Here is a 57671-nt window from a genome sequence, read left to right on the forward strand (position 1 = left end):
ACCAAGGCGTTTCGTTGTTGCCAAGGATAAAATCTTCGACATTTTTACTTCCTTTGGTTTTCCAGGAACCGTACCCAACAATAAATAAAAGTGTAACAATAAGTACGATCCAATCAAATAGTTGCATATGTTATGAGTATAATTGCATGATTAAGAAAAAAATCAAAATGTAAATCGCATTGGCTACCAAAACATAAGTGTAGCTTTTTTTCCATTTTTTTACTTTTTTAGCTTCCATTGTGAATGTTTTATTTCTTTAATTCTGGTTTTGGAGCTTCTATGGGCTGCTTTAAGGAAATCATGTTAGACAATAGTCTATAGGCACCTGCAACTCCTTCCGGTAATTCTCTAAAAAAGCTTAAACCGGTGTAAATATAGTATCCTTTTCCATATGGAGCGACCAATAATGCCCCATCTTTTGCAGATTCTCCTTTGTCGTGCGACGATAGAATAGGAGTGAAGGCAGCATCGTATTGATCTGGATAATACAAACCTTGTTCTTGTTTCCAGCCTTCAAAATCTTTAGAACTGATTTTATTTGGCACATTTAGAATTGGATGATTTGGTGCCAGAAAAGTAACTTTTGCATTTTCTTCGGTTACACGATCATTAGAGATTTTTAATGAATATGGTGCAATTTGTTCGGTTACGGTTTTACCGGGAGTATTGTATTGCACGATCATATTTTTGCCGCTTTTTACAAAATTAAAAAGTATATTTTGTTTGTTTGCCAAAGCGTTTACGGTATTATAAGCACGAACTCCAGTGATTACGACGTTGAAAGAATCTAATTTCTCAGGCGTAATTTCTTCTGGTTTTATAATGAATACTTTATAGCCCATTTGCGCTAAACTTTCCGGAACTTCGTCACCAGCGCCCATTATATAAGCAATTGCATCTCCGTTTGTTTTTAGATCAATTCTAATACATTTTGATTCAGCAGGTTTCAAAACCATTTGTTTCGTAATATGCGGATAATCGATAATAGTTTGATCTTTATCAAAACGTTTATTATCTACAATTGCGACACTTTTTGCAACCACTTCTTCAGGATTTACAGGCGGTGTAACTTCAAAATAAAAGATTTGCTCGTTTCCTTTTTTCTCTAGCGTAAACGGAATTTCTTTTGGTGAAACGTCCCAGCTTTTTGGTAATTCTAATTGTAAGTTTCCTTTGATTCCGTCTTTTCCGGCGCGAACTTTTACAGGAATCATTTTACTTTTTGTAGTTCCAAATATTAGCACTTTCTCCAGAACTGAAGTTGTAACTTCTGGAACTATATCCAAGAAATTATACATTTCTCCTTTTACTCCATCATTGTATTTGTAAACAACTGTGCGCTCAAACGGAATTTCAATTCCGCTGATTTTTACATTAAAAACAACTTTTACTTGTCTTATAATATCGGGTATTCCAATATTTTCCTGATTTGAAACAGTGTACATTCCAACCGTTGCTTTTTCTTTTAACCAATAAGGCTGTGTATATTCGGTATTCTCAGGAATTTGAATATTCAGTGTTAATCTTTGATCGTTATTGTTTTTTAATGCAATATTTTGAGCTGTATTTTTATTCTCAGGTAATGAAGTTACATTAATCAATTGCATTTCTACAGGCGATCTGTTAATTGCTTCAAGACTAACTTTAATTGTACTTCCCGGAGTTGCTTCTTGTTCAGAGGCTGCAGCTTCAAGATATAATCCTGAACATGATGCAATTATATTTTTTACGGCAGCAGCTTTTAAAGGTTTCCAATGATCATCGTCTAAAACTTCAATCATTGAATACACTTTTACCAAATCAGGAATACTTGCAGATGGATTGCTGAAATCGTATTTGGCAATAATTTTAGTGATTAAATCACCAACAGGTTTTCCGTTTTTAACGCGATTCCATGAAGTGTCGATTCCGTCAAATAAATTATCACGATCAATAGGACTGTCTCCTTTTATAAGTTCTAGATATTCGGTTTCCTGACCGCGAGCTCCGGTACTTCCAAAACCTTGTGATTGGTGACGGCTTCTACTTAAAGCAGCAATTTCCTGATTAGATTTTCCAATTCCGGTATAATAAACTCCGGTTTCTAATCTTGTAAATTTAGATTTATCGGCAGCATCAAATCTTTCCTGACTTCCGTAAAACCACCATGAAGGATTGAAAAAAGTACGCTTTACCTGCCAAGGCTTTACATATTTTAATTGTTCCGGATATATTTTAGGATCGTTGGTAAGCTTAAAACTTTCAACACTTAACATTGCAGACGATGTGTGATGTCCGTGCGTTGTTCCCGGCGAGCGATGATCAAAACGGTTTATAATTACGTCTGGCTGAAATTTTCGAATAGTCCAAACTACATCGGCAAGAACTTTGTCTTTGTCCCAAATTTCTAAGGTTTCATCCGGATTTTTTGAATAACCAAAATCGTTGGCACGTGAAAAAAACTGTTCTCCGCCATCAATTTTTCTGGCTTCGATCAATTCCTGAGTTCTTATAACGCCAAGTAATTCGCGTAATTGCGGACCAATTAAATTCTGACCTCCATCGCCACGTGTCAAAGACAAATATCCCGTTCTTGCATTCATTTCGTTTGCCATATAAGAGATTAAACGAGTATTCTCGTCATCAGGATGTGCAGCCAAATACAAAACCGAACCCAAAAAGTTTAACTTTTTGATTTGATTGTAAATTTCTACAGAATTTGGTTTTTGTGGTTGTTGTGCAAAAGAAAAGGAAATTCCTGTTAGAAAAATAAGAAGAATTTGAATTTGAATTTTTCGCATAGCGTCGTTAAATGTTTTGAAAGAGCTTCAAAAATAGTGATTATATCTTTGAACAGTATTTAAATGAAATGTTAATGTTTGGTTATTGATTTCCTTTTTTAAGAAAATTGTTCCAAAAAAAAAGCTGCCAGATTATATCTGACAGCTTTTAAGAGAATTTGATCTAAATTTTAGATCAAGTGGTATTTCCCAGGATTACAGAATTACTTCAACTTGTTTTCTGTGTCTTTATAGTTTCCTGTAATAGTTACATTACTGTTTTTCGTTACTTTTCCGTAAATAGTAATAGACGAATCGTTACCAATAAAATTGATTTTCGCACCGCTATTTAATCTCAAATCCCCCCAAATTACTACAGTACCTTCAATTTGCAATACAGCATTACTATTAATGATTAATTCTGTTGGATTTTGTTGTTGGTATTTCCCCTGCGCCAAAGATCCTCTCATGTTAAAAGTTCCTCCGCTGTTTAAAGTTAAACCATTTTGAATAGTGATTGAACCACAATGCGTTAATACAGCGCCAGAATTTATCATTGCCGAACTAATTGCGGTAGAACCTGAATATGATTTAATTTCGTTTGAATTTAAAATAAGGTTTTGCCCTTGATTATAAGTTCCATATCCTGTACAACCAGCAAAAGTAGTGTTTGGTTTTTCCATTTTAATGATTTTCAAACCACCTTTTCCGCTTGCAACATAGATAAAATCACCACTAGATTTTACATAGTTTGATGAACCTACGATACCAACGGTTCCTAATAAACTAAGTTGAGAACCTGTTTTATATACATTTAAACCAGCCGCACCATTTGCAACAAATGCATAACCATCGTTTACAGAAACCGCATTTGTAACATTATCTTCTCCAGGAGTTGCCAATGGAATACTTTGAAGTTTAGAACCGCTATTGATATCATAAACCCCTAAACCATTATAACCTTCTGAAACTAATAATTTTGTACCATCAAAATCCATTGTTCTTTTTGCAGCGCTAACATCTGTAGATGTTGTAAAGCTTTTTTGCAAAGAAAGAGTAGATTCGTTGTAAATATTTACTCCTTTTGTTCCGCTTAGTGTAACAATTTTGTCTCCGCTAATAGCAACTGAACGTAAATCGTCTACCGTTACTTTTCCTGAAGCTACTTTAGACGAGCTATTTATTTTGAATAAACTTCCCTGATCTCCGGTTACGGCAAAATAAGCGCTTGAATTTGCAGCAACATCTGTAGTTACTTTCCCTTCAAGATTTGTGATTGTATAATTATCCGTAAGCAAACCTGAACTCAATTGCATCGTAATAAGAATTGCAGGATGTGTTAACTCCGGTTTTTTGTCAATATCCGTTGCAGCACCAATAATCAAGCTACCGTTTGAGTAGGTAAGTGATGTAATATCAGTATTTGCGATTAATGCAGATGTAATTAATTTAGGTTTGTAAGGATCAGAAACATCAATAACGTCAATAGCTCCTGAATAAACTTCGCCCATCATTGTATAAGCAACGTAAGCAAAATTACCATTTACAGCTACGTGATTTGCTTGTAAAGTTCTTCCGTTACTATCTTTTGGCGGATTAACTTCGGCAATTTGTACTAATGGTAAATCACTATTTGCAGCTTCAGTACGTGATAATTTTGAAGTTGATGAATTTGCAATCGAAATTACTCCTGAATTGGTATAATCCAGCCTTTTATTCAAAGATGTAACATCGTTGTTAATTTGAATATTATTGTCTTTTGCCTGCGTATCTGTATTAGATTCGTCATTGTTAGTACAAAACGTAAAAAGCGACATTGCTACTAACGAAAATAAATAAACTCTCTTTTTCATAATTCTATCGTTGCTTAAATTTTTTGCAAATATACGACATATTTATATTAAAATAAGGTAATGATTAAGAATAGTTTAACTAATTGTTAATTTATTGCTGTATATTTAAATAATAATCAATAAATTAACGCATAACGAAAGTATTATGCATGCATAAAAAAAGAGTATCAAATTATTGATACTCTTTTGTGTTGAAAATTAGTTATTTAGCAATTTGTTATCTTCTTCCGTGTCCACGATGTCCGTGGTCATCATCGCGATCGCGATCATCATCATGTCTGTCGTGTTTGTCATAACGTTTTTTATCGTAATGTTTGTAATCTCTACGATCATCACGACGATCGTTATAACCATATGCTACCGGTCTTGGTCTGTAACATCTTTGTGGCGCTCCGTGGTATCCTTTATAGTATTTTACTCTGTGACGATCAAAATAAGTATATGGAGTTCTACCATGGTAATCATTCAAAACTACTTTGTAACCTCCGTACAAATCATAGTTTCTATATTGTCTTGGTAAATAAGTTGTTCTAACCCATCTTCCTCCTCCAAAATAAATAAACTGAGAAGCTCTAACATCATAATAAGCTTCGATGTCCGGCAAATAGTAATATTCCATTTCTGCATATCCTTCAGGTCCCCAAGAAGGTGGTGTTCCTATATTTACATTTATTGATACCTGAGCTTGTGTGGCACTTGCAATCATAAGGAAGAATCCGGCGATTGCTATTTTTATTGTTTTCATTTTTTTTAGTTTTAATTTGTTCTGTTTAGTGATATTCATATACTGTGCCAAAAAATAAAACTAAATGCATTTCGTCGGATAAATGATGCTTTTCAACGAGTTAATCTGAGATAGTGTTTTTGTAATTATTTGATTTTTAATAAGTTTTAGAAAGTGTAGAATTCAGAAAAAAAATATTCTTTTTTTTCTTTATTTATATTCAACAATTCTTGGCTTTGCCAGCTCAAAACTCTGCAAACCAAAGTCAGTAGTTTCAAATGTATTGGTCTTGAATACATTATCTCCCTGATATGGAATTGTTGGATAATATGACAACGAAAGCTGGAAGGAACTGAATACCAAATAGTCATTGCTGATTAATAATCCCACAGTCAATTTTGAATACCCTTTGTTACGTCCCATCGCATTATTTGGACTTCCTAATACCGCAACAGAATAATTAAAAAACGGATTCATACGAAATCCTAATACAGAATAAGGAGAGTAGGTCTGTGTTTGTAGAGACAAAACCATTTTATTAGTTCCATAAATGGCGCTATTAAAGCCAGCTAAACCGTTTTGCTCATTTATATTAAGCTGATCTCCTATGATATTCTCACGGTTTACACCTATAACTATTTCAGGATTAATAAATTGTCTTAATTTCCATCTTCCTAAAGTAAAGAGTTTCGTGAAATAATTGGACTCAAACAAAAAAGCGGTTTCATATGTTTTTGAATCATGAAAAAAAGTTCCGGCTTCAAAATTAGTACTTAAAAAGCCCCACTTATAGTAATTTCCAAATGAAAACTGCGCACCTAAATAAGGCCGCCACATCGTATTTTTATATTGATAACCTAATGTGATTCCGTAAATCCGCCCAACAGGAACGTCTTCTGTTTGACCGTTCCTAAAAATATAACTGTCTTTGATAAATTTTCGTGTATTGATTCCAACTCCGCTTAGAATTAGTTTTTCATCAGAATAAAAATGCGTTGGATCATAAAGCTCAGAAGGATTCTCAGTATAGTCAACATTTAAAAATCGTCCGGATACAATCAAATTTGTAATTCCGTTTGTTTCGTCTTCAAAAACTTTTGAAGCTTTTCCCGCCCATAAGTCCTGAAAATTATATTTAAAAGGTTGAAAAGCATACGTTAAATCCGGCGCTTGTAAACTGTCTTTTCTAAAATTTTGCCCCACAAAAACACCGCCTCCCCATTTTGTTAAAGGAGAATAAAAATCACGCTCTATATCTATACTTTTGGCATAGTTATTATCGAGATCTATTTTGTAATTCAGGATTGCCTTAATATAAGTATTTTTGATATTTGGCACTGTATAAGTAGCTTCATTAGCATTTCTACCATCATCAAATCTATTGGTAAATCGATACTCAAGTTGTTGCCCGGAACCAAAAAAGTCTTTTTCTTTTACCCCAACCGAAACCTGATTACTGGATATAGAAAACTTAGGAATTGTACTCCACGAATCTAAAACCCGAATAGTGACATCTACAGAATCCGAAGCCACACTTACGAGTTTATTTGAGATTCGAACGGCAGTAACATACTTTTGAGCACGAATCAAACGTTCAGATTCCTGTACTTTATAAGCATTATAAGGCGTATTTCTCTTGAATAAAAGAAGATTATAAATCGCTATTTTTTTAGTTTTCAAATGCAATCGGTTTCCGGTTCTTTCTCCCCAATTTTTAGGCATTTGTGTAGTATCTGTAATAGAATGCCCAAAAGGATCGAGTGTAACGATATTAATTTTTCGGATTATTTTTCCGTCATAATCGGTTGTATCTGTAATAAGAAGTTCTTCTTTCTTTTTAGGTTTGTTGGTTCTAAAAAAAAGCTTGTGAAGATTTTGAGTAAATTTATTTTTTTTAGAATAGTTTCTGATTCTTTTATAAATATCAGTACTGTCTTTCTTCTCGGTTTTAACCTGAGAATAAGCGCCTTGTAAGCAAAAGCATAAGAGAATAAAAACAACTATTTTTTTGTTCACAAACATTTAGATTATTTTTGACTGGCTTACAAATGATTCTTAGATCAAGGTAAGAAAATTATAAGGTTAAATTTAAAAAATGAGCCAATTTTTAACTCTCAGCATTAACTTTCCTAATTCTCCATGTAAATTTTTTAGGCATATGATTTCCCATAACATAACCCCAGGGTTCTAGTGATTCTATTCGGTCAAAAATAATTTTTAAAATCGCTAAAAGCGGAATGGCTAAAAACATCCCGGAAATTCCTGCAGAAGCACCACCAACTATAATTCCGATAATAGATACAAAAGCATTAATTTCTACTTTAGAATTGATAATTAAAGGTACAATTAGATTATTATCGATTAATTGCACAATAATATTTACGATAAGAATTCCTAAGATAATTGATGTTTCGGCAGATCCTGTCAAAGATGCCAGAACAGTAATAATACCAGCAATCAGGATTCCGATATACGGAATCACGTTTAGAATTCCGGTTATTAATCCCAAGAGAATAAAATATTTGATACCAATAATCCAAAGTCCTAAACTTGTTAAAGCTGAGACAACAATCATTTCAATAATTAAGCTGACGATATAATTGTTTATGGAAAGTTTTATTTGAGATAATATATCTTTTAAAATACTATGGTTTTCTTTGTCAATCAATTTAGCCAGAAAAAGTATAAAATGATCTTTATATAGTAAAAACAAAAAAGTATAAATTGGAATAATGGTACAATCCAAGAGTAAATCCGTAATCGATACAATTGCCGAACCGATTGTGGCTTTTCCGTTCTGAACAGAATCTTTCGTTACATTATCAATGTATTTTTTCTGTTCGCCAATACTTACATGAAAATTATCTTTAATAAATTTATGAATATCGGTTATAAAAGTATTTGCATTCTTTTTTATGGTGTCAAAATCATTTGCCATATCCGTTACTTCATAAGATATAAAAACCAATATTCCGACGATAAAAGCAGCAAAAAGTAAAACACAGCAAATCGCCGCAAGATGCCTTGGAAACTTGAATTTTGTTTTTAAAAAAGTAAATACCGGAAGCAATAAAACAGCAAACAAAAAGGCCATTAAGACTGGCGTAATAATATCTTTTGCAATGCAAAATATATAAGCAAAAGAAATCAAACTTATTAATATACACGCAATTTTTGCGTAGAATGGCAACTTAATTGACTGAATCATTTTTATGGAGTTTTTGTAAAACTATAATTTTGGTTAAGCAAATATTATACTTTATTTCAGTAATAATGTTTTAGCTTTTTTCTTATAGTTTATAAAATTCCCATTCAAATTTTAGTCAAAGAATTCCTTGTCTTCGTAGTGCGTCGGCATAATCGAAATACCTTTTTGTAATAGTAGATTGTTCGGAAAAATGATTTTTTCGCCTTCTTTAGTTTTTAAATTCACGTGGAAAGCGCTAATGTCTTCGATTTCAGCTTCTATAGGAAAATCTTTGTCGTGAATTTTGATTGTATCTCCAATTCTAAATGGAAAAGAGAAAAATAAAATCATTCCGGAAGTAATATTGCTCAAAATAGACCATTGTGCAAACATTGCAACACCAATAACGGTTGCAATTGACGAAACCGTTATAAAAATATCCTTAGTTTCAACGCCCCAAATTACAATCAGACTAATCGTAACCAGTATATTCATAAGAATGTGAATGTACTTGATTACCAAATTGGTTCGATGTTCTAATAATTGACTTGAACTGGCGTAACGACGGATTAATTTTGCAATAATAACTCTCAATGCTACTAAAGCAAACAAGATAATTATAGTACTTAAAATTTCCTGACTATATTCTTTAAAAGAAAACATAAATAAATTTTTACACTAAAGTACTCAAATATTCGTAAACTTTAGCCGTAGGCAATCCCATAACATTGGTATAAGAACCTTCTACTTTTGCAACTGCCATAAAACCAAACCATTCCTGGATGCCATAAGCACCGGCTTTGTCATAAGGTTTGTAGTTTTCGATATAATACAAAATTGCTTCGTCAGACAAATCATTGAAAGTTACTTTTGTAATATCATGCAAAAGGGTAGAAGTAGTGCTTGTTTTGAAGCAAACAGAAGTAATTACATCGTGTGTTGCATTCGACATTGATTTGATCATTGCAAAAGCTTCATCAGCATCTTTTGGTTTCCCTAAAGCTTTATCGTTGTGCCAAACGATCGTATCGCTGGTTACTAAGATTTCGTTTTCTTTTAGTTCACCTTCAAAGGCGCTTGCTTTTAGTTCAGCTAAATAATCAGTGATTTCTACCGCTTTTAATTCAGGCGGATATATTTCTTCGATATCTTTTAATCTGATTTCAAAATCAAGATTTAAGTCCTTAAAGAATTGTTGTCTTCTTGGTGATCCTGATGCGAGAATTATCGTGTATTTTTTTAGTTTTTCTTTAAGCATTGTAATGAATATTTAAGGTAATAACCAGAATTGATAAAATTCCGAAAAACAAAATCAGTTTTAAAACCGTACTTAAATGGTGAAATTCTTTTGGAGTTTTTGCTCCAAAAATCTTTACAATAAAATACAATAACGGCGCTAAAACAAAAGCAAATGCATAAAGCGTAACAAAAATAAGATTGTTTTTAAGGAAATAAGTATTGATATAAAGCAAGGATAAAATAAACGGAATTATAGCAAATCCCAAAGCTATTTTTGCTGCACGGCTTATTCCAATTGCAATTGGTAACGTATTCATTCCTTGATTGTAATCCCCATTTACATCTTCGATATCTTTAACTATTTCGCGTATAAAATTAATCATAAAAGCAAACAAAGCATAATCAGTAAGAATCGAAAATAAACTTGCCATTTGCGCTTTATTTTCAGGACTAGTTGCCGGAAAAATATCAAAAACTCCAATAATAATTACGCTTAGCGAAAGCGTTAATGCCACAACAACATTACCTACAATCATAATCTGTTTTAATGTTGTAGAGTAAAAATAAAGCATTGAAGCAATCAGAATAAAGATTGTTGCAAAACCAGGTCTCAAAATCACATTCGATAAATAAAAACCTATAGCAACTCCCGTAATATTCAAACCTATATAGATATTATAAGCCGCAGTTTCAGAAATTCCTTTACCAATCACAACATCCTGAGGCTTATTTATTGTATCTGTTGCAACGTCATATATATTATTGATTACATAACCCGCTGCAGCCAATAAAACGGTGCTCAAAACCAATAATCCATACTGAAGATCAGTTAGTGCCAAAGGAATATTTTGCTGTTTTAAAAAAGCATAACGAAATAAAACCTGCATAAAAGCAAGCATCAGTAAATTTTGATAACGAATGAGTTTGAGGAATTTCATTTTTTTCTTTTAAGGTTCAAAGGGACAAAGGTTCAGAGGTTCAAAGGTTTTTCTTTTAAGGTTCTGAGGTTCTTAGCGGCTAAGGTTCTAAGGTTTTTTCTTTGCTTAAAAATCTTTGTCAAAGTTTTAAGCTTTGACAAAGATAAGACGAAAGCAAAATCAACAATTAATAATTATATTAATCGTGTTTCCCGTTAAAATATTCCATCCATTTTCCTTGTACTTTCATTACTTGCTCGATAACGTCACGTGCAGCGCCCCTTCCGCCTTTTACATGCGAAACGTAACGGCATATATTCTTGATTTCAGGACTTGCATCTTGCGGGCAAGTTGGCAATCCTACTAATTTCATTACATGAAAATCAGGAATATCATCGCCCATATACAACACTTGCTCTGGTTTTATATTGTAAGTTTCTGTGTATTCCTTAAAAGTTGCAACCTTGTCAGGAACTCCTAAATGAATATCGTTGATTCCTAAATTACGAAGTCTAATGCGAACACCTTCGTTGCTTCCGCCAGAAATAATACAAACATTAAAACCACTTTCAACAGCCGCTTTCATTGCATAACCATCACGAATATTCATCGTGCGAAGCATTTCGCCTTCATTGGTTACAAAAACCGAACTATCTGTAAGTACGCCATCAACATCAAAAACAAAAGTTGTGATGTCGTTCATTATCTCTTTAAAATGTTTTGCCATTATTCTGTATAGATTGTGTTAGTATTTTATAAATATTCTTTTGATTTTCATTTGTTAAGTATTCCAAATGCGCTTCAATTGTGTTAGAATCTTTGCGTTTTGCAGGTCCGGTTTGTGCATCAATTGGATCGAGAGTTTTGATTTTTTCGGCAGTTTCCTGAATCAAAGGTTTCAAAACTTCAAACGGAACCTGATGTTCGGTGCAAATTTCTTGCCCGATTTGATATAAATGATTCGAGAAATTGTTGACAAAAACTGCTGCAACATGCAAAGCTTTCCTTTGATCTGAATTTATAGGATAAACAGCATTTGAAATGCTTTTTGCAACAGTTTCTAAAACGCGAAAATCAAACGTATTTTCGGCTTCCAAACACATTGGAATGGTTGAAAAATCAATTTCTTTCTTTTTAGAAAACGTCTGAAGTGGATAAAAAACGCCTTTCCTGTTTTTTGGATTCAAAACATCAAGCGAAGCAGCTCCTGAAGTGTGAACTACAATTCGGTTTTGAAAAGGTAATTGATTAGAAACTTCAGAAATAGCCTTGTCTGAAACCGCGATAATATATAAATCAGCTTCAGCTAATTCCTCGTAGTCATTTACAATTTTATCATAATCAATTAGAGAAGACAAAGCTTCTTTTTTTCTCGAAAAAACCTGAACAATTTCAATAACTTCACTTTTAGAGAAAGCTTTTATCAAATGTTGCGCGACATTTCCGGAACCAATTATCGTTATTCGAGTCATAGCGCAAAATTAGCATTATTTTTTTAATGTAGATTGCTTTTGATTCGTTTGTCCTTATATTCAAAATCTGCTTTTGAGAAGATTTAAAACTTATGATTATTAAAACTAAAAATCCTTTGTTTTCCATTAATTCTAATAATTGAAAACAAAGGATTTAGGTTATTGATTTTTATTTGTTTAGAATTTTACAGCATCTTTTGGAACAATTTCATTAATCGTTGTAATTTTTGAAAAGTCAAGTTTTGGAGTAGAAGTAAATTCGATATTCTTTGAAACTTCCCCATTAATAGAAATTGCTTTATCAGAAACTGAATTTAATTCTATGTTCTTGAATGACATATTTTTCCCGTTATAGATTTCAAAAACGGTTGGTTTCTCAATGTCTAATTTAATATTACTTAGTTTAATTCCGTCAGCATCAATAATAGAAAAGCCATTTTCAGCTTTTGCAATTAAGTTTGATATTTCAATGTTTTTAAGATTCATTTCGGGTAAACCTTGCAGAAAAACAGCTTGATAAGCGCCTCTAATCGTAATATTTTTGATCGAAATATTTTTGAATTGAGGCGTTTCTTCGTTTACAGGAACAATTTTCGTATTGATTTTATTTCCGCCTTCAGCTAAAGTTTCAGCTATAGATTTTCCTCCATAATAAAGATCAAACGAAATCGCCTGAGACGGAATATCAGTCATAAAAATATCCGATATATAGATATTTTCGACAATTCCGCCACGACCGCGCGTGCTTTTAAAGCGTAAACCAACATCAGTTCCCATAAAAGTACAGTTTGAAACATGCAGATTTTTTACACCGCCAGACATTTCACTTCCAACCGTTACGCCGCCATGTCCGTGATAAACAATATTATTTCTAACGATAATATTTTCACAAGGAACATTACGATCACGACCATCTTTGTCTTTTCCGGATTTAATGCAAATAGCATCATCACCAACATCAAAACTAGAATTTTCGATAATCACATTTTTGCAGGATTCTACATCAAGTCCATCGCCATTTTGTGAATACCATGGATTTCTAACGGTGATATTTCGAACAATTAAATCCTCAATCATCAAAGGATGAATATTCCACGCAGGTGAATTTTGAAATACAGGTCCATCAAATAATACCCTTTTACTATTTTGAATACTAACTAAAACGGGACGAAGAAAATCGTGAATCGCTTCAAAATCTTCTTTGGTTTTTAGGTCTAAGCGAATATTCTGATCTGCACCTTTTGAACCTTTTAAATATTGCTCAGATGGATACCAGGAATCTTTTTTCTCATTTAAAACTCCGCCTGAAGCAACGAATTTCTTCCATTGTTCGTCCGTCAATTTGCTTTTTTTGACTTGTCTCCAGGCTTCACCGGAACCATCCCACACGCCATTTCCTGTAAACGCAATGTTTTCCAGATGCTTTCCATAAATAGGAGAGATGCAACGCCAGGTATTTAAACCTTCAAAACTGGTTTCTATAATAGGATATAAGCTTTTATCTGTCGAAAATTTTATTAAAGCGCCAGTTTCAGCATGCAATTCCAGATTACTTTTTAAAATAATTGGTCCCGTAAGCCAGATTCCGGACGGAATAATTACTTTTCCACCGCCTTTTTTTGAAACTGCCTCAATTGCATCGGCGAAAGCCTTAGTATTCAAAACATAACCACCATTTACAGCGCCAAAATCTTTTATGTTTGCAGTATTTTTAGGAATTATTGGTTCTTTGACTTTCGTCATTTTAAACTCAATTCCTTTATAAGTTTCTTTTGAATTTTGAGCAATTACAGCTTCCGACCAACTTATAAGTGAGAAGGTTAGAGCAATGAGAAACAGTTTGGCTGAAGTGGTTTTTAATTTCATTATGTGGTTGTAATAGTTTTAGTAATCGCATTTTTGATCGAATTACAGCTTTGCTTTTCATTAACAATTCAATAACAAGGCTCTAAAAACAATAAAACGATATTGTAATCGATTACACAAACATATAAAAAATTATTGAGAAACAAACAGATTATTCATTTCTCCTTTATTTGTAAATATATTCTTCTAATTTATAAGGTTTATCCTTAAGAATCACTTCTTTTTTTAGTTTTTATTAACAAACTTCAAATATTGGAACTCAACATTTTTAAGTACTTTTGTGGCACTTTTATACAATGTAATTCCTTAAAAATGGATAAAAAAATATTCTCTTTTTTGTTTTCTACACGCTTAATGTCTGTTCTTTTTTTAACATTTGCGATCGCAATGGGTGTTGGAACTTTTATCGAAAGTAAGTACAATACTGATACAGCCCGAATTTTAATTTACAATACATGGTGGTTTGAGGCTATAATGGTCTTTTTCCTGATCAATTTCTTCGGAAACATCAAACGTTATCAACTACATAAAAAAGAGAAATGGGCAACTTTATTGCTTCATATTGCTTTTATTTTCATTCTTATAGGAGCTTTTGTGACACGTTATATCAGTTACGAAGGTATGATGCCAATTCGTGAAGGCGCTGCCGAAAATCAAATTTTTTCAGACAAAACATTCTTAACTGTTTTTGCAGATGGAGAATATAAAGGCGAAATGAAACGTAGAGTTTTCGAGAAAAACCTTTTGTTTTCGCCAGTAACAAATAATGATTTTACGCTTTCAGGTAAATTTGACGAAACTCCTTTTGAAGTTACTTACGTTAACTATATAATGGGAGCAAAGGAAACGATTAAACCAGCTCCAAACGGAACTTTATACCTTAAATTAGTTGAAGCAGGAGCAGGCGGACGTGAAGAACATTTCCTGAAAGAAGGTGAAGTTCAGAATATTCACAATGTTTTATTTGCCTTAAACAAACAAACAGCAGGAGCAATTAATATCAATACAACTGGTGAAAAATATACGATTCAAACTCCTTTTGAAGGAGAATTTATGCGAATGGCAGATAAGTTAAAAGGTTCTGTAACCAAAGACAATGTGCAGCCGCTTATGATGCGCTCTCTATATAGTATTGGCGATATCAGAATCGTTTTTCCAGATCCTGCGATTAGAGGAGTTGTTGATTATGAATCAAATAACGATTATAAAGCAAAAACTCATCACGATGCTTTAATTGTAAAAGTTAAAGCCGAAGGACAAGAAAAAGAAGTAAGACTTCTTGGTTCTAAAGGAAGCGTAGGCGAGCCTCAAACGGTAAAAATTGGTAAAATAGAATATAGTTTATTCTACGGAAGTAAAGCTTATGTTTTACCTTTTAAAGTAAAACTGAACGATTTTATTGCTACAAAATACCCGGGAACAGAGAAAAGTTATTCGTCTTTTGAAAGTAAAGTAACTGTTCAGGATTCTTCAGAAACTTTTGATGCCCGTATTTACATGAACCACGTATTAGACCATAAAGGATACCGTTTTTTCCAATCTTCATTTGATCCGGACGAAAAAGGAACAGTATTATCTGTAAACCATGATTGGTGGGGAACTTCTATCACTTATTTAGGATACTTTATGTTGTTTTTTGGATTGATGGCGATCATGTTTACAAAACATTCTCGTTTCGCAGATTTGAAACGCAAATTAGACGTTGTAAAAAAGAAAAAAGAAAAATTAATTACCATTTTAGTTTTAATGATTGGTTTGAGTGGTTTTGCACAAGCGCCTCACGTTCATGCACCTGGACACGATCACAATCATTCAACAGACCCTAACGATCACGCAAATCACGTAACGGCTGCACCAAGTCAGAAACAATTAGATTCTTTACTTTCTATCTATAAAGCACCGGAAGCACACGCAGCCAAATTTGGACGTTTGATTATTCAGGATGCAGGAGGTAGAATGAAACCAATCAACACTTTCTCATCTGAATTGCTTCGTAAAGTAAGTCAAAGTGACACTTATAACGGAATGAATTCTGATCAGGTATTTTTGTCAATGACACAATATGCCCAGGTTTGGATTCAAGTTCCTATTATTTATCTTAATACAAAAGATGATAGTATTCGTAAAATCATTGGTATTGAAAAGGGAATGAAATTTGCACCTTTTGTAAAGTTCTTTGACGAAAACGGAAACTATAAACTTTCTCCATATTTAGACGCAGCTTACAAAGCAGGAAATCCAAATCAATTTGAGAAAGATTTTATCGAAGCTGATAAAAAAGTAAACTTAATGGAATCTGCGTTGAGCGGAAGCATTTTAAGAATCTTCCCAATCCCAAATGATCCAAATAATAAGTGGATTTCATACTTGGAATTAGATCATGCAGGATTAAAAGGCATGGATTCTACTTATGTCAAGCAAATTTTGCCTTTATATTTTAGCGCTTTAAATAATGGTTCTATATCTAAAGATTTCAAAACCGCAGATCAATTAGTAGAAAGTATCAACGGTTTCCAGAAGAAATTTGGAAGCAAAGTACGTCCAAGTGAACAAAAAATTGATCTTGAGATTGCGTATAATACCTATAATATTTTACCGAAAATGTTTTACTGGTATTCTCTTTCAGGGATTTTTATGTTGATTTTTACACTTTTAAGTATATTTTTCGATAAAAAATGGTTGCGAATTACTGTAAATGGTTTCCACATATTAATAGGTTTAATATTTGTACTTCACACCATAACATTAATTGCACGTTGGTACATTTCAGGTCACGCACCTTGGAGTAACGCTTACGAAGCAATTGTATATGTTGCATGGTCAACAATGTTCTTCGGATTAGCTTTTGATAGAAAATCAAAACTTACCGTTGCTTCTGCTGCATTTGTGACAGCGATGATTTTCATGGCAGCAAATGCCAACTGGATCGATCCTGAAATTGCAAATTTACAGCCCGTTTTAAATTCGTACTGGTTAATGATTCACGTTGCTGTTATTGTAGCAAGTTACGGACCAACCGCACTTGGAATGATTTTAGGTTTTGTGGCGCTAATATTGATTTTCTTTACCAATGAGAAAAACAAGGCAAAAATGGATCTAAACATTAAAGAGATTACTTATATCAACGAAATGGCCATTACAATTGGTTTAATCATGTTAACTATTGGTAACTTCCTAGGAGGGCAATGGGCCAACGAAAGCTGGGGACGTTACTGGGGATGGGATCCAAAAGAAACATGGGCATTAATCTCGATTATGATTTATGCGTTTGTAATTCACGCTCGTTTTGTACCATCTTTAAGAGGAAAATGGTTCTTCAATTTAATGACTATGTATGCTTTTGTATCGATTTTATTCACCTATTATGGAGTAAATTTCCACTTAGTTGGACTTCACTCTTACGCAAGCGGAGAAGCACATTCATTAAGCTGGGTATATTATTCGTTAGGAACAATTACTTTAATTGGAATCATAACATATCCTAAATACCACAAATACTATAAAACCAAAAAAGTAAAAAAGGTAAAGAAATAAATAATTTAGCACTAATTATTAATTCGCAAAAAAGGTTCAACTTAATGTTGAACCTTTTTTTATTGCTTTAAATTGAAATTTCTAAGAATAAGTTTAAGGAGCTATTTCCTGCTGTCCACTATATCTTTTATGGTGAACCCCACCATAAAAGGATGCCGTTCCCATCAGGGCTAGGGCATCTGTTTTCAGGAGAAATTTAGAATAAACAATTCCAAAAAGTTTAACCTAAAACTCTTTTTTACAATAGCACTTTTATTGCTATAAGGATTACTAAAATTAGAAAGAAACAAATCAAAAATATAATATGACTTAACAAAGTAAGGAGAAATGCTTTGGTTACAGAGATTTTGTTAAAGAATTGAATATTCGTCCAAAATATTAATATAATGCCAAGCGCGTAAGTAATATTTGCATAAAGATAAATATGCGATGAACTATTCAAATATAATAAGACCGGAAACATCAGAATTTGGAGAATAAGTCTTTGTGAAGCCTTAAAAGTATTTAACACAAAGTATTCAATATAATTATAGTCCTGTTTTCTAAAAGCAATAGAAGTTCCAATAGTATATATAGGTATCGCCGCAATTGTTGTCCAGGAATAATGTGTTGCCATCCATTCGTTTATAGTATCGAAGTCTAAAGTTGTTTTATCCTGATCTACGAATACATTGATATGAAAATAGTGATACAACAAACCATAAAGCGTTGCTAATACCACAACCAGTGATATCGGTTTAAAATGTTTCACACGTTTTCCTTCTATAAACTCTCTGATTGAATGTCCGGGCCTTGTAAATAATTCCTTGATTGAATAAGGTATTCCAACATCAAAATGTAATAATCCGTGTTGAATATCATGCCACAAAAAGTGCGCATTTATTTTATGCGTTTCAGCCGTTTGTCCGCAATTATTACAATAATTTCCATGAAAAACATGCTTACAGTTTTTGCAAATTATTTCCATTCTTAACGTGGTTTGATTTTTTTTTTAATAAAGTTCTTTTTTTTGCTCTTAGATCTTATTCCTTTTCAATCCGTCAGGATACATAATTGCCAGCAAAACGATAATTAGTAAAAAGTTATATTCTGCACCATTTCGTCCGCCGCCAACAACAAACCAGCCTTCTTGAAAATGCACCAGAATAATTCCCATAATGAGCACAAAAATGGTTACAAATCCCGCCAGTTTTATGTGTTTATTCCAGATTAAAAGTACAGCAGCAACAATATGCGATAATTTAATACTCCAGGCAATAGCGACACCAAAAGGAGCAAAGCCAATTTGGTTGAGATATAAATTTCCAAAATCATTGATTCCGTTATCAAAAATTCCAAAAATAGAATGAGTTAATAGAATAATTGCCACAGCAATTCTTAAAAGTAAAGTTCCGTTCATAGTTATTTTAGTGTTAGTTGAATTAAAAATAACAAAAAAACGCGTATTAAAATATAATACGCGTTTTAAGTTTTATGAGCAGCTTAATTTTAAACTTTTCCTAAAGTATATAATTGAGTCATAGTTGGTGTTAAACTTCCACCTGCAGGCTCTAGAGTAATTCCAAACGCCTCAGCAGATTCTGTTTGAGCTACAGCAAATATTTTTTGCGAATTTGCGTCAAAGTTATCCAGTAAACCAATACTTGTTGGCGTTAATACAGGACTTAATTTTAAAGCCCAAACTTGATAAACCATTCCTTTTGGAGGTTTTGGCAAACCTGCAGCATCTATATAAGTTGTTTTAGTGTCTTTATTCCAATACACTTTTGCAAATGAAGTTGGAGAAACTGCTTGTCCTCCAAGAGTTACACCTGTATTTTTAATATCTCTTACGATTGTCAAACTTTTAGAAATCTCTTTGTTTTGTTCTCCTAAGTATGCATAATCCTTTTCGATTTTACTTTTCTCAGTTCCAACAGTAGCGATTGCTTCTTTTGTTTTTGTTAATTCTAAAGTTTGGTAACCAAGACCTAAAAGTAATAACACTGCCGCTGCCCAGCCTACATATTGAGACCAGTTTGATGCTGGTTTCAGCTCGACTACTTTGCCATGTTTCAAATCTAAGCGAGCTTTTATTTTCTCGAAATTTGCTACAGAGTGAAAAGGAGAGAAGCTTGACGATAAAGCTACAATCGCTTTTTCGATCGAAATAATCTCTTGTTCAACATCCGGGTTCTTTTTTGCCACTTCGGCTATCTCTAAATTTTCAGTTTCAGTCAATAGACCAAAAACATATAGTTCTAGAATTCCTGATTCAATATATTCTTGTGCTTCCATTATATTTTTAGATAATTTCTTAAATCGTTAATACAGTTTCTGTTTTGCGTTTTGATAGTTCCCAACGGCATTGCCAATTCTTCTGAAGCTTCTTGTTGGGTATATCCTTTAAAAAATAACAAATCGATAATTTCGATACATTTTGGTTTTAATTTTTTTACAAATTCTTGTATACCAATTGTGTCAATTTTATTAACGAGTTTGTTACTGTCGTCTAACAGATTTACGAAATTATCTGAGGAAAGGTTTTTTTGACTGTTATTAAAATTTTTAGATCTCAGCTTATCAATCGAAGTATTCCTAGCAATATTAAGGATCCACGTATAAAAACGTCCCTTACTTTCATTATAAGAATCTATATTTTTCCAGATTTTAACAAAAACTTCCTGTAAAACATCTTCAGCTTCTTCTCGGTTTTTTATAAGAACATTAATTACAGAAAACAAACTTTTAGAGTACATATCGTACAAATGGGTAAAAGCTCTCTCGTCTTTTTTGTAGATTAAAACTAGCAATTCTTCTTGACTCATAGATTTGGATTTTTAAAGTTTAAACAAAAAATATTAAACATTATTTCATTACTTGAGATAAAGATAATTTATTTTTTCGGGAATTTTATATTTTTTTTAGTAGTTGTAACCCTAGTAAAACAAGGGGCTTGAAAAAAAGTTTATTTTTTTTTAATTTTTTTAAAACCAAAAGGAATCCAATTACGTAAATGCTATTATAACATCAAACGATTATCTAGATAAATAGCAGAAACCAATAAAAATAGCTTTTTAGTTGATTATTAGAAGCTTATTAGGGAGTTTAGAAAGTGTAGAATTTAACATTTGTTTAAGCTAATTGGTAGAGTAAAAAAATAATAAACAAAGACAAAATAGTTATGAGTAAGATAAACAGCCTAAAAATATTGATCGTTGGTTTAACCACGGTTTTGGCACTTACCAATTTTGGAAAAGAAAAATTAAAAGAAGAAAAAACAAGATCTTTTTATTTGTTGACTAATTTTTCATCAAACGCAAAAGATAAATTATAAAAAATAAATAGGATCTAAAAATTATGAAATAGTTGATGTCTTCGGACTTCCACCCGAACATTTTAAAGAATTACATAGATATTTGAAATTACACTCGTACAGGAATTAGTAAACTAGTCAGAGTCCACGCCATTAAAATAATAGTAATTGAGAATATTTTAGTTCAGTAAAATTTCATCATAACCGAGGCATCAACTATCATTTAAAGAAATTGCATAAAAGCATAATAATAAATTCATGGTTTGATTTGTTTGTATGGGGGGAAGCCTAACGTCTGATTAACGTTAGGCTTCATTTTTTTAACTAATCTTTAATACAAAATAATAGGGGCAAAGAGTTTCTGTAATATAGATTTTAACTAATTTTATAAAAAATTAAACAATGAAAAAAATAGCATTTATAGCTTGTAGCGTGGTCTTTTTCCTGAGTTCTCAACTTCAGGCACAAACAAGTAAAACTAAAGTATCTAAAACAGATAAAGCAATGACAAAAGAAACAATCTATCAGTTTAAAGTAACAGATTTGTCAGGAGATCCATTTGATTTTGCCTCTTTGAAAGGAAAGAAAATTTTGATCGTTAATACCGCTTCAAAATGCGGATTAACGCCTCAGTACAAAGATCTTGAAGCTGTTTATAAAGAATACAAAGACAAAGGTTTTGTAATTGTAGGTTTCCCGGCAAATAATTTTGCTTCTCAGGAACCAGGAACAAACAAAGAAATTGAAACATTTTGCCAACAAAATTACGGTGTTACTTTTCCAATGATGGACAAAGTTTCTGTAAAAGGAGACGATATGTGCGACGTTTACAAATTCCTTACTCAAAAATCTAAAAATGGTTTACAAGATTCAGAAGTAGAGTGGAATTTTCAAAAATACTTAATCAACGAAAAAGGAGAATTAGTTAAAGTAATTAAACCTAAAACCTTAGTTACAGAACCAGAAGTTATAAAATGGATTAAAAGCTAAATAAAACTTTTTAAATCAAAAAAATCCCCAAAATTTGAGAAACTCAAATTTTGGGGATTTTTTTTAGGTCCAGAGAAGCAAAGGTTCAAAGGGACAGAGATTTTGCAGACTTTTGTCATTTCTTCTCCATCGAAATAAAAAAAGAAAAAAATCCGTATTAATCAGCGTTTTCGCGATAGCGAATCCGTGTCATCCGCGTGCAAATTCGCATTCCATATTTAAACCAATATAAGCTGCATAAAAACCAAATCCAGCCAATGATCAAATTTATAACCAACTTCGCGAATTGTTCCCGTTGCTACAAATCCAAATTTCTCATGGAACGCAATACTTCCGGCATTATCAGCATCGATAGCACCAATCATAACGTGAAAACCTTGCTCTTTTGCTAACCGAATCAATTCTGTCAATAATTTTGATCCAATGCCTTTTCCAATAACATTATCAACCACATATACAGAATGCTCTACAGTATATTGATAGCCAATCTTTTCGCGAAATTGCCCATAACTTCCAAAACCAACTACTTCACCATCTAAATCTGCTACTATAATAGGTAAGTTTTTAGCTTTTTTGTCTTCAAACCATTTTGTCTGAACATCAAGAGTTTGAACTTCATAACTATAGTTTGCTGTAGTATGCAAAATAGAATGATTTACAATTTCGAGAATTTTTTCGAGGTCGTTTGTGGTTGCAGGTCTTAGGTTAAGGCTCATTGTTTTTTATAATTTGAAATCAATTTATTAAAAAGTATTCACGCACAATTAAGTAATTGGATTTTTTTTGAATTTCATCTATTTAGAACTTAATTCCGCCAATAAAGTATCAACTTCTTTGGTGCTCCAGGTCATTTCGGCGCAAATTTCTTTCGCATCTTTAGCATATTGCAAAGCTAGTTTTTTATCCTTTATTTTATTGTAAAGTCTCGCCAGGAGTAGGTTTCCGTCATAAGAATCATTTAATTCGACAGAATGTTTTACCCACAAAATAGATTTTTTCAAGCTTTCGGCATCAGAAATATGTTTTAGATACGTTTGCCCAATATCTTTAAGAAAACTGGCATCGTTCCAAACCAATTTCTGAGTATCTTCAAGAGTTACTTTTTTATAAAATTGCCATTTTTCAGTTCTTTCTGCCAATGTCAAGTCAAACTTAAAAACAAGAGAATCTGTTTTTTGAAGTTTTATAGATTTTGCAACTTCACGTTGTTTATAGTAATTTATGGTATCTAAATTATCAACATAAGGACGAAGTAATTCTGTCACAATACTTTCTACTTTTCGATCTACACGATTCTGCGAAGCCACGGCTGCAAACTCTTTTTGATGTTTTAAAACATATTGAAACTCTCTCGATTTTATATCCGTAACACCATTTGCAATTACGCGCCAATTGGTTTCAGAAACTAATTGAGCATCAGATTGCGTATTAAGATAAATATGAGTTGGAATCGATAAATCAGTTCTGTCTTTTCCTTTTTTTAAAGTATTCAAATACGCAAAAAACTTAGTTGAATTACTTGGATCAGCAAGAAATTCTTTCTCTAAATATGGCAATTGCATTCTGGAATTCAAAGCATATTTTATTTCTGTCATAAATTCCGGCGTTTTCATTTCGCCTTTCAAAGCATATAAAAGCGTTTCGCTATTTGGATCAATAAACAAGAAAGTAGGCAAAGATTTAGTGTTATACTTGTCTTTGAGAGCGATTCCTTCTTCTTTTTCAATGTTTTTCCAGGCACAAACGTAATTTTCTTTCAGAAAAGCCATGACATTTGGATCACTTAAAACTTCTTTCTTCATTAGATTACAATGCGGACACCAATCTGCGTAAAGCATTACGAAAAGAGGTTTGTTTTGCAGTTTTGCATTTTCCAGTGCTGTTTTATAAGGAGTATCATCCGGAACAAACTGATTTTGAGAATTTACAGTTTGCAACGACAAAAAAAGAAAGAGTATATATATAAAACGCATATCATGTTTATTTTAATCAAAAATTGGCTACTACAAATATATTCCCTTTTTCTATAAACGGTCTTAATATCTTCCTATTTATAAGTTAAATCCAATGCGAAGTTTGTAACTTTGTACTATCAAAAAGAAAAATTTAGACTTAAGCTTTTCTTTAAAAAATAATACACCATAAGAATGATTTACCCCAAAATAGCGCTTGCACAAAGCATTATCGAAATATTTTCTGCAAAAGGAATCCAAAATATCATAATTTCTCCAGGTTCAAGAAACGCACCCTTAACAATAGGATTTGCCCAAAATTCAAACTTCAAATGTTACAGCATTGCTGACGAACGTTGTGCAGCTTTTTTTGCATTAGGAATAGCACAACAAACCAAACAGCCAACAGCAATTGTTTGTACATCAGGATCTGCTTTGTTAAATTATTATCCGGCTTTTGCCGAAGCATTTTACAGTCAGATTCCGTTAATTGTGGTTTCAGCAGATCGACCGCAAAGCAAAATTGATATTGGAGACGGACAAACCATTCGTCAGGAAAATGTTTTTCAGAATCATTCCGTATTCAATGCCAATTTAACTGAAGATGCATCACTTGAAAACGATCTGAAAATTAATAAAGCAATCGAAACTGCTATTCTTCAAAAAGGTCCTGTTCATATTAATGCACCATTTGAAGAACCTTTATACGAAACTGTCGAAGAACTTTTAGTTCAATCAACAATAACGCATTCAGAAGAAATTCTTGGAACTAAAATTATTGAAAATAGCGAAGAAGTTATTTCAAAATGGAATTTAGCCAAGAAAAAATTAATTTTAGTTGGTGTAAATGAAGCAAATTCTATTAATCAAAGTATAATCGAAAATTTTGCTAAAGATGCTTCAATTGTAGTACTTACAGAAACTACTTCAAACCTGCATCATCCAAGTTTTGTTGCTAGTATTGATACTTTAATTACACCATTTGAAGATGCTGATTTTCTTGCATTTCAACCGGAAATATTAGTGACTTTTGGGGGAATGATTGTTTCAAAACGAATTAAGGCTTTTCTACGAAAGTACAAACCAAAAGAACATTGGCATATTGATACTTTACGTGCTTATGATACTTTCAATGCATTGACGAATCATTTTGTGATGCAGCCAAATGATTTTTTCAGTGAATTACTTCCTAAAGCAATCTTTGCAGAAAGTGATTATTTTTCGAAAATTGAAAAGATTTATGATCTAAGAAAAATCAGAAGACAAGAATATCTTGAAAAAACTGTTTTTTCTGATTTTAAAGCATTTGAAAAACTAATCGAATCTTTGCCTAAAAACAGTCAATTGCAAATCAGTAATAGTTCTGCAATACGATACGCACAATTAATTGATATTGATCCTTCGATAGAAGTTTTTTGCAATCGAGGAACAAGCGGAATCGACGGTAGTACATCAACCGCAATTGGTGCGGCTGTTGGTAGTCAAAAGCAAAATGTTTTTGTAACCGGAGATATTAGTTTCTTATATGACAGTAATGCTTTATGGAACTCTTATATTCCTAAAAATTTCAAAATTATTTTGATTAATAATGGAGGAGGAGGGATTTTCAGAATCTTACCGGGACATGAAGAAAAACCTGTTTTTAATACCTTTTTTGAAACTTCTCATCATTTGACTGCTGAGCATTTGGCAAAAATGTATAAGATGAATTATTATACTGCATCAGATTCAGATTCTTTAGAAAAAAATATTGAATCACTTTATAATAATAATGATGAACCAACGATTTTAGAAGTTTTCACGCCAACTTTAGAAAATGATGTGATTCTCAAAAGGTTCTTTAAAGAATTAGTATAATTTGTAGCTAAAATATTGTTAATTTTATCTTATTGCTGAATATTTGTGTTAGATTTGGACTTTAAAGAAGTAAGAAAAATCATTAAATACAAAATTATGAGCGCAAGAGAAGAGTTAATTAAAAAATATGCAGCCGACTTAAAAGATAAATGCGGAGTAACACCAAATATGGATTTGCTTACAAAAGTAACTATTGGTTGCGGACCGTCAATATACAATCCAGATGCTTCAACAGTTGCAGCAACTCAACATTCTGAAATAGATACGGTTAAAAACAATTTCCTGATTAAGAAATTAGGATTACCAAATGGACCGGAATTAGAAGCAGCAATTCATGCAGTTCTTGAAAAATACGGACATTCGAATAAACATAAATACAGAGCTGTTGTTTATTATCTTTTGACAGTACACTTCAAAAAAGAAAGTATTTATAACAAATAGATTTCAATCATTAGAGATACAAAAAGCACCATTATTGGTGCTTTTTTAGTTTAATTTTCTTCTGAATTTGAAATAATTACAATAAATATAGAATTTACTGTCTTTTATCTAAAATATTTTTCGTTGAACCATTTTCAAACTTCGTACATTTGCAACTTAGAAACTCAGCTGCTTTACAGCTTAGAACCTCAAGAATATGATTGAAATAGGAAAATACAATACCCTTACTATATTACGTGATACCAAAGTTGGTTTATTTTTAGGAAATCCTGAAAAAGATCCTGAAGGAATTCACGACATTTTATTACCAAACAAATACGTTCCAAATGAATTTGAAATAGGCGAGGAGCTTATTGTTTTCGTTTATTTGGACCACGAACAACGTCCGGTTGCAACAACGCTGGAACCTTATATTTTGCTGAATGAATTTTCACTTCTAAGAGTAAATTACACCAATCAGGTTGGTGCATTTATGGATTGGGGAATGGAAAAAGACATTCTTGTTCCGTTTAAAGAGCAAGCTCGTCCTATGGAAAAAGGAAAACGCTATTTGGTTTATCTTTATATGGATGAAAAAACCAAACGTTTAGTAGCTTCAAGTAAATTGAATCAATTTTTAAGCAATGAAAACTTAACTGTTGAAAAAGGAGAAGAAGTTGACTTGATTGTTTCACATATAACCGAACTAGGAATCAATGTAATCATCAATGAACAACACAAAGGATTGTTGTACAAAGATGAAGTTTATGATGATGCAATAAGAACTGGAGACAGAATGCGTGGTTATATAAAGAATATTCGTCCTGACAATAAAATAGATGTTGCATTGCAAGCTCAAGGATATCAAAGTATTGAGCCAAATGCAGAAAAGATTTTAGACGAATTAAGAGCCAATCGTGGTTTTTTACGTCTAAACGACGCTTCGCATCCTGAAGATATCAAAACGGTATTGAAAATGAGTAAAAAAACCTTCAAAAAAGCAATTGGAGCTCTTTACAAAGAAAAACTTATAGAAATCAAAGAAGACGGAATTTACCTTGTAAAAGAATAATTTCATCAAAAACTTCAATATTCTTAAATTCCAAATTCCAATACGAAATGTATATATTGGGATTTGGAATTTTTTTATTGATATTTATCCCAACCATAGCTCAAGGTTTCAACCTTGGGAAAGATTCCGAATGTTTATTATATAGAGTTGGAATTTCGCCCCGAATCTTCGGGATAAAAATTGGAATTTAAAACACGTAGAGTTTATGAGAAAAGTGATCTGTTTAAGTTTTTTGTTTTTGATGCTATTTTCATGTGAAAAAAATAAAAAAGATTTAAAGCTTGAATTATTGACCAACGAAGTTGTTTGCGCAGAAAATGTCCATATGAATGATTTTCGGGAAGTTTTTTATAAACCAAATAAACAATATGATAGTCTTTCAAAAAACATTCTTCATTATAAAATAACCAATATTTCAGATAAAAAATATTTTATAATGCTGAATGAGAATAATTTGGGAACTGTAGAACGAGATCTTTATAGAGAAGCTTTAGGAAGAAAAGATTATACTTATAATTCGATTGGCTTTAGTATGTATAAAAACGATTCTATTTTAGATGGTAGTTCCACAAGGGCCGAAAACATGTGTGGCAACGGTTTTGAACTAATGAAAATTAAAGAGCTAGATACTATAGTCTCTAAATTTTTAAGAAAGAACCGAGTTTTTAGAAAATATCAGTTAGAATATGTTAATGATATCGATGAATCACTACAAGGCTATTTTCTTCAGCCTGGAGAAACAAAATATTTTACTTCGGTAATGAATTTACCTTATAGAAATAGTCAAATGTGGTTTTCGAATATAGAGAAAAAGAAACCAAATTTAGGTTCACTTTCCTTAAAGAATGATTCTGTTTTTACGAATAAAAAATTGAGTCAGGACCGAAAAAAAGAGATAAAGGAAAACGGATATGTTTTATTTGATGGAATTATTTATTCAAACAAAATTCCCGTAAAATTGATAGCGATTAAAAAATAACAATATACATAACAAGAAAGGCTGCTCATTACAAGCAGCCTTTCCCTTTTTATTCTAGTTTTAAAAAAAATTGTAATTAAAAAAAAACAGAAATAAAATAAATTCGAATCCTTTCAAAAAATAATAGCTTTATAGATTTTAGAAATTACTTTCTGAAACGGTATGTCTTTAAACAATATATACATTCATATTAAAAGCAAAAATTTAAGTTCACGGCTAGTCCATTTGGTTTGATAAAATAACTTATAGAAAGTTTTAGTTAGCATTTTTTCCTCTTTTCGTAATCAATTTGATACTAATTACTAAACAATTCCAGCGTTTAACCTTAGGTGTTACTATTTCCTTTTTGAAGTTTCAACAAACGAATAAATCATTTGCCCATTAATCACAGGTTTATGAATAAAAACCGTTAAAAAATGAGCGACAAATTTTTTAAATTTTCTCAAAAAAATCATTTTTTAGGTTAATAAATCAGTGAAAGAAAATCAATCTTATATCAACGAAATAAAATGTATCTCATTGATTTCTAGGGTGTAAAATTAATTATTATTTTTTAAAACTAATGTTAAAAAATGTTATTTTTTGTAAGTAAATCCTATTTGTTAACATTCAAAGTAATTTTAGCACAGACTTAAACGAAATTGAGTAGGTAAAAATATAAAAATGCTTTATTTTTACACTATAATTATTTAAAATAAAACAAATAGAAATGGATTGGATTACTGCCAGAGAATTTGAAGATATAACCTATAAAAAATGTAACGGAGTTGCTAGAATCGCCTTTAACAGACCAAATGTTAGAAACGCATTCCGTCCAAAAACAACCTCAGAATTATACCAGGCTTTTTATGATGCTCAGGAAGACACTTCAATCGGAGTTGTTTTACTTTCTGCCGAAGGGCCGTCGACTAAAGATGGTGTATATTCTTTTTGCAGTGGAGGAGATCAAAATGCACGCGGACATCAGGGTTACGTTGGAGAAGATGGCCAACACCGTTTGAATATTCTTGAAGTTCAGCGTTTAATTCGTTTTATGCCAAAAGTTGTTATTGCAGTTGTTCCAGGTTGGGCAGTTGGTGGCGGACATAGTTTGCACGTAGTTTGCGACATGACTTTGGCGAGTAAAGAACACGCTATTTTTAAACAAACAGATGCCGATGTAACTAGTTTTGATGGTGGTTACGGATCTGCGTATCTGGCAAAAATGGTTGGACAGAAAAAAGCACGTGAGATTTTCTTTTTAGGAAGAAATTATTCTGCACAGGAAGCTATGGATATGGGAATGGTAAATGCTGTAATTCCGCATGACGAGTTAGAAGATACCGCTTATCAATGGGCACAGGAAATTCTGCAAAAATCACCAACTTCTATAAAAATGCTAAAATTCGCCATGAATTTAACAGACGACGGAATGGTTGGACAGCAAGTTTTTGCCGGAGAAGCTACACGCCTGGCTTATATGACTGAAGAAGCAAAAGAAGGAAGAAATGCTTTCTTAGAAAAAAGAAAACCAAACTTTGGTGAAAACAAATGGCTACCTTAAATATTTTAGATTTTAGATTGCTGATTTTAGATTTTTGATCTGAAACCGATATCTAAATTCTAGATTAAAAAATAATTATACAATATTAATTTAGATTAAAAATTTCAGATTGTAAATTTAATGTAGATTCATTATTCCAGCAATCTAAAATCTAAAATCTAAAATCTAAAATTAAAATATGAAACATTGGATTGAAGCCGCACGTTTGCGCACATTACCTTTATCAGTTTCGGGAATTATAGTAGGAAGTATTTATGCTTTATCAAACCCAACAGAAATCATCAATACACCAACAGAAGTATTTAGCTGGAAAATCTTTGGTTTTGCACTACTAACAACATTAGGTTTACAGGTTTTATCCAATTTTGCAAATGATTATGGAGACGGAGTAAAAGGTACTGATAATGCCGATAGAGTTGGTCCTCAAAGAGCAATTCAGAGCGGTATTATTACGCCTCAGGCAATGAAAAAAGCAATTATAATTACATCTGTATTGACCTTATTATCAGCTATTATTCTGATATATTTTGCTTTTGGACAAGACAATTTCGGATATTCAATCTTTTTCTTATTACTTGGAATCGCGGCAATTGTTTCAGCAATTCGTTATACAGTAGGAAACTCAGCTTACGGATATAAAGGATTCGGAGACTTATTTGTCTTCATATTCTTCGGACTTGTAAGTACGTTGGGCGTGAACTTTTTATATTCAAAAGAAGTAGATCCGCTTTTAATCTTACCGGCAATTTCTATCGGATTGTTAAGCGTTGGTGTTTTAAATCTGAACAATATGCGCGATGAAGAATCAGACAGAAAATCAGGGAAAAACACAATCGTCGTTAAAATGGGCGGAGCGAAAGCAAAGATTTATCACTTCACATTGATAATTACAGCAATGCTTTTGGTAGTTATTTTTGCCTTTTTAAGCGATTATAATTTCGATCAATATTTGTTTTTATTGGCTTATATACCTTTAACTAAACATTTAATTACCGTTTATAAAAACCAAAACCCTAAGCTTTTAGATCCGGAATTAAAAAAACTGGCGCTTAGTACATTTTTACTTTCAATATTATTGACAGTTTGTATGATTTCATTAATTTCAGACATTATTGTTAATCTATTTTTAGGAGGCAGATAAATTAAATTTCAACTTTAAAATTTTATAAAAATGAAAATCACATTTTACGGACACGCTTCTTTAGGCATTGAAGTTGGAGGAAAACATATTATTGTTGACCCTTTCATTACAGGAAATCCACACGCATCAGCAATTGACATAAATACCTTAAAAGCAGATTATATTTTGCTTACACACGCACATGGCGATCATGTTCTGGACGTTGAAGCGATTGCAAAACGCACAAATGCAACGATCGTTTCTGGTGCCGAAATCACAAGTTATTACGCTCAAAGAGAATTTAAAGCACATCCAATGAATCATGGAGGAAGCTGGCAATTTGACTTTGGAAAAGTAAAATATGTAAGCGCAATACACTCCAGTTCATTCCCTGACGGAACTTACGGCGGAAATCCCGGAGGTTTTGTAATCGAAGGCGAGCACAAAAATATCTATATTGCCGGAGATACTGCATTGACAATGGATATGAAACTGATTCCGTTACGTACAAAACTGGATTTAGCAATACTTCCTATCGGTAACAATTTTACAATGGATGTTGAAGACGCTATTATTGCTTCAGACTTTGTAGAATGCGATAAAGTCTTAGGATATCATTTTGACACTTTTGGTTACATCAAAATTGATCACGAAGAATCAATTCGTAAATTTTTCAATAAAGGAAAAGATTTGATGCTTCTTGAAATTGGAGAATCAATAGAATTATAATATTATAACTCGAGGAAAGTCAATTTTGTCATCCTGAGCGGAGTCGAATTGTCATCCTGAGCGGAGTCGAAGGAGGAGCTATTTCCCGCTTTCGGCTATATCTTTTTTGAGACAAAGAAAAATTGTCTCAAAAAAGGATACCGCCTTTATCGGGGCTAAAAACACCTTTACGTTTATAAAAGAATGGACGAAATTAAATTTATTTGCGAATGTTGCGGAGAAGAACATGTTAGTTGGCCCGCACTTACGTTCAATTCGCCAAATAGCTATCATAATCTTTCTGAACAGGAAAAAGAAGAAATAGCAGTAATCGATCAGGATTTTTGCGTTATAAAATATTCAGACCAGGAAATAAATCTCTTTATTAGATGCGTTCTAATTCAGAAAGTTAACGATCATTGCGAAGATTTAGAATATGGTTTTTGGGTTTCCTTAAGCGAAACAAGTTTTAAAGATTATCTTGAAAACTTTGACAATGAAAATCACGAAACGCAATATTTTGGATCGCTATCCAATTATATTTCACAATATCAATTCTCAAATAGTATCCCAACAACAGTTGTTACTAAAAGCGGTAACGACAGACCCGAAATTTTTCCGCATCAGGATTTTGATCATCCATTTGTAAAAGATTATTACGAAGGAATCACAAAAGAAGAAGCTGAAAAAAGAATTAGCGAAATGTTAAAAAATTAGGCCTGAAATTTGTACAAGACATTTAAACTAAATTTTATAAAATGAATTTAAAAAAAGTTGCCCTGTTTCTTTTAATTGCAGTTTCTTATAGTTCATACGCCCAAAAAGATGGTTATTGGGATAAAGAACGTGCCACGACAAAAGAAATTATAGTTTCTGCCCGCGATCGAATCCTTCTTAAAACCGAAGATTTACCCGTAGGAACAACTGAAATTGTTTATAGAATAACACTTCTGGACGAAAATCAACAAATGGCAAATAGTTTAGTTTCAGTGCTAAAAGCAATTCCGGATCCAACCGGAATCAGTCAGGGTTCAGCCGGAGCAGTTTTTTTAATGTCAAAAATTTCTGGTGACGATACTTGTTCATATGCACTTTTTACCGCAAGTGATAGTGCTAAAAAGTATGTTGATGACGGAAAAACAGACAAAGCTTGTTTCGCTCAGGAAGAACCGTTGAGTAAAGATGCAAAGCGATTATCACTTGATAAATCTTCTTGTTTAGGAGATAAAATAAACACAATTTGGTTTGGTTTTCATAGCAAAAACTGGTTGTTGAATCAGAAAATAGTTTTGGAAGTTGTGCCTTGGGTTGATACAAAATTAAATCGTGGTTGGAATCAAGACAATAAAAACGAAATTATAAGCCTTTGTAAAACATCGACAATGGCGCAAAAAATGGCCAATTCTGATGATTTTTGCGTTTGTATTCTGGATAAAATCATGAAACAATATCGCTACACCGAATTTCAGAAATTATTACCAATCGAAAAAAATAAGGTTTACAAAGATTTCGGGAATACTTGTTACAAAGACGCTGATATTTCTAAAAACGTTTTTAATGATTTAAGAACTCAGATTGCATCATTGATAAAAGCTCAGAAATACAATGAAGCAATTCCGAAATTAAATACAATTATAAACGACGGAAAAGCAACAGCGGTTGATTATAGTTCTATTGGATATTGTTATATTTTAACGAAGCAATATGCAAAAGCGATCAAATTCCTTAAAGAAGGAGAAAAACTAGACGACACAGAGTTATTGGTAAAATTAAATTTAGCGCATGTTTATTTGGTAAATGACGAATATAGCGAAGCAAAAGCTATTTATAAAAAATATCAAACACAGAACGTTACAGATAGTTTGAGCTGGAAAGAAAAAACAAAACAAGATTTTACTGTTTTCCAAAAAGCCGGATTACCATCAAAAGACTTCGAGAAAATTTTAAATCTTTATAATTAATAAAAAAACTAGTCGGGGATATTAACAGGCTAAAAAAAACTGCCACGAATTTCACGAATTTTCACTAATTAATTTTGGTGACAAAATTTAACTTAATTTCAAATTATTAAGCTAAATTAAACAACATTTCATTCGTGAAAATTCGTGAAATTTGTGGCAAAAATTACAAACAATTTGAAAGCAACTTACCATAAATACATGCTCGAGTTTAAGCGTCCTTCGGGAACTTCGCGCGGCATTATGACTGAGAAAGAAACCTGGTTTATTGTTCTTGAAGAGAATGGTAAAAAAGGAATAGGTGAGTGCGGAATACTTCGTGGTTTGAGCGCTGATGATCGGGAAGATTATGAAGAAAAACTGCAATGGACTTGCCAGAATATTCATTTAGGAGAAACAGTACTTTGGGAAGCTTTGTTAGAATTTCCTTCAATACAATTCGGAATTGAAATAGCTTTTTTATCCCTTAAAAGTGAAAATCCATATGTATTGTTTCCGTCAGATTTCACCAATAATTCAAAATCAATTGTTATAAATGGTTTAGTCTGGATGGGAGAAGCTTCATTCATGAAAGAACAAATTGAAGAAAAAATAGCCAATGGTTTTACCTGTGTCAAACTTAAAATTGGCGCAATAGATTTCGAAAAAGAACTTGAATTATTACACTTTATCAGAAGTTATTTTTCTGTTGAAGAAATAGAAATTCGTGTAGATGCAAATGGCGCATTTCCTTTAGATGAAGCTTTAAATAAACTGGAACAACTTAATAAATTCCAATTACATAGTATCGAGCAGCCAATAAAGAGCGGAAACATTGAAGCGATGGCTGAATTGTGCAAAAATACTCCGTTTCCAATTGCACTAGATGAAGAATTGATTGGAGTATTTTCATTAGAAGAAAAAGAAAAATTACTGCTTCAGATCAAACCTCAATATATAATTCTGAAACCAAGTTTTATTGGCGGATTCAGAGGAACATTAGAGTGGATAAATTTAGCCAATAAATACAATATTGGTTGGTGGATTACATCTGCCTTAGAAAGCAACATTGGCTTAAATGCTATTGCACAATGGACATTTCTTCAAAATTCAGATATGCCGCAAGGTTTAGGTACTGGAGCACTTTATACCAATAATTTCGATTGTCCGCTTGAAGTTTTACAAGGGCAATTATGGTATAATAAAGGTAATAACTGGGATTCTTCTTTTCTGGAAAAAGCATAAAAAAACTGGCCGTAAAGCCAGTTTTCAGGGTTATTTTGATCGTGATCTTATTCTTTTCCGCCATCAAGCGAATCTTGCCAGTCTTTAAGTTCCTGCCATTTTCCCTGATAAGCCAAGAGCGCTTGTTTTGCCCAGGTTCCAGGATTATGAATTGCAAAGTTTTCACCGCCTGCATCCAAAATTTCTTGTGATTTATGTGTTGGAGTTTCAGATAAAGCCAACCAGGTTTTAATTCCGGCATTATGATATAATTCTTCAATTTTAGGTCCGATTCCTTCAACGATTTTTAAATCATTCTCTTTTACTTTTTTACCAAAGACATTTGCAGCCAGAACAGCATCAAAAACAATTGTAGGAGCAGCGTTTGCAGCAAAAGATTGCACAGACGGAGCTATTTTTGCTTTAGCGGCAAGATCAGCTTCAAGCGAAGCTATTTTAGCCGTTAAGTTTCGTGTATTTGCTTTACAAGCATCTAAATCTGCTTGTAGTGACAAGGCAAGAGAATCATCTCCTTTCGAATTCATTTTTCCGAGTAAGTAACCTAAAATTCCACAGATTAATCCCACTAGCGCAGGTATTAAGATACAAGGTATATTCATAATAGTATATTTTTGATTAATTATTTGATTGTAATTACAGTTCTTCTGTTGTTAGCTTTTCCCTGAGCTGTTGTATTTTCACCAACCGGTTCATCAGGACCTTTTGATTCTGTTGTAATTCGGAAAGCATCGATACCGTTTTTCGATAAATATTTTTTCGAAAAATCCGCACGTTTTTGCCCAAGAATAACATTTGAATCGCGATTTCCAACGTTATCACTGTGTCCAACTATTAAAACAACAGCTTCTTTCACATGTCCTGTATATTTTACAATGGCAGCAACTTTCAATTTTTCGACAGAACTTAAATTATCGCTGGATTTATTGGTATTAAAGTGTAAAATCAAAGGATTTGCATTGATTGAATCCTTCAAAGCAGTCCATTCATCACTTGCAACAGCAGTTGTATCAACAGCTTCAAACTTATATTCTGCCGGACCTAGAAGAGTGTCAGCACTCGTTTTCCATTTATCAATAACTTCACCTTTTGTATCAAATTGAGCCGCTGATAAACCTTTAGAAACAAAGTAATTTTTAATATCGTTTGCCCTCGCTAAACCTAGATTTTCAAAACTAGTTGTATTGGTTTCATCAGAAGTAGCATAACCCGTTATCGTAACTTTTTGCTTCGCATTTGCAGCTAAAAATGTTTTAAGATTTTCAATTCCAACATTTACAGAATCACTTACTGGCGTAATTAATGCCGAACTGTTTTTCAGGAACTTAAGATTATCATTTGTATGATAGTCAATTCCTGTACCGCTAAGAACAAAAGGAACAAAATTGGTGTCCTTGACTATTACATTTGTAACCTTTTCAGTATCAACTGGTGGCGTTTCTACATTGCAATTGCAACAAAATTTGAGATATAAGAATGTACCCAATATAATGGTTATTGCAATGCCTAATAGGTAAAGTGCTTTTTTAGACATAAAAAATTGATTTAAAGTTCTATCAAATTTAGTAAATAAAAGCTTATATAGCTGTTTACCAATAAGTTATTTTTATATCAAAATAAGGTTTTTCTTAATATTTTATTTGGAAGCATTAGTTGATAAAATTGTATAAAAAAGATGAAGTTTAAAGAATTGAATTGTTTTAATGAAATTGAGTAACTTGCATTAAAAAATTAATTTAGACACAAAATGCTCGAAATAGAAAGAAAGTTTCTTGTAAAATCAGATGATTTTAAAGAACAAGCTTTTACCCAAAACAGAATAGCTCAGGGATATTTAAGTTCTGTACCAGAAAGAACTGTCAGAGTTAGAATTAAAGGTGAAAGAGGATTCATAACTATAAAAGGAATAGGGCAGCAAGGAGGAATGTCTCGTTTTGAATGGGAAAATGAAATTCCACTTGGCGAAGCATTGGAATTACTTAAATTATGCGAAAAAGGCAAAATCGAAAAAACTCGTTTTGAAGTAAAATCAGGAAAACATACTATTGAAATTGATGAGTTTTACGGTGAAAATGAGGGTTTAGTTATGGCCGAAATCGAATTGGAATCTGAAACAGAATCCTTTGAAAAACCGGATTGGTTAGGAGAAGAGGTTACAAATGATCCAAGATATTATAATGCTTATTTGAGTAAAAATCCTTTTAAATACTGGGAGAAATAAAGTTATGAAAGAATATGATTTGATCATTGTTGGGGGCGGCCCAATTGGACTGGCTTGTGCAATTGAAGCTCAAAAGAAAAATCTAAGTTATTTAATTATTGAAAAAGGAGCTATTGTAAATAGTATTTTCAATTATCCTTTGTACATGACTTTTTTCTCTACCGCAGAGCGACTTGAAATTGGCGATATACCGTTTAATTGTCTTGCTCCAAAACCAGGACGTCAGGAAGCGTTGGAATATTACAGAAATATTCACCGTTATTTTAATTTTTCAATTCATTTATTTGAAAAAGTGACAAAAGTCGAAAAGCAGGAGAACACTTCTTTTAAAATTACAACTGATAAAGCTTTATATACCGCAAAAAACGTTGTAATTGCAACAGGTTTTTATGATATTCCGATTACAATGAATGTAAAAGGCGAGGAGTTGCCTAAAGTCAGACATTATTATAAAGAAGCGCATGAATATGCTTTTCGAAATGTTCTTGTTGTTGGCGCCAATAATTCTTCTGTTGATGCCGCTTTAGAATGTTGGAGAAAAGGTGCAAATGTAACAATGGTAATTCGCAAAAATGAAATAAATAGCCGAGTGAAATATTGGGTGAAACCAGATATTGAAAACCGAATCGCTGAAGGAAGTATAAAAGCTTATTTTGAATCGAATATCACTGAAATCCGAGAAAATGAGGTCGAAATTGCAACTCCAAACGGAAAAATTACTATAAAGAATGATTTTGTTCTAGCATTAACAGGATATAAACCTGACCTGACTTTTCTTGAAAAAATGGGAATTAAACTATCTGAGGACGAGCAAAAAACGCCAACGTATAATCCCGAAACAATGGAAACAAATATCGATGGATTATTTCTTGCAGGTGTCGTTTGCGGCGGAATGCATACTCATAAATGGTTTATCGAGAATTCCCGCATTCACGCAAATATGATCGTAGATTATATTACTTCGAAATAGAAATTAAAAAAGTTTGCCACGAATTCCATGAATTTGCACTAATTTTTAATTTTAAATATGATAAAAATTAATTCGTGTAAATTCGTGGAATTCGTGGCAAAAAAACTTTTAAGAACTACAAGAAAGCATTGAACAACCAACTTTAGAACGTGCCCAATCTGGTCGTTTTGCAAACCATTTTTCATATTCCGGTTGTTCATCATATGGCTTTTGTAAAAGCGAATACAACTCATTTATCAAAGAATAATCTTCTTGATCCGCTGCATCGATAGCCAATTGAGACATATAATTTCTCAAGACATATTTTGGATTAATTGCGTTCATTTTCTGTGAACGTTCTTGATCAGAAAGTTTTTCCGTATTTAATCTTTCGATATAAAGAACAAACCATTTTTTCCAGGAATCTAATATCTCACCCGAAATTTGCTCAGCGATGTAAAAGGAATCCTGAATTTTTTCGATTGCATTTTCAACAGAATCTGACTTTTGAACTTTGCTTAAATTTCTAAAAAAGATAGTCATATCGGTTTCAGATAATTGTAAAGTAGTTTCTAAATCATCAATTAGTTTGTCGTCAGTTTCACTTGAGGTAAACAATCCCAATTTACTTGAAAGCATAGTTTTATAATCAGAATTAAAATCTGTTATAAAAGATTCTAATATATCTTCTAAAGGTTTTGCTTCATTAATTAACGGATAAATTGCATTTGCTAGCTGATACAAATTCCATTGTGCAATTTGAGGTTGATTCCCAAAACGATATCTTCTGTTTTGACTGTCTGTTGTGTTTGGAGTCCAATTTGGGTCGTAGTTTTCTAACCAGCCATAAGGTCCATAATCAATTGTGATTCCATGAATTGACATATTATCAGTATTCATCACGCCATGAACAAAACCAACACGTTGCCAATGTAAAATCATTTCACGTGTTTTATTTACAACGGTTTTAAAGAATTGCAAATATTGCTCTTTTGGCTCTCCTTTTATTTCAGGAAAATAGTGCTTGATATTGTATTCAACAAACTGTTTTAAATTTTTGAGTTCATTTCGAGCTGTCAACATTTCGAAACTTCCAAAACGAATAAAAGATGGTGCAACACGACAAACGATTGCTCCTTTTTCATAAGCAGGATTTCCATTATACAGAATATCGCGTAAAACTTCGTCACCAGATAACATCAGCGAAAGCGATCGGGTAGTGGGAACTCCCAAATAATACATTGCTTCGGCGCATAAATATTCTCTAACAGAAGATCGCAAAACTGCTAAACCATCTGCAGTTCTGGAATATGGCGTTTTTCCTGCACCTTTTAACTGAAGTGTAAAAAACTCATTTTTATTCTCTACTTCTGTTAAATTAATAGCACGACCATCGCCCAATTGTCCAGCCCAATTTCCAAATTGATGTCCTGCGTAACACATCGCATAAGGACGCGTTTCCGGAAGGATTTCTTTCCCTGAAAAGACATTCAAAAAAGCTTCAGATTCAATTTCATTAGCCGTAATTCCAATCAATTCAGCAACTTCTCTAGAAGCGTGGATTAGTTTAGGACTTGATGGTTTTGTTGGATTTACATAAGAAAAAAGCGCATTAGAAACCTGACGAACTTCGTTTACTTCGTTTGGATCTGCAGGCAATTCAGCAGTAAATCTGTTATTTATTTTTAATTTTTTCATTTGAATTTTATTTTTTCACCACTAATCAAACAGATTAAAACGATTCTTTTTAAATCTCTAAGAGACTTATAAGTAAGTGAGGAGAACCATTCTAATCCATTCAATCTGTGGCAAAAACTTTTATTTAATCAATTAATTTGTCTGCGTACATTTTTTTTAATTTCTGTACTTTTGGATCAATTACAATCTGGCAATAACGTGCTTCCTGATTGTTGTTGTAATAATTTTGATGATCTTCTTCGGCATTATAAAACACTTCAAAAGCGGTTAATTCAGTAACAATTGGATCTTCATAAAATGGTTTAACTTCATCCAGAACTTTTTCAGCAATAGCTTTTTGTTCTGCGTCGTGATATAAAACAATCGAGCGATACTGTGTTCCAACATCTGCTCCCTGACGATTTAAGGTTGTTGGATCATGACTTGTCATGAATATAAAAATCAAATCATGATATGAAATTATGTCAGGATTAAAAGTTATTTCTATGACTTCTGCATGACCAGTTCTGCCTGTACAAACTTCACGATAAGGAGGGTTTTTAATAAAACCACCCGAAAAACCTGATTTTAAAGATTCTACACCTTTTAAACGCTGAATTACAGCTTCAATACACCAAAAACAACCACCACCAAAAGTGGCGACTTGTAAGTTTTTCATAAAATACTTTTGTTTAAGTTCTATTGCCCCATTAGTCCGATAGAATATTATGACAAATTATCAATAAAAAGGTAATTTATATAGATATACTGATCAGTTGTGTAATGTTTGAAGTTTACAATTGATAAATTCGCAATTCTATAAAAAAGCAATATATTTGCAATCAAACTCAGGCACACTAATGAATAGCAAAAATAATACCATCACTCTTGAGACTTATTTTCAGGATTTTAGACAGCATATTGTTGGGATTGGACAAGAATTTGACTCTCCATATGGCAGAAAAAAAATTGTTTACACAGACTGGACTGCCAGCGGACGCTTATATAGACCTATTGAAGAGAAACTTTTGAATGAATTTGGACCTTTTGTTGCCAATACTCACACAGAAACAACTGTGTCAGGTACTGCCATGACAAAAGCGTATCATCACGCAAGAAACATCATAAAACGTCATACTAATGCCAATAATGATGATGTTTTGATTAATGATGGAACTGGTATGACCGGCGTTATCAATAAATTTCAACGTATCTTAGGTTTAAAAATTCCCGAAAATTTAAAGGATTCCACTATAGTTCCTGCTGAGAAACGACCTATTGTTTTTATTTCGCATATGGAGCACCATTCGAATCAAACTTCATGGTTAGAAACTATTGCCGATGTTGAAATTATACCTTCTTGTGAAAAAGGACTTTTCTGCTTAGATACTTTAGCTTTATTGCTAGAAAAGTATGCTGACAGAACAATAAAAATTGCTTCTATAACTTCATGTTCAAATGTTACGGGTTTGAAAACTCCGTTTCATGAAGCTGCTAAATTAATGCACCAACATAATGGCGTTTGCTTTGTAGATTTCGCTTGTTCAGGTCCTTATGTAGAAATCGACATGCATCCTGCTGATCCTGAAGCTTATTTGGATGCTATTTTCTTTTCTCCACATAAATTTTTAGGAGGACCCGGAACTTCAGGAGTTTTGATTTTTAATAAAAAACTATACAATAATATGATTCCTGATTGTCCTGGTGGAGGAACAGTAAGCTGGACAAATCCTTGGGGCGAACATAAATATATCGATAATATCGAGGATCGCGAAGATGGCGGAACTCCTGGTTTCTTGCAGGTTATTAAAACTGCTTTGGCAATTGAGCTTAAAGAAGAAATGGGAATCGAGAACATTCTACAACGCGAACATGAGATTGTTGATTTTGTTTTTAATGAATTAGATTCTGTTGAGAATATTAAAATTTTGGCTGGTCAACATAAAAATCGTTTAGGTGTAATTTCTTTTTTCATTGAAGATCTTCACTTTAATTTAGGTGTAAAATTACTGAATGATAAGTTCGGGATTCAAACCAGAGGAGGATGCAGTTGTGCCGGAACATACGGACACTTTTTGCTGCATGTAGATCAGGAAACTTCGAATAAATTGGTTAATGAGATTACGATTGGTGATTTAATCAAAAAACCGGGATGGATTAGAATGTCTATTCACCCAACAACTACTGATAAAGAAATCGCTTATGTTTGCGAAAGCATCAAAGATTTAGCTAAAAACCATAAATCATGGGCTTTAGACTATTCTTATAATAAAAATACAAACGAGTTTATTCATAAAAATGCTAATTCGTTTGAAGATGAATTGGTTGCTGGTTGGTTTAAGTCGTAGCGTTATTTTACCGCAAAGTTCGCAAAGATTTGCGCAGAGATCGCAAAGATTCGATTCTTTAAAGTTTCAATGTATTCTAAACCCGACAGGTTTTTAAAACCTGTCGGGTTTATTGGTTTTTGAAATTAACCGAACTCTTTCGCAAAAAATACTAAGTTTGTTGTTTATTATTTTTTTCTAACCTTTTCTAAAACTAGTAATACATTTTAATGATAATTTTCAAAGATTTTGAGTCGTTTAACGAATATGTTGGATTAAAAAAACCAATCGATAATGATATCGATATTGGATATTATGATTCTATAAATATGCGATCTCAATCTGAACCAGTACAGGCAGATTTCTATCGTATTGGCATAAAAATTAATTATATAGATAAATCTTTATTGGTACCCAAACCAATAACGGCTATTTTCTTTAGCAGCCCTGATATGGTGAATGGCTGGAATGTAGAACCGAATTATACCGGAATGTATGTACAACTGTCTAAAAAGATAATTGAAGAAAACCGATTTTTATTCAAAACTTATCTTGATTACGGACAGCACGAAGCCTTATATTTAACAGAAAGTGAAGTTCAGGAAATAAGCACTCTTTTTGGTTTGATGCATAAATATTATAAAAGTGAAAAACAAAATTTCAAGGTTTTACTTTCTTATACTAACGTACTGATTTCTGTAATTGAAGATTTTTATAACAGGCAATTTTCTACAAACCCAAAAGAATACAATCGCATTGTAACTGATTTTCAGCAAAGTTTAAACGATTATTACAATCAACCTGCAAAACAACTTCCTAACGTTCAATATTTTGCTGATGAATTGGGCTTAACACCAAATTACCTGGGAGATATTATTAAACACTTCACAAATAAATCAGCTCTTGAGAATATTCATGAATTTGTAATAAAAAAAGCAAAAGACTTATTAGAAAAAGATAATTCGATGAATAATGCCCAAGTTGCTTATGAATTAGGCTTTGAGTATCCCAATTATTTTTCTAAGTTTTTCAAGAAGCAAGTTAATTTAACTCCCAAAGAATATCGGGAACAAATAAAAAATACCAATCTTTAATATTTTAAAAAGCACCTTTTTAAAGTGCTTTTTTTGTTATCAGTAATTTGTTTCTTTTTTACTGGTAATTTGTCTCTTTCCGACCAATATCCACTTTTTACTTTTGCAGAGTAAAAATTATTAAAATGGAAAAACAAAAGAGAGTACTATTAATCAATACGCATCTAACTTACCCAAATTGGACAGAAGGCAAATTAAACAACACTTTTATAGAAGTTGCGAAACATTTTTTTGAAACCAAAAATTATGAAGTTCTTGAGACAAAAGTTGAAAAAGGATACAATGCCGATGAAGAAGTTGAAAAACATTTAAGCGCAGATATTATAATTCTACAAACTCCCGTGAATTGGTTTGGCGCGCCATGGATTTATAAAAAATATACGGACGAAGTTTTTAACAGTGGATTGCACAGTCAAAAATTCCTTTCGGGAGATGGAAGAACGCGTGACGATTTGACAAAACAATATGGAAGCGGCGGAAATTTACACGGAAAGAAATTTATGATTTGCGCAACCTGGAACGCTCCTGAAGAAGCTTTTGGAAATCCAACTCAACAATTAATGCAAGGAAAAACGACATCGGATTTATTTTTGAATATTTCGAGTAGTTATCGTTTTTGTGGTTTTGATATTTCTCAGGATTATAATTGTTTTGATATTTTTAAAGGCGGAACTATAGAAAATGATCTTGAAAATTACCCTAAGCATTTGGCTAAGGTTTTTAATTTATAAAGGTGTAATTGGATTGATTTGACTTGAGAATTAACCGCAAAGTTCGCTAAGTTTTTTCGCGAAGGACAGTAAGTTTGTTGTGTTTACTTTGTCTTTTTTAAGTTTGTAAAGTAAACCTAACAGGTTTTTAAAACCTGTTAGGTTTGTTAGTTTGAGAATTAACCGCAAAGTTCGCTAAGTTTTTTCGCGAAGGACAGTAAGTTTGTTGTGTTTACTTTGTCTTTTTTAAAGTTCGCAAAGTAAACCCGACAGGTTTTAAAAACCTGTTAGGTTTGTTAGTTTGAGAATTAACCGCAAAGTTCGCTAAGTTTTTTCGCGAAGGACACTAAGTTTATTGTGTTTACTTTTTCTTTTTTAAAGTTCGCAAAGTAAACCCGACAGGTTTTAAAAACCTGTCGGGTTTGTTGTTTTTAAGAATAGTTGATAAGTTCACAAAGATTTGTCTTGAAAAAACATATAGTTCTAATTTAGCCCCGATAGAGCCGTTATCCTTTGAGAGGGACGAACAAAGATATAGGCGAAAGCGGGACTTAGGGTCTTGAAAAACCTGATTGATCTGCTCCAAAAAAAATCTTTACATAATCAAGCGAACGCCGCCAAGATCTGAAACTCTGTATGAGAATTTATTTCCCGGCGAACCTATAAACATAAAGTTTTTTGGAATTTTCCACTTTTGAGAAAGTTCATCTATAATATCCGGACCAAAAACGCCTTGTATTTCAAGATACTCAATATCGATATCGTCATAAGCGCGGTCTAAAACTTCAAGATCTTTTATTAAAGCTTCGTTGCTAGTGGAGTCACTTTTTACATGAACGATTTTTAGTTTTTTGGTAGTTTCATTATTTTCAACATATTGCAATACTTTATTGAGAATTGCAATATCATCGCCTTTGGTAAAAAAGACAAACTCTTGCGAATTGATTTCAACGCTCATTTTCTGTAAATAGCGATTACTGACAATAACTAATTTTCTAAGTGGCTGATAGAAATATTCTAAAGCCTGGATTAAAAGTCTTATCAGAATAACACGATTAAGCATGATTCCTATAAAAGCCAATGAAGGAACCATATATTTCAAAAAGGTATAAAACGCGTTAATATTCAATCTCATATTTCCTATGAAAGCGGCAATAATAAAGGAAACGGCAATTACAACGGCAATTCCACGAGCGCGTTCTGGTCTTGGTAATTTGCTTCGTTTGAATTTGAGCAGTAAATTTCCAATTCCGAATAATGCCATTACAGCCAGAAAAGAAAAGGTATAAACCCCTGCCAATGATTCTAAATGTCCGTTAGTGGCAAAAAGTACAGATATGCACAAAACAAGAAAACTTATGACAATTCGATAATGTGATCCTCTTTTGTTTTTCTTTAGAAAATAATTCGGAAGAATCCTGTCTAAAGTCATACGGTTTAATAATCCGGAAACTCCAACAAATGAGGTTAATACGGCTCCGCATAAAACTAAAACTGCATCTATAGAAATTAACCAGGCGAGCCAGGATCCTCCGGTTGTTTGTCCTAAATGTGCTAAAAGTGATTCTTTATTAGCGCCCACTTCGGTTAGCGGAATTACACTAATTAATAAAATGGCAATTACAGGATTGAAGAAACTAACGATCGCCCACATATTTCGTAACGTTTTTGAAAAAACTCCGTGTTCTTGTTCTTCGACAAAATTGGCTGAGCTTTCGAAACCTGAAATCCCAAGCATGGCAGCAGAAAATCCCAGAAAAAGTGCCGTTTTTATATTTCCGTAGGCAATTGGAGTTTCCCAGTTGATATGAAATGTGTCTAATCCATTATTTAAAATAAACCATAAAGAAGCTAAAACGAGTAGGGATAAAGTTGCAATATGAGTAACGAATATAATCACGGCAACAAACGCAGATTCTCCGATTCCTAAAATAGCAAGTCCGGTAAATAAGACCAGAACAACAACGGTTGCAATAGTAACATTTAAACTTTCAAAAATTCCGTGCAAATAATGCATTCCTTCTGAAGCCGAAATTACAGCGGTTGCCATGTATGACAAAACAGTTAATGTAGCTGCCAAAGAAGCTAATCGTTTGGTTGAAGTGTTTAATAAAACATTGTAGGCGCCACCATTTAAAGGGATTGCGCCAACGACTTCACCATAAATTCGTCTGAAAAGAAATAAAACTACAGCAACAATTAATAATGAAATCCAGGCATATTGACCGGCATATAGAATCGTTAACGCCGAAACATATAAACAGGAAGAGCTTATGTCGTTTCCGCAAATTGCCGTTGCTTGTAATTGATTTAATTTTTTGTGTACAATTTCTTTCATCGATATTCAGGATTAAAACACGATTAACACAATAAAAATAGTAACAGACAAACAAATTCTTAGAAAAGGCAGATAGATTGAATAGAAACTAAAAGTATATTTTAGCTAATGTGTATATTTAGAATATTCAATTTAAGAAAATTATTTGGATTCCTCAAACTTTCTAAGTGATGACAAGGCTTGTTGTTGAACTTTCTTTTGAAAAAAACCTGTCCAGCCTAATAAATATCCGGTTGGTCCAAAAGCTTGTTTTGACCATTTCCAAACATCAAAACTATCTGTATGCTTGATGATTAATCCGTCTTGAAACGAAAATTCTGCTGCAATTCTATTAACTACATTTCGGTTTGTTTTACTGAAATTGTAAGTTGCAACCCAATTTGCAGAACCAATAAATTCATCAGCTTTAACATTTGAAAATTCAATTTTTAAATTGCCTTTGCTTTTTATAAGCAGCATTTCCCACATTTTAGAAACTTGTTCTTCTTTTAATAAACCAAAAGCCGGATCTATAAAATGAACTTTTGGATGATAACATTCTGCCATCGTTTTAGCGTCGGCGTTTGCAAAAGCGGTGTAGAATTTTGTAATTAAAGCTTCGTTGGCGTTCATATGGAAAGAATTAGATTATAAATATAAGATTTAATTTATTAAATGTCTTATTGTAAAAGACTAATTTCTTTTGCAGTATCATATGATTTTTTTGATTTATCGTATGCTGTCGAAAAATAATTCATTTTATTGTATGCCGTAAAATATCCGGTTTGATTTCCAAAAGTAGTTGGACCACCTGCAATTATAAATCGAACTGCATAAATATCCGTTTTTTTAAGCTTCGCAAATTCGGCAGGAGTGAAGTAATAATACGCCGAAGTCTTTCCGTCAGAGCTTTCCTTTACATTTTTATCAACACAAGGAATTACATCGGCATTGGCCAAATCTACGTATAAACCTCCCGCAATTCTGGCTTTGTCATTGGCAGTTGCAACAGTGACTTTTAAAACTCCTCCTTTATCTGTTTTTGCAATCTGAACATTTGCTTCGCCGGTAAAGGCATATTTTTCACAAATGAAAGTATAATTTTGCGTTGCCGGAAAAGGTTTTGAATTATTTATAATCATCTTTTCCTGAGCATTTGCAAAACCAGAGATTAGCAATAATACAAATAGCGGTAGTCTTAAATTCATAGTTTTAGTTTATTGATCTGTTATTTTTGAATCAAATTTTTCATCCCAATCCATTGATTTTATTGCAGAAATTAGATTTTCTTCATTTACAAAAACACGTAACTCTTTGTTGGCTACTTTCTTGCTATATAAAGCATGATATCGATATATAACTTCTTGTTTTGTTTTGTAAACGCCATCTAATTTTAAGTCAATAAAACTTCCGTAATATTGTCTAAATCTCGTACAAGTTTTAGTCAATCGTTCCTCGGTCGTATTTTCCATAACCGTTTTGGTTACTTCAGTTTCATTAAAAGGTTTAAATTTTGATGTATTGCAAGTTTCCAAAACTCTTTTGCCCAATTCGTATGCTTTTTTCTGCTGATTTGCATTAATTTCGGCGCCGGAAACTTTCTTTACTTTTAAATCTTCTGTATCTCTCGTAATGGTTTTAGATTTACATCCAATTAATAACAACAAACATATAATCAATCCTGCTTTCTTCATAACTATTTAAGTAATTTTTAATAATAAGTTAGGGTCGGGACAGTTTTCTATATAAAAATTAAGGTCATTTGTATTGCAAACTCCGGGATAATCTCCCCAATATTCTTCAATATTTTTTATAATTTGAAAATGTACGTGAGGCGCATAATCTCCGTTAACGTCTGATTTTCCTAAAGTAGCAATTTTATCTCCCTTTTTAAATACAGTCCCAACACTAAGGTTTTCTATACTTTCTAACGATAAATGTCCGTATAAAGTATAAAAAACTTCATTTTCAATTTCATGTTCCAAAATAATCGTCGGGCCATAATCGCCTAAACCTTCATTATTTTTAAAACTATGAACTTTTCCGTCAAGCGGAGCCAAAACAGCAGTATTCGCTTTTGTCCACAAATCCAGACCAATATGAATGTTGCGTTCCGGTATAGAATCATTTTTGAAAATTGTACTTCTTTGATACAAAGTCCGTCCTTCGATATATCCGCCAAAAGCAACTTCTGCATTATTTTTTTCGAGATAATTAGAAATAAAAAGCTCAAATTCGGCTGCGTTTTCAGGCTTTGATTCCATTAATTCCTGATTCGTAACCGATAAATCCAAAGCTAGGTATTTTGAAAAATCGATACTTGAATCAATTACTTTAGTAGGTGGTAATGTTTTTAAGATAGAGGCAAGAGGTTTCATAAAATTTTAAATTTAGGCAACTTTTTCAATTATTATTAATTCATTATGTACTTCTATGCGGGGCAGCATTTTTGAAGTAAATAATTCAGGGTTAATTTCTGCAATATATTTTCTGTTTCGAACATTATGTGCTTCATCAAGAATCATGGTATTGAATAAAATAAAACCCTGATCTTTTAAAAGTGAACAAACACGATCACTAAAAAATTTCTCAAACAAAAAATTTGGCATATTAATGTCTTCAAAAATATCAATGATTATCAGATCGTACTTCTCTTTTGTTTTCAAAACAAACTCAAAAGCATCGTCAATAACAACATCAAGCTGTTTTATTTGATTAAGGTTGAAATATTCATTGGCAATCTGAATCATATCAGAATCGATTTCTACGCCAGTGATTTTACCTTTATATTCCACTTCGTCTACCAAAGTTTTTATAACACTTCCTCCGGCAACTCCAAGTAATAAAACATGATCCATTTCAAGAATTGTTTTATAACCAATATTTCTAAGTCCATACCTTAATATACGCTGTAGACTTCCATAAGAATAATTTGTGTTTTCAGAGTCTAAAACTAATTCTCCATTTGCCCAGGTAACCTCAATTATTTTACTTCTGGCAGATTTTTTTTTAAATATTTTAATTGGAATTAGATAACTGAATAATTTTTGAATCATTTTACGGGCTTTTACTCAAAATTACCACTTTAAATCTTTTATTTTGCATGAAAAAATAAATTTTAATGAAAAAACAATTCTATAAATTCATCTTTTTTAAGCTAATGGGCTGGAAAATAGTAGGAATAGAAAATGCTGAAGTTAAGAAATGTATCCTAATGGTGATGCCTCATACAAGTAATCATGATTTTTATTTGGGAATTTTCACTCGAGGAATCTCCGGACTGGAAATGAACTGGGTTGGAAAGAAGGAATTATTCAAATTTCCTTTCGGATATTATTTCAGAAGCGTGGGAGGAGAACCATTAGATCGATCCGGCGGACTGAACAAAGTTGACTCTATTGCTGCAATTTTTGAACGCAAAGAAGTTTTTAGATTGGCAGTTGCTCCGGAAGGAACTCGTAAAAAAGTAAAAGAAATTAGAAGCGGATTTTATTATATAGCGCTCAAAGCAAATGTGCCAATTGTTCCGGTTGCATTTGATTGGGGTAAAAAAGAAGTTAATTTAGGAAAACCATTTTTTCCGACTGGCGATTACGAAGCCGATCTTCAAGTCTTGAAAAAGCATTATGATGGAGTTATCGGTAAAATTCCTGAAAACGGATTTCAACTCTAAATTTTAAGTGTTTTTTCAATTGCGTGAGAATCCCTTAAATAAAAAATATTTTAAAAAATTTTCAAATACGCGATTTTTGTAAATCATGGGGCATATGCCTTAAATGTCCCATTTTTGTAAAAAATCACAATTTTATCAATTTCACCTTCTTCTGAAATTACATTTTGATTTTTTGCTTCCGTCGAATATCTAATCGGAGGTTTTTCTTCTTCCTTATAATTTATTTGCGAAAACAAATCGACTGCTCCAAAATTCTCATTTGGTGAAGTAGGGGAGTTTGTTTTTTCGGTTTCTAGAGTTTCATAGTTTTTTACTTTACTAACTTCCTCTTCGATTTTAGGGAAACTTCCTTTCCCATTCAGCAACCAATATAGATCTACATCAGGAAAAACTTCTAAAATTTTCATGACAAAATCTAAGCTAGGTTTGTTTCTTCCGGAAAGTAGGTGAGACATACTGGAACGCTGCACACCAATTCTATCAGCAAAAGCAGAAGCATTGATACTATAATAATCCAATATAATTTCCAGTCTTTTTACAAAATCATCGATGTTTACCATTGTAAATTATTATAATTAATTTCAGTGTTTACAAATGTAATTAAAAAGGATTGGATAACCTATTTTACAGTTGTAAATTCATTTTTAAAGGTATTTTAATTACAATTAATACTTTATATAGGCATATTTAATTGATTAATATTATGATAGTTATAATTATTTAATTAAAGCAATAACATTTGTTAACTACAATAGAATCAAGGATTCAATAAAAGGCGTTTTTCTTGTTTACATTTCTAAATTATCTTTATTTTTCACTGTTTACAATTGTAAAAATAAAGATGTTTACTTTTGTAAACTAATCAAAAGACAATGAATTTAGAAGAATTATTTGACCAATACAAAGAACAATCTATAGCAGGTCGTTACCTGACATTAGATCATATTAAGCCTCTACTAGAAAAATTAAACACTAATAATCAAGTCAAAATTATTGGCACTTCGGTTTTAGGAGAACCTATATATAGTTATGAAATTGGTACTGGAGAAACGCGTATTTATCTTTGGTCGCAAATGCATGGAAACGAAAGCACAACGACAAAAGCGCTTTTTGACTTTATTAATGTATTAAATAGCGGATCAGAATTTGCGGAGAAAATGCTCAAAACATTTACTTTCTATAGTATTCCAATACTAAATCCTGATGGTGCGAGACTTTATACACGTGAAAACGCCAACAAAATTGATTTAAATCGCGATTCTCAAAACCTGACACAGCCAGAAAGCAAGGTTTTGAGAGAAGTTTTCGAGACTTTCAAGCCAGATTACTGTTTTAACCTTCATGATCAACGAACTATTTTTGGCGCAGGTGAAACTGGAAAACCGGCAACAGTTTCCTTTTTAGCCCCTTCTTATAACGAAGAAAGAGAGATAAATGATAACAGATTAAAAGCCATAAATGTGATCGCAGGAATCAACGATGTACTACAAAAATACATTCCTGGACAGGTTGGACGTTTTGATGATTCATTCAATATCAACTGTATAGGAGATACTTTTCAGTTTTTGGGAGTACCAACAATCCTGTTTGAAGGTGGACATTTTCCTAATGATTACGATAGAGAAATCACCCGAAAGCTCCTATTTTTCTCACTTATTACGAGTTTTAAACTGATCGGCGAAAACGATTTAGTTGATAATAGAATTCATGATTATTTGAATATTTCACAAAATAAAGTGGTTTTTTATGATTTTATGTATAAAAATATCAAAATAAATTATGATGGTATCGAAATTATTACGAATTTTGTCGCACAATACAAAGAAGAATTGATTGAAAATAAGATTCATTTCAACGCTTACATAGTTGAAGTAGGTGAGTTGGAAAATTATTTTGGACATTTTGAATATGATGCAAAAGGAGCGGTTTATTCAGATGACTTTACAAATTTTCCGAAAATGAATCAAAAAGCAGATTTTTATTTAGATAAAAATGTTAAATTTGTTAACGGATTGATAAAAAGTTAATTTTTATGTGAATTTGTTGTTTTTTATATATATTTTTATACTTTGTAATAGCAATTAGTAATATTAATTAAAGAATTATGAGTAAATTTCGTTTAGATGAAGTAGATCACCAGATTTTAGATATGTTAATAGACAATACGAGAGTTCCGTTTACTGACATTGCAAAAAAACTATTGATTTCTGCTGGAACAGTACATGTTAGAGTAAAAAAAATGGAAGACGCAGGAATAATAATGGGATCTTCATTGGCCTTAGATTACGATAAATTAGGGTACTCATTTATTGCTTATGTTGGTGTATTCCTTAATAATACGTCTCAAACTAAATTTGTATTAGAGCGCATCAATCAAATTCCTTTCGTTACAGTTGCGTCTGTAACTACTGGTAAATTCAATATTTTTTGCAAAATCAGAGCAAAAGATACTAAGCATGCAAAAGAAGTTATCTTTATGATTGACGATATTGAAGGCGTTTACAGAACAGAAACAATGATTTCATTAGAAGAAAGTATAAACGATAAGAAGCGTTTGATGCATACTATTTTTAAAAATATGTAATATTTTCTTGAATGCTATATTAAAATATAACCTCAAGTTTATTCTTGGGGTTTTTTTATGACTAATTAACCAACCAACTACAACACAATTATGTACACGTTACCCAAAATTGAGCGTTTTAATCAAGATGTTCTTTCTAAATACCACATTTATAATAGTGTTTTTATAACATTACCATTTGATTCTATAGATAATACAGGAGCTTTACTTCCTTTATTTACAGAAACTTGCGAAACGGGATTTAAAAAACAGGAAACTCCTAAAGAAATTTTTAATTATTTCTCTGACAGATACTTAAATAATGCATCAGAATCAGAGAAAATTGATTTAATGTTTCGATTTATTCAATATATCGAACGTCAAATTGTATTATTTGACGCGATCGAAGATGCTGCTTTTCCAGAAGTTAACAATATGGAAGGGCGTGGATCTTTGCGTGATATCAAAGAAAAATCAGATGCAAAAGAAAAAGACGATCAATTAATCGAATTTCTGGAAAATTTTAACGTTAGAACTGTTCTTACAGCGCATCCAACGCAGTTTTATCCTGGGCCCGTTTTAGGAATTATAAATGATTTGACCGATGCAATTCGTTTAAATGATTTATTAAAAATAAAACAATTATTAGCACAATTAGGTAAAACGCCTTTTATCCAAAACGAAAAACCAAATCCATATGATGAAGCGGTTAGTTTGATTTGGTATTTAGAAAATGTTTTTTATGCAACTTCAGGAGAAATTGTTCATTATTTGCAGAAAAATATTCTTGATGGAAATGCAATTCAAAATCAATTAATAAAACTTGGATTCTGGCCAGGAGGAGATCGCGATGGAAATCCTTTTGTAACTACAGATATTACTTTGAAAGTTGCAGACCGTTTAAGAACTTCAATCTTAAAGTGTTATTATATCGAAATGAGAAGTTTAAAACGTAAGTTAACTTTCTCAGGTGTAGATACTTTAGTGGCTGATCTTGAACATAAACTTTATCGTTCAGTATTTTATTCTAAAGGAGAAATTTACATCACTTTAGAGGAATTATTATCGCAATTAAACAAAATAAGAGAGATTATTATTGAGAAACATCAATCATTATATTTGGATGAATTGGAAGCTTTCTTAGTAAAAATTAATCTTTTTGGTTTTCACTTTGCAACTTTAGATATTCGTCAGAATAGTAAAATTCACAATATCGTTTTTAAAGATGTTGTAGATTATTATTTAAATTCCGGTTCAGATGTTTTCCCAAAGAATTATTTTGAATTATCTGAAAATGAAAAATTAGTAGTTTTATCGAATGTTAAAGGAGAATTAAATCCTGCAGACTTTGAAAATGAAATTACACAATCTACTTTAGAATCTGTTCAAGCAATTAAAACAATTCAGAATGCGAATGGTGAGTTTGGTGCAAATCGTTATATTATTAGTAATAACGAAAGCGCATTAAACGTAATGGAAACTTTTGCAATGATTCGTCTGAATAATTGGGAAAATCCTACGGTAGATATTATTCCACTTTTTGAATCAGTTGATGATTTGCAAAATGCGCATGAAATCATGGAGCAGTTATATACTAATTCGGAATATTCTAAACACTTGCAAGCTAGAGGGAATAAACAAACAATCATGTTAGGTTTCTCTGACGGAACCAAAGATGGCGGTTATTTAATGGCAAACTGGAGTATTTATCAAGCTAAAATTGCGCTTACCGAAATCTCAAGACAATACGGAATTAAAGCTATTTTCTTTGATGGACGTGGTGGACCTCCAGCTCGTGGTGGTGGAAAAACTCATAAATTCTACGCTTCTCTAGGTCCAAAAATTGAAAATAACGAAATTCAAATCACAGTTCAGGGGCAAACGATTAGTTCTAATTTCGGAACTTTAGATTCTTGTCGTTATAATATCGAAAATTTATTAACTGCCGGAGTTACGAATCAGGTTTTTAGTAAAGGAAAAAATGAGTTAAGTTCTGATGAAACTCAAATCCTGACACAATTGGCAGATTTAGGTTACGAGAAATATTTAAGTTTCAAGAATCATCCTAAGTTTATTCCGTATTTAGAGAAAATGAGTACGTTGAAATATTATTCTAAAACAAACATTGGAAGCCGTCCTTCAAAAAGAAGTAAATCAGAATCATTAGATTTTGCTGATTTGAGAGCAATTCCATTCGTAGGATCATGGAGTCAGTTGAAACAAAACGTACCAGGATTTTTTGGAGTTGGTACAGCTTTAAAATATTTTGAAGAAAATGGTCAATGGGATAAAGTACATGATTTATACCATAATTCATTATTCTTTAAAACGTTGCTTGAAAACAGTATGATGTCATTGGCAAAATCATTTTTACCATTAACAGCATATATGAGAAACGATCCTGAATTTGGTGAATTCTGGCAAATTATTTTTGATGAATTTCAAGAAACAAAACGCCTTTTATTGAAAATTGCAGGACATAAAACCTTGATGGAAAATTATCCTGATGGTATAGCATCAATTCAAGTAAGAGAGCGTATCGTATTGCCACTCTTGACAATACAACAATATGCTTTATTAAGAATCAATGAGTTGAACAAAGAAAATACTCCGAATGAGGATTTAGTTAAAGTGTACGAAAAAATCGTTACAAGATCTCTTTTCGGAAATACAAATGCTAGTAGAAACTCAGCGTAATAAAATTATAAGATAAAAAAAGTTGTAAAAATGAATGCAGATCAATTAATAGAAAACGAGTATTCAGGCGGATTTGCTACTTATATTAAAGAAGCGGGAAACGTAAATTTGTTTGAAGAATTAGAAATCTCTTTGCATGATTTTATAAAATTTGTTCAAAATATTCCAATGGACAAATTTGACTATCGTTATGCTGAAGGAAAATGGACAATTAAAGATATTATCCAACACATAATGGATTGCGAGCGAATTTTTGCTTACCGTGCTTTACGATTTTCAAGAAATGACAAAACTCCTTTGCCAAGTTTCGAAGAAGATGATTACGCAAATAGTACAGATGCCGGAAGCAGAAGTATTCAGAGTTTATTGACCGAGTTATCAGCTTTAAGACATTCTAATTTGTTATTTTTCAAAAGTTTATCTGAAGAACAACTAAAAAGAATCGGAACGGCTTCAGGAATTCAAATTTCTGTTCGCGCTTTAGGTTTTACTATTATCGGACATCAAAAACATCATCAAAAAGTTTTTGAAGAAAGATATTTGTAAATTTCGAATAAACATAAAAAAAAATCCTGTGAAGTAAATTTCACAGGATTTTTTGTTTTCAAAATCTTGTCATTTCGACCGAAGGGAGAAATCACACAAGAAACTCCGTTCCTAAAGTTGCTAATCTTTGTCGAATTACTAGTGTGATTTCTCCCTTCGGTCGAAATGACAAAAAAACGAGAAAATTATTTTTTCAATTCTAATTTTTTCAATCTGGAATTTATTGCACCTTCATTTCTTCCTAACAAAACCGCTATTTCTTCCACTTTCTTTCCTTGATAAAAATTATGAACAAGATTTGCATCTTCCTCTGAACTCCATTTTTTATAAGCTTCAGGATTTTCTAATCTTTTCTCATCCACTGAATAAGCTTTAATTTTTAGCTTTTCATCGTCATCTTTGTGTCTTTCAATAAAAGCTAATCCAAAACGAATTTTATCATAAGACATTTTTTCTTCAAAATGATCGTAATATGGTTTTAAAGCTGCTGGATATTCAAGTTCTACTTGAGCTTTATGCAATTGTTTAACTTCTGTATCTGTAACAAACTGGCTCAAATCTAAATCTTCGCCATCTATATACAGTTTGGCCAAATGCGAAACAATTGTTGATTGTCCCAAATTTCGTTTTTCCGCAATTTCTTCAATACTATTTCCTTCTTTAAAAAATGCTAAAGTTGTTTTATAGGTATTGCTTTCTTTTTTAACTTTTGCTTTTTCTGTTTTTACTTTTTGATAATAAGTAATCGCATCTATAAACTCCTGACCATATTTTTCCAGTTTCGCTTTACCAACACCATCAATAGCAAGAAATTCTTCGTCGCTCATTGGACGCAATGTTTCCATTTGCCTTAAAGCAGCATCACTAAAGATCACATAAGCCGGAACTTCTTCATCTTTGGAAATCTCATAACGCAATTTTCGAAGTATTTCAAAAAGTGAATTTTTAGCAGCTTTAGGTTTTGCTTCTTTGATTTCGTTTTTGTCAATTACTTTTTTAACAACCGTTGTTAGTTTTACTTTTTCTCCTTCGAATAAAACTTTCTTTGCAAAAGGAGTTAGCAAAATTTTATTGTGTTGGTGAAACGCAATTTCGCAATATCCAAGATTTATTAGCTGTATTAGATATTGATTCCAATCGTACCACGAAATGTCGGCGCCAATTCCGTACGTTTTTAAGTCTTGATAATTTTTTTCGTAGATATACGCGTTTCTCGAGCCGCGTAAAAAATCCACAATCACCGCCAAAGACTCTGATTCTTGTAAACGACTGATAGCTGACAATGCTTTTTGCGCGAGAATCGTACCATCGAAAAATTTTGGAGGATTTTTGCAAATATCGCAGTTTCCGCAATTCTCTTTAACCAATTCACCAAAGTAAGAAAGCAGAATTTTTCTACGACAGCTCAATGCATCTGCATATTGTTTCATTCTTTCTAATTTTGCCAACTGAACATCTGAGTTCAATCCTTCTGAAGCAAATTTTTGAAGTTGAATTACATCAGCATAACTTTCGAATAAAACCGTTTCGGCAGGTAAACCATCACGACCTGCACGACCAATTTCCTGATAATAACCTTCTATGTTTTTAGGTAAATTATAATGAATCACCCATCGAACATTGGATTTATCAATTCCCATTCCGAAAGCAATGGTTGCGCAAACTACTTGGCAATCATCATTAATAAATTCATCTTGAGTTTTTGCCCGAAGTTTATTTTCTAAACCAGCGTGATATGCTTTTGCTTTAACACCATTTTTTTGTAGTTTTTGGGCAAGTTCTTCTGTCGTTTTTCTGCTTAAGCAATAGATAATTCCAGATTCATTAGGTTTCTTTTCGACAAAATCAATGATTTGTTTTACACGATCTAATGCCGGACGAACTTCTAAACTTAAATTTTTTCGATCAAAAGAAGCTACAAAGGTCTTTGGGTTTCTTAATTTTAATTGTTTAGTAATATCTGTACGCGTTGCTTTATCAGCAGTTGCAGTCAAAGCCAGGACCGGAGTAGAAGGGAAGCGGCTTTTCAAATATCCTAAATTGGTATACGCCGGACGAAAATCATGCCCCCAGGATGAAATACAATGCGCTTCGTCAATCGCAATCAAGCTGATTGTCAATTCATTAAAAACGACATCTAAATAAGACAAACTCTCTGGCGCTATATAAACAAGTTTGAATTTATTAGATTTTAAGTTGTCAATATAAAATTGTTGTTCTTCACTTGATTG

General features: G+C 32.3%; 53 protein-coding genes (2 of these 53 cut by a window edge). 23 read left to right on the plus strand and 30 right to left on the minus strand.

Annotated features, from left to right (window positions below; genetic code table 11):
• The 12 genes from C8C83_RS22180 to C8C83_RS22235 form a co-directional block, all read right to left on the minus strand.
• On the minus strand, window positions 1-127 hold the beginning of the coding sequence (locus tag C8C83_RS22180) for a sodium:solute symporter (RefSeq protein WP_121330734.1). Its footprint begins 1598 nt before the window's first position; the window shows 127 of its 1725 coding nt (coding positions 1-127); its start codon is at window positions 125-127; its stop codon lies off the left edge, out of view.
• 121 nt (window positions 128-248) lie between these two features.
• Window positions 249-2780, minus strand: a complete 2532-nt coding sequence (locus tag C8C83_RS22185; protein WP_121330735.1) for a PIG-L family deacetylase — start codon at window positions 2778-2780, stop codon at window positions 249-251.
• Between the two features lie 203 nt (window positions 2781-2983).
• Window positions 2984-4612: a hypothetical protein gene (locus C8C83_RS22190; protein WP_121330736.1), complete on the minus strand. Its 1629-nt coding sequence runs from the start codon at window positions 4610-4612 to the stop codon at window positions 2984-2986.
• 217 nt (window positions 4613-4829) lie between these two features.
• Window positions 4830-5357 carry a hypothetical protein gene (locus tag C8C83_RS22195; protein WP_121331423.1) on the minus strand — a complete coding sequence of 176 codons (528 nt, stop codon included), beginning with the start codon at window positions 5355-5357 and terminating at the stop codon, window positions 4830-4832.
• A gap of 189 nt (window positions 5358-5546) precedes the next feature.
• Window positions 5547-7358 carry a hypothetical protein gene (locus C8C83_RS22200; RefSeq protein WP_121330737.1) on the minus strand — a complete coding sequence of 604 codons (1812 nt, stop codon included), beginning with the start codon at window positions 7356-7358 and terminating at the stop codon, window positions 5547-5549.
• Window positions 7359-7443: 85 nt separating this feature from the next.
• Window positions 7444-8544 carry an AI-2E family transporter gene (locus C8C83_RS22205; protein ID WP_121330738.1) on the minus strand — a complete coding sequence of 367 codons (1101 nt, stop codon included), beginning with the start codon at window positions 8542-8544 and terminating at the stop codon, window positions 7444-7446.
• 111 nt (window positions 8545-8655) lie between these two features.
• A complete protein-coding gene (locus tag C8C83_RS22210; protein WP_121330739.1) occupies window positions 8656-9186 on the minus strand; it encodes a mechanosensitive ion channel family protein in 531 nt (176 codons plus the stop codon).
• 10 nt (window positions 9187-9196) lie between these two features.
• The gene (locus C8C83_RS22215; protein ID WP_121330740.1) at window positions 9197-9781 is read right to left on the minus strand and encodes a Maf-like protein; all 585 of its coding nucleotides are present in this window, start codon (window positions 9779-9781) and stop codon (window positions 9197-9199) included.
• Entirely contained in the window at window positions 9774-10700 is a 927-nt protein-coding gene (locus C8C83_RS22220) for a geranylgeranylglycerol-phosphate geranylgeranyltransferase (protein ID WP_121330741.1), read from the minus strand. Before C8C83_RS22220 ends, C8C83_RS22215 begins: the two co-directional genes overlap by 8 nt.
• Window positions 10701-10878: 178 nt before the next feature.
• Window positions 10879-11406 (minus strand): HAD-IIIA family hydrolase, encoded by a 528-nt coding sequence (locus tag C8C83_RS22225; protein WP_121330742.1) that lies wholly within the window; start codon window positions 11404-11406, stop codon window positions 10879-10881.
• Window positions 11390-12151, minus strand: coding sequence for a Rossmann-like and DUF2520 domain-containing protein (locus C8C83_RS22230; protein ID WP_121330743.1), 762 nt, complete (start codon window positions 12149-12151; stop codon window positions 11390-11392). Before C8C83_RS22230 ends, C8C83_RS22225 begins: the two co-directional genes overlap by 17 nt.
• A gap of 177 nt (window positions 12152-12328) precedes the next feature.
• Window positions 12329-14017 carry a glycoside hydrolase family 28 protein gene (locus tag C8C83_RS22235; RefSeq protein WP_121330744.1) on the minus strand — a complete coding sequence of 563 codons (1689 nt, stop codon included), beginning with the start codon at window positions 14015-14017 and terminating at the stop codon, window positions 12329-12331.
• A gap of 312 nt (window positions 14018-14329) precedes the next feature.
• Here C8C83_RS22235 and ccsA point away from each other — a divergent pair, with 312 nt between their 5' ends.
• Complete coding sequence (gene ccsA / locus C8C83_RS22240) at window positions 14330-17551, plus strand: cytochrome c biogenesis protein CcsA (RefSeq protein WP_121330745.1); 3222 nt, start codon at window positions 14330-14332, stop codon at window positions 17549-17551.
• A 238-nt stretch (window positions 17552-17789) separates the two neighbouring features.
• Here the strand turns inward: ccsA and C8C83_RS22245 are convergent, their stop codons facing one another.
• The 4 genes from C8C83_RS22245 to C8C83_RS22260 all read right to left on the minus strand — a co-directional run bounded on the left by C8C83_RS22245 (window position 17790) and on the right by C8C83_RS22260 (window position 20358).
• A complete protein-coding gene (locus tag C8C83_RS22245; RefSeq protein ID WP_121330746.1) occupies window positions 17790-18518 on the minus strand; it encodes a DUF3667 domain-containing protein in 729 nt (242 codons plus the stop codon).
• A 48-nt stretch (window positions 18519-18566) separates the two neighbouring features.
• Complete coding sequence (locus C8C83_RS22250) at window positions 18567-18950, minus strand: DoxX family protein (protein WP_121330747.1); 384 nt, start codon at window positions 18948-18950, stop codon at window positions 18567-18569.
• A gap of 89 nt (window positions 18951-19039) precedes the next feature.
• Window positions 19040-19828, minus strand: coding sequence for an anti-sigma factor (locus tag C8C83_RS22255; protein ID WP_121330748.1), 789 nt, complete (start codon window positions 19826-19828; stop codon window positions 19040-19042).
• Window positions 19828-20358 (minus strand): sigma-70 family RNA polymerase sigma factor, encoded by a 531-nt coding sequence (locus C8C83_RS22260; RefSeq protein ID WP_099712541.1) that lies wholly within the window; start codon window positions 20356-20358, stop codon window positions 19828-19830. Before C8C83_RS22260 ends, C8C83_RS22255 begins: the two co-directional genes overlap by 1 nt.
• A gap of 356 nt (window positions 20359-20714) precedes the next feature.
• On the opposite strand from C8C83_RS22260, the gene C8C83_RS27275 reads away from it, so the two are divergent.
• Together C8C83_RS27275 and C8C83_RS22265 are read left to right on the plus strand one after the other, a co-directional pair.
• Window positions 20715-20867, plus strand: a complete 153-nt coding sequence (locus C8C83_RS27275; protein ID WP_158598185.1) for a hypothetical protein — start codon at window positions 20715-20717, stop codon at window positions 20865-20867.
• Window positions 20868-21248: 381 nt separating this feature from the next.
• Window positions 21249-21836: a glutathione peroxidase gene (locus C8C83_RS22265; RefSeq protein WP_121330749.1), complete on the plus strand. Its 588-nt coding sequence runs from the start codon at window positions 21249-21251 to the stop codon at window positions 21834-21836.
• Between the two features lie 218 nt (window positions 21837-22054).
• Here C8C83_RS22265 and C8C83_RS22270 read toward each other — a convergent pair whose 3' ends face one another.
• Window positions 22055-22552: a GNAT family N-acetyltransferase gene (locus C8C83_RS22270; protein ID WP_121330750.1), complete on the minus strand. Its 498-nt coding sequence runs from the start codon at window positions 22550-22552 to the stop codon at window positions 22055-22057.
• A 78-nt stretch (window positions 22553-22630) separates the two neighbouring features.
• Window positions 22631-23809: a thioredoxin family protein gene (locus tag C8C83_RS22275; protein ID WP_121330751.1), complete on the minus strand. Its 1179-nt coding sequence runs from the start codon at window positions 23807-23809 to the stop codon at window positions 22631-22633.
• 174 nt (window positions 23810-23983) lie between these two features.
• On the opposite strand from C8C83_RS22275, the gene menD reads away from it, so the two are divergent.
• The 10 genes from menD to C8C83_RS22325 all read left to right on the plus strand — a co-directional run bounded on the left by menD (window position 23984) and on the right by C8C83_RS22325 (window position 34669).
• A complete protein-coding gene (gene menD, locus C8C83_RS22280; protein ID WP_121330752.1) occupies window positions 23984-25645 on the plus strand; it encodes a 2-succinyl-5-enolpyruvyl-6-hydroxy-3-cyclohexene-1-carboxylic-acid synthase in 1662 nt (553 codons plus the stop codon).
• 96 nt (window positions 25646-25741) lie between these two features.
• The gene (locus C8C83_RS22285; protein WP_121331425.1) at window positions 25742-26086 is read left to right on the plus strand and encodes a DUF2853 family protein; all 345 of its coding nucleotides are present in this window, start codon (window positions 25742-25744) and stop codon (window positions 26084-26086) included.
• Window positions 26087-26282: 196 nt separating this feature from the next.
• Window positions 26283-27137 (plus strand): S1-like domain-containing RNA-binding protein, encoded by an 855-nt coding sequence (locus tag C8C83_RS22290; RefSeq protein WP_132011909.1) that lies wholly within the window; start codon window positions 26283-26285, stop codon window positions 27135-27137.
• A 205-nt stretch (window positions 27138-27342) separates the two neighbouring features.
• Window positions 27343-28116, plus strand: coding sequence for a hypothetical protein (locus C8C83_RS22295; protein ID WP_121330753.1), 774 nt, complete (start codon window positions 27343-27345; stop codon window positions 28114-28116).
• 709 nt (window positions 28117-28825) lie between these two features.
• Window positions 28826-29659 (plus strand): 1,4-dihydroxy-2-naphthoyl-CoA synthase, encoded by an 834-nt coding sequence (locus tag C8C83_RS22300; RefSeq protein WP_035625114.1) that lies wholly within the window; start codon window positions 28826-28828, stop codon window positions 29657-29659.
• Window positions 29660-29837: 178 nt separating this feature from the next.
• On the plus strand, window positions 29838-30800 hold the full coding sequence (gene menA, locus C8C83_RS22305; RefSeq protein WP_121330754.1) for a 1,4-dihydroxy-2-naphthoate octaprenyltransferase: 963 nt from the start codon (window positions 29838-29840) through the stop codon (window positions 30798-30800).
• Window positions 30801-30830: 30 nt separating this feature from the next.
• The gene (locus C8C83_RS22310) at window positions 30831-31508 is read left to right on the plus strand and encodes a metal-dependent hydrolase (RefSeq protein ID WP_121330755.1); all 678 of its coding nucleotides are present in this window, start codon (window positions 30831-30833) and stop codon (window positions 31506-31508) included.
• Between the two features lie 183 nt (window positions 31509-31691).
• Window positions 31692-32204, plus strand: a complete 513-nt coding sequence (locus tag C8C83_RS22315; RefSeq protein ID WP_121330756.1) for a DUF2199 domain-containing protein — start codon at window positions 31692-31694, stop codon at window positions 32202-32204.
• A gap of 41 nt (window positions 32205-32245) precedes the next feature.
• Window positions 32246-33448 carry a tetratricopeptide repeat protein gene (locus C8C83_RS22320; RefSeq protein WP_121330757.1) on the plus strand — a complete coding sequence of 401 codons (1203 nt, stop codon included), beginning with the start codon at window positions 32246-32248 and terminating at the stop codon, window positions 33446-33448.
• 174 nt (window positions 33449-33622) lie between these two features.
• Window positions 33623-34669: an o-succinylbenzoate synthase gene (locus C8C83_RS22325; protein ID WP_121331427.1), complete on the plus strand. Its 1047-nt coding sequence runs from the start codon at window positions 33623-33625 to the stop codon at window positions 34667-34669.
• 47 nt (window positions 34670-34716) lie between these two features.
• Here the strand turns inward: C8C83_RS22325 and C8C83_RS22330 are convergent, their stop codons facing one another.
• Both C8C83_RS22330 and C8C83_RS22335 read right to left on the minus strand, forming a co-directional pair.
• The gene (locus tag C8C83_RS22330; RefSeq protein ID WP_121330758.1) at window positions 34717-35268 is read right to left on the minus strand and encodes a hypothetical protein; all 552 of its coding nucleotides are present in this window, start codon (window positions 35266-35268) and stop codon (window positions 34717-34719) included.
• A 20-nt stretch (window positions 35269-35288) separates the two neighbouring features.
• A complete protein-coding gene (locus C8C83_RS22335) occupies window positions 35289-36200 on the minus strand; it encodes an OmpA family protein (protein ID WP_121330759.1) in 912 nt (303 codons plus the stop codon).
• A 213-nt stretch (window positions 36201-36413) separates the two neighbouring features.
• Between C8C83_RS22335 and C8C83_RS22340 the strand changes: the two genes are divergently transcribed.
• Together C8C83_RS22340 and C8C83_RS22345 are read left to right on the plus strand one after the other, a co-directional pair.
• A complete protein-coding gene (locus C8C83_RS22340; protein WP_121330760.1) occupies window positions 36414-36887 on the plus strand; it encodes a CYTH domain-containing protein in 474 nt (157 codons plus the stop codon).
• A 4-nt stretch (window positions 36888-36891) separates the two neighbouring features.
• A complete protein-coding gene (locus C8C83_RS22345) occupies window positions 36892-37857 on the plus strand; it encodes a YpdA family putative bacillithiol disulfide reductase (protein WP_121330761.1) in 966 nt (321 codons plus the stop codon).
• A gap of 108 nt (window positions 37858-37965) precedes the next feature.
• On the opposite strand, the gene C8C83_RS22350 is transcribed toward C8C83_RS22345, so the two are convergent.
• Together C8C83_RS22350 and msrA are read right to left on the minus strand one after the other, a co-directional pair.
• Window positions 37966-39534, minus strand: coding sequence for a protein adenylyltransferase SelO (locus C8C83_RS22350; RefSeq protein WP_121330762.1), 1569 nt, complete (start codon window positions 39532-39534; stop codon window positions 37966-37968).
• 124 nt (window positions 39535-39658) lie between these two features.
• Complete coding sequence (gene msrA, locus C8C83_RS22355) at window positions 39659-40192, minus strand: peptide-methionine (S)-S-oxide reductase MsrA (protein WP_121330763.1); 534 nt, start codon at window positions 40190-40192, stop codon at window positions 39659-39661.
• A 181-nt stretch (window positions 40193-40373) separates the two neighbouring features.
• On the opposite strand from msrA, the gene C8C83_RS22360 reads away from it, so the two are divergent.
• The 3 genes from C8C83_RS22360 to C8C83_RS22370 all read left to right on the plus strand — a co-directional run bounded on the left by C8C83_RS22360 (window position 40374) and on the right by C8C83_RS22370 (window position 43665).
• Window positions 40374-41861, plus strand: coding sequence for an aminotransferase class V-fold PLP-dependent enzyme (locus C8C83_RS22360; RefSeq protein WP_121330764.1), 1488 nt, complete (start codon window positions 40374-40376; stop codon window positions 41859-41861).
• Window positions 41862-42070: 209 nt separating this feature from the next.
• Complete coding sequence (locus tag C8C83_RS22365; RefSeq protein ID WP_121330765.1) at window positions 42071-42934, plus strand: helix-turn-helix domain-containing protein; 864 nt, start codon at window positions 42071-42073, stop codon at window positions 42932-42934.
• A gap of 125 nt (window positions 42935-43059) precedes the next feature.
• A complete protein-coding gene (locus C8C83_RS22370) occupies window positions 43060-43665 on the plus strand; it encodes an NAD(P)H-dependent oxidoreductase (RefSeq protein WP_121330766.1) in 606 nt (201 codons plus the stop codon).
• 574 nt (window positions 43666-44239) lie between these two features.
• Here C8C83_RS22370 and C8C83_RS22375 read toward each other — a convergent pair.
• The 6 genes from C8C83_RS22375 to C8C83_RS22400 form a co-directional block, all read right to left on the minus strand.
• Entirely contained in the window at window positions 44240-45982 is a 1743-nt protein-coding gene (locus C8C83_RS22375; RefSeq protein ID WP_121330767.1) for an APC family permease, read from the minus strand.
• A 141-nt stretch (window positions 45983-46123) separates the two neighbouring features.
• Window positions 46124-46594, minus strand: coding sequence for a nuclear transport factor 2 family protein (locus C8C83_RS22380; RefSeq protein ID WP_121330768.1), 471 nt, complete (start codon window positions 46592-46594; stop codon window positions 46124-46126).
• Between the two features lie 47 nt (window positions 46595-46641).
• Window positions 46642-47169 carry a hypothetical protein gene (locus C8C83_RS22385; protein WP_121330769.1) on the minus strand — a complete coding sequence of 176 codons (528 nt, stop codon included), beginning with the start codon at window positions 47167-47169 and terminating at the stop codon, window positions 46642-46644.
• 9 nt (window positions 47170-47178) lie between these two features.
• Window positions 47179-47655 (minus strand): hypothetical protein, encoded by a 477-nt coding sequence (locus C8C83_RS22390; RefSeq protein WP_121330770.1) that lies wholly within the window; start codon window positions 47653-47655, stop codon window positions 47179-47181.
• 6 nt (window positions 47656-47661) lie between these two features.
• On the minus strand, window positions 47662-48339 hold the full coding sequence (locus C8C83_RS22395; protein WP_121330771.1) for a peptidoglycan DD-metalloendopeptidase family protein: 678 nt from the start codon (window positions 48337-48339) through the stop codon (window positions 47662-47664).
• A 12-nt stretch (window positions 48340-48351) separates the two neighbouring features.
• On the minus strand, window positions 48352-49017 hold the full coding sequence (locus tag C8C83_RS22400) for a fused MFS/spermidine synthase (protein ID WP_121330772.1): 666 nt from the start codon (window positions 49015-49017) through the stop codon (window positions 48352-48354).
• A 65-nt stretch (window positions 49018-49082) separates the two neighbouring features.
• On the opposite strand from C8C83_RS22400, the gene C8C83_RS22405 reads away from it, so the two are divergent.
• Window positions 49083-49634, plus strand: coding sequence for a 1-acyl-sn-glycerol-3-phosphate acyltransferase (locus C8C83_RS22405; protein ID WP_099712514.1), 552 nt, complete (start codon window positions 49083-49085; stop codon window positions 49632-49634).
• 83 nt (window positions 49635-49717) lie between these two features.
• Here the strand turns inward: C8C83_RS22405 and C8C83_RS22410 are convergent, their stop codons facing one another.
• Window positions 49718-50194, minus strand: coding sequence for a helix-turn-helix transcriptional regulator (locus C8C83_RS22410; protein ID WP_132011910.1), 477 nt, complete (start codon window positions 50192-50194; stop codon window positions 49718-49720).
• Between the two features lie 312 nt (window positions 50195-50506).
• Here C8C83_RS22410 and C8C83_RS22415 point away from each other — a divergent pair, with 312 nt between their 5' ends.
• The 4 genes from C8C83_RS22415 to C8C83_RS22430 all read left to right on the plus strand — a co-directional run bounded on the left by C8C83_RS22415 (window position 50507) and on the right by C8C83_RS22430 (window position 55440).
• Window positions 50507-51661: a M14 metallopeptidase family protein gene (locus C8C83_RS22415; protein ID WP_121330774.1), complete on the plus strand. Its 1155-nt coding sequence runs from the start codon at window positions 50507-50509 to the stop codon at window positions 51659-51661.
• 77 nt (window positions 51662-51738) lie between these two features.
• Window positions 51739-52218, plus strand: coding sequence for a winged helix-turn-helix transcriptional regulator (locus tag C8C83_RS22420; RefSeq protein WP_007805990.1), 480 nt, complete (start codon window positions 51739-51741; stop codon window positions 52216-52218).
• Between the two features lie 90 nt (window positions 52219-52308).
• Window positions 52309-54894, plus strand: coding sequence for a phosphoenolpyruvate carboxylase (locus C8C83_RS22425; RefSeq protein ID WP_121330775.1), 2586 nt, complete (start codon window positions 52309-52311; stop codon window positions 54892-54894).
• 30 nt (window positions 54895-54924) lie between these two features.
• Window positions 54925-55440 carry a DinB family protein gene (locus C8C83_RS22430; protein ID WP_121330776.1) on the plus strand — a complete coding sequence of 172 codons (516 nt, stop codon included), beginning with the start codon at window positions 54925-54927 and terminating at the stop codon, window positions 55438-55440.
• A gap of 185 nt (window positions 55441-55625) precedes the next feature.
• Here the strand turns inward: C8C83_RS22430 and recQ are convergent, their stop codons facing one another.
• A protein-coding gene (gene recQ, locus C8C83_RS22435) for a DNA helicase RecQ (RefSeq protein WP_121330777.1) crosses the window boundary here: on the minus strand, window positions 55626-57671 show its 3' portion. It continues 273 nt past the right edge of the window; the window shows 2046 of its 2319 coding nt (coding positions 274-2319); the start codon falls outside the window, past its right edge — the gene reads right to left on this strand; the stop codon is at window positions 55626-55628.

It is taken from the genome of Flavobacterium sp. 90 (assembly GCF_004339525.1).
Lineage (GTDB): Bacteria > Bacteroidota > Bacteroidia > Flavobacteriales > Flavobacteriaceae > Flavobacterium.

Bases quoted from the DNA above. Each gene is read 5' to 3' on its own strand.
- C8C83_RS22185 (WP_121330735.1), bottom strand. From the start codon at position 2,780: ATGCGAAAAATTCAAATTCAAATTCTTCTTATTTTTCTAACAGGAATT.
- C8C83_RS22190 (WP_121330736.1), bottom strand. From the start codon at position 4,612: ATGAAAAAGAGAGTTTATTTATTTTCGTTAGTAGCAATGTCGCTTTTT.
- C8C83_RS22195 (WP_121331423.1), bottom strand. From the start codon at position 5,357: ATGAAAACAATAAAAATAGCAATCGCCGGATTCTTCCTTATGATTGCA.
- C8C83_RS22200 (WP_121330737.1), bottom strand. From the start codon at position 7,358: ATGTTTGTGAACAAAAAAATAGTTGTTTTTATTCTCTTATGCTTTTGC.
- C8C83_RS22205 (WP_121330738.1), bottom strand. From the start codon at position 8,544: ATGATTCAGTCAATTAAGTTGCCATTCTACGCAAAAATTGCGTGTATA.
- C8C83_RS22210 (WP_121330739.1), bottom strand. From the start codon at position 9,186: ATGTTTTCTTTTAAAGAATATAGTCAGGAAATTTTAAGTACTATAATT.
- C8C83_RS22215 (WP_121330740.1), bottom strand. From the start codon at position 9,781: ATGCTTAAAGAAAAACTAAAAAAATACACGATAATTCTCGCATCAGGA.
- C8C83_RS22220 (WP_121330741.1), bottom strand. From the start codon at position 10,700: ATGAAATTCCTCAAACTCATTCGTTATCAAAATTTACTGATGCTTGCT.
- C8C83_RS22225 (WP_121330742.1), bottom strand. From the start codon at position 11,406: ATGGCAAAACATTTTAAAGAGATAATGAACGACATCACAACTTTTGTT.
- C8C83_RS22230 (WP_121330743.1), bottom strand. From the start codon at position 12,151: ATGACTCGAATAACGATAATTGGTTCCGGAAATGTCGCGCAACATTTG.
- C8C83_RS22235 (WP_121330744.1), bottom strand. From the start codon at position 14,017: ATGAAATTAAAAACCACTTCAGCCAAACTGTTTCTCATTGCTCTAACC.
- ccsA (WP_121330745.1), top strand. From the start codon at position 14,330: ATGGATAAAAAAATATTCTCTTTTTTGTTTTCTACACGCTTAATGTCT.
- C8C83_RS22245 (WP_121330746.1), bottom strand. From the start codon at position 18,518: ATGGAAATAATTTGCAAAAACTGTAAGCATGTTTTTCATGGAAATTAT.
- C8C83_RS22250 (WP_121330747.1), bottom strand. From the start codon at position 18,950: ATGAACGGAACTTTACTTTTAAGAATTGCTGTGGCAATTATTCTATTA.
- C8C83_RS22255 (WP_121330748.1), bottom strand. From the start codon at position 19,828: ATGGAAGCACAAGAATATATTGAATCAGGAATTCTAGAACTATATGTT.
- C8C83_RS22260 (WP_099712541.1), bottom strand. From the start codon at position 20,358: ATGAGTCAAGAAGAATTGCTAGTTTTAATCTACAAAAAAGACGAGAGA.
- C8C83_RS27275 (WP_158598185.1), top strand. From the start codon at position 20,715: ATGAGTAAGATAAACAGCCTAAAAATATTGATCGTTGGTTTAACCACG.
- C8C83_RS22265 (WP_121330749.1), top strand. From the start codon at position 21,249: ATGAAAAAAATAGCATTTATAGCTTGTAGCGTGGTCTTTTTCCTGAGT.
- C8C83_RS22270 (WP_121330750.1), bottom strand. From the start codon at position 22,552: ATGAGCCTTAACCTAAGACCTGCAACCACAAACGACCTCGAAAAAATT.
- C8C83_RS22275 (WP_121330751.1), bottom strand. From the start codon at position 23,809: ATGCGTTTTATATATATACTCTTTCTTTTTTTGTCGTTGCAAACTGTA.
- menD (WP_121330752.1), top strand. From the start codon at position 23,984: ATGATTTACCCCAAAATAGCGCTTGCACAAAGCATTATCGAAATATTT.
- C8C83_RS22285 (WP_121331425.1), top strand. From the start codon at position 25,742: ATGAGCGCAAGAGAAGAGTTAATTAAAAAATATGCAGCCGACTTAAAA.
- C8C83_RS22290 (WP_132011909.1), top strand. From the start codon at position 26,283: ATGATTGAAATAGGAAAATACAATACCCTTACTATATTACGTGATACC.
- C8C83_RS22295 (WP_121330753.1), top strand. From the start codon at position 27,343: ATGAGAAAAGTGATCTGTTTAAGTTTTTTGTTTTTGATGCTATTTTCA.
- C8C83_RS22300 (WP_035625114.1), top strand. From the start codon at position 28,826: ATGGATTGGATTACTGCCAGAGAATTTGAAGATATAACCTATAAAAAA.
- menA (WP_121330754.1), top strand. From the start codon at position 29,838: ATGAAACATTGGATTGAAGCCGCACGTTTGCGCACATTACCTTTATCA.
- C8C83_RS22310 (WP_121330755.1), top strand. From the start codon at position 30,831: ATGAAAATCACATTTTACGGACACGCTTCTTTAGGCATTGAAGTTGGA.
- C8C83_RS22315 (WP_121330756.1), top strand. From the start codon at position 31,692: ATGGACGAAATTAAATTTATTTGCGAATGTTGCGGAGAAGAACATGTT.
- C8C83_RS22320 (WP_121330757.1), top strand. From the start codon at position 32,246: ATGAATTTAAAAAAAGTTGCCCTGTTTCTTTTAATTGCAGTTTCTTAT.
- C8C83_RS22330 (WP_121330758.1), bottom strand. From the start codon at position 35,268: ATGAATATACCTTGTATCTTAATACCTGCGCTAGTGGGATTAATCTGT.
- C8C83_RS22335 (WP_121330759.1), bottom strand. From the start codon at position 36,200: ATGTCTAAAAAAGCACTTTACCTATTAGGCATTGCAATAACCATTATA.
- C8C83_RS22340 (WP_121330760.1), top strand. From the start codon at position 36,414: ATGCTCGAAATAGAAAGAAAGTTTCTTGTAAAATCAGATGATTTTAAA.
- C8C83_RS22345 (WP_121330761.1), top strand. From the start codon at position 36,892: ATGAAAGAATATGATTTGATCATTGTTGGGGGCGGCCCAATTGGACTG.
- C8C83_RS22350 (WP_121330762.1), bottom strand. From the start codon at position 39,534: ATGAAAAAATTAAAAATAAATAACAGATTTACTGCTGAATTGCCTGCA.
- msrA (WP_121330763.1), bottom strand. From the start codon at position 40,192: ATGAAAAACTTACAAGTCGCCACTTTTGGTGGTGGTTGTTTTTGGTGT.
- C8C83_RS22360 (WP_121330764.1), top strand. From the start codon at position 40,374: ATGAATAGCAAAAATAATACCATCACTCTTGAGACTTATTTTCAGGAT.
- C8C83_RS22365 (WP_121330765.1), top strand. From the start codon at position 42,071: ATGATAATTTTCAAAGATTTTGAGTCGTTTAACGAATATGTTGGATTA.
- C8C83_RS22370 (WP_121330766.1), top strand. From the start codon at position 43,060: ATGGAAAAACAAAAGAGAGTACTATTAATCAATACGCATCTAACTTAC.
- C8C83_RS22375 (WP_121330767.1), bottom strand. From the start codon at position 45,982: ATGAAAGAAATTGTACACAAAAAATTAAATCAATTACAAGCAACGGCA.
- C8C83_RS22380 (WP_121330768.1), bottom strand. From the start codon at position 46,594: ATGAACGCCAACGAAGCTTTAATTACAAAATTCTACACCGCTTTTGCA.
- C8C83_RS22385 (WP_121330769.1), bottom strand. From the start codon at position 47,169: ATGAATTTAAGACTACCGCTATTTGTATTATTGCTAATCTCTGGTTTT.
- C8C83_RS22390 (WP_121330770.1), bottom strand. From the start codon at position 47,655: ATGAAGAAAGCAGGATTGATTATATGTTTGTTGTTATTAATTGGATGT.
- C8C83_RS22395 (WP_121330771.1), bottom strand. From the start codon at position 48,339: ATGAAACCTCTTGCCTCTATCTTAAAAACATTACCACCTACTAAAGTA.
- C8C83_RS22400 (WP_121330772.1), bottom strand. From the start codon at position 49,017: ATGATTCAAAAATTATTCAGTTATCTAATTCCAATTAAAATATTTAAA.
- C8C83_RS22405 (WP_099712514.1), top strand. From the start codon at position 49,083: ATGAAAAAACAATTCTATAAATTCATCTTTTTTAAGCTAATGGGCTGG.
- C8C83_RS22410 (WP_132011910.1), bottom strand. From the start codon at position 50,194: ATGGTAAACATCGATGATTTTGTAAAAAGACTGGAAATTATATTGGAT.
- C8C83_RS22415 (WP_121330774.1), top strand. From the start codon at position 50,507: ATGAATTTAGAAGAATTATTTGACCAATACAAAGAACAATCTATAGCA.
- C8C83_RS22420 (WP_007805990.1), top strand. From the start codon at position 51,739: ATGAGTAAATTTCGTTTAGATGAAGTAGATCACCAGATTTTAGATATG.
- C8C83_RS22425 (WP_121330775.1), top strand. From the start codon at position 52,309: ATGTACACGTTACCCAAAATTGAGCGTTTTAATCAAGATGTTCTTTCT.
- C8C83_RS22430 (WP_121330776.1), top strand. From the start codon at position 54,925: ATGAATGCAGATCAATTAATAGAAAACGAGTATTCAGGCGGATTTGCT.